The 57,671-nt window shown below is 63.7% G+C and carries 42 protein-coding genes and 1 tRNA gene (2 of these 43 running past the window's edge); 28 read left to right on the top strand and 15 right to left on the bottom strand.

The features are described 5' to 3' along the window. From H7A19_10470 to H7A19_10425, 10 genes are all read left to right on the top strand, one after another. A protein-coding gene (locus tag H7A19_10470) for a potassium transporter TrkA (protein MCP5475247.1) crosses the window boundary here: on the top strand, window positions 1-1,509 show its 3' portion. 408 nt of this gene lie to the left of the window's left edge; the window shows 1,509 of its 1,917 coding nt (coding positions 409-1,917); the start codon falls outside the window, past its left edge; it ends in the stop codon at window positions 1,507-1,509. Window positions 1,510-1,927: 418 nt separating this feature from the next. Further along, window positions 1,928-2,012: transfer RNA gene (locus H7A19_10465), tRNA-Leu, on the top strand. A 167-nt stretch (window positions 2,013-2,179) separates the two neighbouring features. Then, on the top strand, window positions 2,180-3,406 hold the full coding sequence (locus H7A19_10460; GenBank protein MCP5475246.1) for an integrase arm-type DNA-binding domain-containing protein: 1,227 nt from the start codon (window positions 2,180-2,182) through the stop codon (window positions 3,404-3,406). Between the two features lie 71 nt (window positions 3,407-3,477). Then, window positions 3,478-3,825, top strand: coding sequence for a hypothetical protein (locus H7A19_10455; GenBank protein ID MCP5475245.1), 348 nt, complete (start codon window positions 3,478-3,480; stop codon window positions 3,823-3,825). Further along, on the top strand, window positions 3,791-4,075 hold the full coding sequence (locus tag H7A19_10450) for a hypothetical protein (protein MCP5475244.1): 285 nt from the start codon (window positions 3,791-3,793) through the stop codon (window positions 4,073-4,075). Before H7A19_10455 ends, H7A19_10450 begins: the two co-directional genes overlap by 35 nt. A gap of 95 nt (window positions 4,076-4,170) precedes the next feature. Next, entirely contained in the window at window positions 4,171-4,890 is a 720-nt protein-coding gene (locus H7A19_10445; GenBank protein ID MCP5475243.1) for a hypothetical protein, read from the top strand. Window positions 4,891-5,145: 255 nt separating this feature from the next. Then, the gene (locus H7A19_10440; GenBank protein MCP5475242.1) at window positions 5,146-5,340 is read left to right on the top strand and encodes an AlpA family phage regulatory protein; all 195 of its coding nucleotides are present in this window, start codon (window positions 5,146-5,148) and stop codon (window positions 5,338-5,340) included. Beyond that, on the top strand, window positions 5,337-5,738 hold the full coding sequence (locus H7A19_10435; protein MCP5475241.1) for a hypothetical protein: 402 nt from the start codon (window positions 5,337-5,339) through the stop codon (window positions 5,736-5,738). The genes H7A19_10440 and H7A19_10435 overlap by 4 nt, the downstream gene beginning before the upstream one ends. Continuing rightward, a complete protein-coding gene (locus H7A19_10430; protein MCP5475240.1) occupies window positions 5,728-8,559 on the top strand; it encodes a DUF927 domain-containing protein in 2,832 nt (943 codons plus the stop codon). The genes H7A19_10435 and H7A19_10430 overlap by 11 nt, the downstream gene beginning before the upstream one ends. Before the next feature lie 407 nt (window positions 8,560-8,966). Beyond that, entirely contained in the window at window positions 8,967-9,542 is a 576-nt protein-coding gene (locus H7A19_10425) for a hypothetical protein (protein MCP5475239.1), read from the top strand. A 1,290-nt stretch (window positions 9,543-10,832) separates the two neighbouring features. On the opposite strand, the gene H7A19_10420 is transcribed toward H7A19_10425, so the two are convergent. The 3 genes from H7A19_10420 to H7A19_10410 all read right to left on the bottom strand — a co-directional run bounded on the left by H7A19_10420 (window position 10,833) and on the right by H7A19_10410 (window position 13,662). Continuing rightward, entirely contained in the window at window positions 10,833-11,408 is a 576-nt protein-coding gene (locus tag H7A19_10420; GenBank protein MCP5475238.1) for a recombinase family protein, read from the bottom strand. Between the two features lie 884 nt (window positions 11,409-12,292). Beyond that, window positions 12,293-12,970 carry a hypothetical protein gene (locus tag H7A19_10415; GenBank protein MCP5475237.1) on the bottom strand — a complete coding sequence of 226 codons (678 nt, stop codon included), beginning with the start codon at window positions 12,968-12,970 and terminating at the stop codon, window positions 12,293-12,295. Next, entirely contained in the window at window positions 12,967-13,662 is a 696-nt protein-coding gene (locus H7A19_10410) for a hypothetical protein (protein MCP5475236.1), read from the bottom strand. Before H7A19_10410 ends, H7A19_10415 begins: the two co-directional genes overlap by 4 nt. 133 nt (window positions 13,663-13,795) lie before the next feature. On the opposite strand from H7A19_10410, the gene H7A19_10405 reads away from it, so the two are divergent. The 5 genes from H7A19_10405 (at window position 13,796) to H7A19_10385 (ending at window position 22,328) form a co-directional block, all read left to right on the top strand. Continuing rightward, on the top strand, window positions 13,796-15,187 hold the full coding sequence (locus H7A19_10405; protein MCP5475235.1) for a 3' terminal RNA ribose 2'-O-methyltransferase Hen1: 1,392 nt from the start codon (window positions 13,796-13,798) through the stop codon (window positions 15,185-15,187). Further along, window positions 15,184-17,724: a polynucleotide kinase-phosphatase gene (locus H7A19_10400; protein ID MCP5475234.1), complete on the top strand. Its 2,541-nt coding sequence runs from the start codon at window positions 15,184-15,186 to the stop codon at window positions 17,722-17,724. The genes H7A19_10405 and H7A19_10400 overlap by 4 nt, the downstream gene beginning before the upstream one ends. Window positions 17,725-17,833: 109 nt before the next feature. Beyond that, the gene (locus H7A19_10395; GenBank protein ID MCP5475233.1) at window positions 17,834-19,606 is read left to right on the top strand and encodes a DUF885 domain-containing protein; all 1,773 of its coding nucleotides are present in this window, start codon (window positions 17,834-17,836) and stop codon (window positions 19,604-19,606) included. 255 nt (window positions 19,607-19,861) lie between these two features. Next, the gene (locus H7A19_10390; protein ID MCP5475232.1) at window positions 19,862-21,706 is read left to right on the top strand and encodes a M48 family metalloprotease; all 1,845 of its coding nucleotides are present in this window, start codon (window positions 19,862-19,864) and stop codon (window positions 21,704-21,706) included. 103 nt (window positions 21,707-21,809) lie between these two features. Then, window positions 21,810-22,328, top strand: a complete 519-nt coding sequence (locus H7A19_10385) for a DUF427 domain-containing protein (protein MCP5475231.1) — start codon at window positions 21,810-21,812, stop codon at window positions 22,326-22,328. A 220-nt stretch (window positions 22,329-22,548) separates the two neighbouring features. Here H7A19_10385 and H7A19_10380 read toward each other — a convergent pair whose 3' ends face one another. Then, the gene (locus H7A19_10380; protein ID MCP5475230.1) at window positions 22,549-22,896 is read right to left on the bottom strand and encodes an alkylphosphonate utilization protein; all 348 of its coding nucleotides are present in this window, start codon (window positions 22,894-22,896) and stop codon (window positions 22,549-22,551) included. A gap of 143 nt (window positions 22,897-23,039) precedes the next feature. On the opposite strand from H7A19_10380, the gene H7A19_10375 reads away from it, so the two are divergent. The 7 genes from H7A19_10375 (at window position 23,040) to H7A19_10345 (ending at window position 30,527) form a co-directional block, all read left to right on the top strand. Continuing rightward, the gene (locus H7A19_10375; protein MCP5475229.1) at window positions 23,040-24,869 is read left to right on the top strand and encodes an ABC transporter ATP-binding protein; all 1,830 of its coding nucleotides are present in this window, start codon (window positions 23,040-23,042) and stop codon (window positions 24,867-24,869) included. A 184-nt stretch (window positions 24,870-25,053) separates the two neighbouring features. Next, entirely contained in the window at window positions 25,054-25,878 is an 825-nt protein-coding gene (locus H7A19_10370; protein MCP5475228.1) for a hypothetical protein, read from the top strand. Then, window positions 25,859-26,434, top strand: a complete 576-nt coding sequence (locus H7A19_10365; GenBank protein ID MCP5475227.1) for a GNAT family N-acetyltransferase — start codon at window positions 25,859-25,861, stop codon at window positions 26,432-26,434. Before H7A19_10370 ends, H7A19_10365 begins: the two co-directional genes overlap by 20 nt. Continuing rightward, window positions 26,431-26,724 (top strand): hypothetical protein, encoded by a 294-nt coding sequence (locus H7A19_10360; protein MCP5475226.1) that lies wholly within the window; start codon window positions 26,431-26,433, stop codon window positions 26,722-26,724. Before H7A19_10365 ends, H7A19_10360 begins: the two co-directional genes overlap by 4 nt. A gap of 24 nt (window positions 26,725-26,748) precedes the next feature. After that, the gene (locus tag H7A19_10355) at window positions 26,749-28,500 is read left to right on the top strand and encodes a GGDEF domain-containing protein (protein MCP5475225.1); all 1,752 of its coding nucleotides are present in this window, start codon (window positions 26,749-26,751) and stop codon (window positions 28,498-28,500) included. A gap of 118 nt (window positions 28,501-28,618) precedes the next feature. Beyond that, entirely contained in the window at window positions 28,619-29,164 is a 546-nt protein-coding gene (locus H7A19_10350) for a YaeQ family protein (GenBank protein ID MCP5475224.1), read from the top strand. A gap of 181 nt (window positions 29,165-29,345) precedes the next feature. Further along, window positions 29,346-30,527 carry an NAD(P)/FAD-dependent oxidoreductase gene (locus tag H7A19_10345; protein ID MCP5475223.1) on the top strand — a complete coding sequence of 394 codons (1,182 nt, stop codon included), beginning with the start codon at window positions 29,346-29,348 and terminating at the stop codon, window positions 30,525-30,527. Window positions 30,528-30,667: 140 nt separating this feature from the next. On the opposite strand, the gene parE is transcribed toward H7A19_10345, so the two are convergent. From parE to H7A19_10310, 7 genes are all read right to left on the bottom strand, one after another. Further along, a complete protein-coding gene (gene parE / locus H7A19_10340; protein ID MCP5475222.1) occupies window positions 30,668-32,551 on the bottom strand; it encodes a DNA topoisomerase IV subunit B in 1,884 nt (627 codons plus the stop codon). Between the two features lie 328 nt (window positions 32,552-32,879). Next, entirely contained in the window at window positions 32,880-33,869 is a 990-nt protein-coding gene (locus H7A19_10335; GenBank protein ID MCP5475221.1) for a magnesium transporter CorA family protein, read from the bottom strand. Between the two features lie 80 nt (window positions 33,870-33,949). Beyond that, window positions 33,950-34,765, bottom strand: a complete 816-nt coding sequence (gene nei, locus H7A19_10330; protein ID MCP5475220.1) for an endonuclease VIII — start codon at window positions 34,763-34,765, stop codon at window positions 33,950-33,952. Between the two features lie 223 nt (window positions 34,766-34,988). Next, window positions 34,989-38,477, bottom strand: coding sequence for a pre-peptidase C-terminal domain-containing protein (locus H7A19_10325; GenBank protein ID MCP5475219.1), 3,489 nt, complete (start codon window positions 38,475-38,477; stop codon window positions 34,989-34,991). Window positions 38,478-38,609: 132 nt separating this feature from the next. Further along, entirely contained in the window at window positions 38,610-39,443 is an 834-nt protein-coding gene (locus tag H7A19_10320; protein MCP5475218.1) for a hypothetical protein, read from the bottom strand. A 426-nt stretch (window positions 39,444-39,869) separates the two neighbouring features. Beyond that, window positions 39,870-42,956: a carboxypeptidase regulatory-like domain-containing protein gene (locus tag H7A19_10315; protein MCP5475217.1), complete on the bottom strand. Its 3,087-nt coding sequence runs from the start codon at window positions 42,954-42,956 to the stop codon at window positions 39,870-39,872. A gap of 764 nt (window positions 42,957-43,720) precedes the next feature. Continuing rightward, a complete protein-coding gene (locus tag H7A19_10310; protein MCP5475216.1) occupies window positions 43,721-44,383 on the bottom strand; it encodes a YceH family protein in 663 nt (220 codons plus the stop codon). A 225-nt stretch (window positions 44,384-44,608) separates the two neighbouring features. Between H7A19_10310 and H7A19_10305 the strand changes: the two genes are divergently transcribed. Further along, a complete protein-coding gene (locus tag H7A19_10305) occupies window positions 44,609-46,123 on the top strand; it encodes a fumarate hydratase (GenBank protein ID MCP5475215.1) in 1,515 nt (504 codons plus the stop codon). Window positions 46,124-46,336: 213 nt separating this feature from the next. Here H7A19_10305 and H7A19_10300 read toward each other — a convergent pair whose 3' ends face one another. Next, the gene (locus H7A19_10300; protein ID MCP5475214.1) at window positions 46,337-46,750 is read right to left on the bottom strand and encodes an organic hydroperoxide resistance protein; all 414 of its coding nucleotides are present in this window, start codon (window positions 46,748-46,750) and stop codon (window positions 46,337-46,339) included. A 136-nt stretch (window positions 46,751-46,886) separates the two neighbouring features. Then, window positions 46,887-49,031, bottom strand: coding sequence for a winged helix-turn-helix domain-containing protein (locus H7A19_10295; protein MCP5475213.1), 2,145 nt, complete (start codon window positions 49,029-49,031; stop codon window positions 46,887-46,889). A 121-nt stretch (window positions 49,032-49,152) separates the two neighbouring features. On the opposite strand from H7A19_10295, the gene H7A19_10290 reads away from it, so the two are divergent. Together H7A19_10290 and H7A19_10285 are read left to right on the top strand one after the other, a co-directional pair. Further along, window positions 49,153-50,469 carry a hypothetical protein gene (locus tag H7A19_10290; GenBank protein ID MCP5475212.1) on the top strand — a complete coding sequence of 439 codons (1,317 nt, stop codon included), beginning with the start codon at window positions 49,153-49,155 and terminating at the stop codon, window positions 50,467-50,469. A 142-nt stretch (window positions 50,470-50,611) separates the two neighbouring features. Then, window positions 50,612-51,049: a glycine zipper 2TM domain-containing protein gene (locus tag H7A19_10285; protein MCP5475211.1), complete on the top strand. Its 438-nt coding sequence runs from the start codon at window positions 50,612-50,614 to the stop codon at window positions 51,047-51,049. A 301-nt stretch (window positions 51,050-51,350) separates the two neighbouring features. Here the strand turns inward: H7A19_10285 and H7A19_10280 are convergent, their stop codons facing one another. Continuing rightward, complete coding sequence (locus tag H7A19_10280) at window positions 51,351-53,438, bottom strand: molybdopterin-dependent oxidoreductase (protein ID MCP5475210.1); 2,088 nt, start codon at window positions 53,436-53,438, stop codon at window positions 51,351-51,353. A gap of 157 nt (window positions 53,439-53,595) precedes the next feature. Here H7A19_10280 and H7A19_10275 point away from each other — a divergent pair, with 157 nt between their 5' ends. Both H7A19_10275 and H7A19_10270 read left to right on the top strand, forming a co-directional pair. Further along, entirely contained in the window at window positions 53,596-55,212 is a 1,617-nt protein-coding gene (locus H7A19_10275) for a diguanylate cyclase (GenBank protein ID MCP5475209.1), read from the top strand. Between the two features lie 220 nt (window positions 55,213-55,432). Beyond that, the gene (locus tag H7A19_10270; GenBank protein ID MCP5475208.1) at window positions 55,433-55,642 is read left to right on the top strand and encodes a cold-shock protein; all 210 of its coding nucleotides are present in this window, start codon (window positions 55,433-55,435) and stop codon (window positions 55,640-55,642) included. A 271-nt stretch (window positions 55,643-55,913) separates the two neighbouring features. Here the strand turns inward: H7A19_10270 and H7A19_10265 are convergent, their stop codons facing one another. Beyond that, window positions 55,914-57,257 (bottom strand): adenosylmethionine--8-amino-7-oxononanoate transaminase, encoded by a 1,344-nt coding sequence (locus tag H7A19_10265; protein MCP5475207.1) that lies wholly within the window; start codon window positions 57,255-57,257, stop codon window positions 55,914-55,916. A 103-nt stretch (window positions 57,258-57,360) separates the two neighbouring features. Between H7A19_10265 and gspG the strand changes: the two genes are divergently transcribed. After that, window positions 57,361-57,671: the 5' portion of a type II secretion system major pseudopilin GspG gene (gspG, locus tag H7A19_10260; protein ID MCP5475206.1), read on the top strand. The gene runs 133 nt beyond the window's last position; the window shows 311 of its 444 coding nt (coding positions 1-311); the start codon lies at window positions 57,361-57,363; the stop codon falls past the right edge of the window.

Below are 57,671 nucleotides of genomic sequence, written 5' to 3'. Positions count from 1 at the left end.
CTGATCCTGGGCTGGTCGAGCAAGATCTATTCGATCATCGGCGAGTTGATCATCGCCAATGCCAACCAGAAACAGCCGCGCATCGTCATTCTGGCCGACCGCGACAAGGTCGACATGGATGACGACATCCGCGCCAAGTTTCCGAGCACTGGCAATACCAAGGTGATCTGCCGCAGCGGCGACCCGCTGGATCTGGACGATCTGGCCGTGGTTTCTCCCAATTCGGCGCGCGCGGTGGTCATTCTCGCGCCGGAGAGCGACAGCCCCGACATCCACGTCATCAAGTCGGTGCTGGCCCTGACCAACAATCCGAATCGGCGCGCCGAGCCCTATCACATCGTCGCCGAGATCCGGGACGAGGCCAACCTCGAAGCCGCCGAACTGGTGGGCGGCACCGAAGCCATCTACGTGCGTGGCGATGACCTGATTGCCCGCGTCACGGCGCAGACCTGTCGCCAGTCCGGCCTCAGCGTGGTCTACACCGAGCTGCTGGATTTCGACGGCGCCGAAATCTACATCAAGCCCGAGCCGGCACTGGCCGGCAGGAGCTATCGCCAGATCATCGATGCCTATGTCGATTCCGCGGTCATCGGCATCATGCGCGCCGACGGCGAAGCATTGGTGAATCCGCCGATGGACACCCGTTTCGCCGCCGGCGACAGCGTCATTGCGGTCAGCGAAGACGATGACACGCTGGTGCTGGCCGCTGCCGATATCGAGCCGCGGCCAGACCTGAGTGCGCTGGTGGCAGCCCCTGAGCACGCGGCACCGCCGGAACGAACGTTGATCCTGGGCTGGAATCCCAAGGGTGAGGCCATCATTCGCGAACTCGACAACTATGTATCCCCGGGCTCGGAAGTCGTGGTCATGTGCCAGCGTGAAGGCGTGCGTGACAGGCTGCTGCAGTTGTCCAAGACCATGCAGCGCCAGCGCTTGCGCTTTGCCGATGGCGATATCAGCAATCGCGGCAAGCTGGATGCCCTCAAGGTGCACACCTACCACCACATCATCCTGCTTAGCTACAGCGATCTGCCGGTGCAGCAGGCCGACGCGCAAACGCTGATCTCGCTGCTGCACCTGCGCAATATCGCCGAGCAGCAGGGTGTGGATCTGAACATCGTCAGCGAGATGATGGACATGCGCAATCGCACGCTGGCGCAGGTGGCCAAGGCCGATGACTTCATTGTCAGTGACAAGCTGGTCAGCCTGATGCTGTCGCAACTGGCCGAGAGCAAGGCGCTGGACAAGGTGCTGCAGATCCTGTTCAGCGCCGAAGGCTCGGAAATCTACATCCGCCCCGTGCGCGACTACATCAGCACCGAGCACATGGTCGATTTCTACACCCTCACCGAAGCCGCAGCCCGCCGCGGCGAGACCGCCATTGGCTACCGCCAGATGGCCTTCGCCCATGACGCCGATCGTGGCTACGGGGTCAAGCTCAATCCAAAAAAGACCGACAAGATCCGCTTCGCCGCCGATGACATGATCGTGGTGTTGGCAGAGGACTGATACCTTCGCGCCCCGCCCGTGGCCCCGGTCGCGCCGCAAGGGCGCGCCTACCCGAAGCCCGCGGCCGTAGGAGTGACCTCGTGTCGCGACCGCCGCGCTCGGCGAAAACCGGGAACCGCGGCGGGTTGATGCGGAAAGCAGGACGCGGAGGACGCAAAGGAAAAGCAGAAAGAAGGCAAAGTAGGGCAACGGCAATTCTGGATCAGCTCTTCTTCGTGTCCTTGCTGCTTTTCCTTCGTTGCCTCGCGTTCCGCTCCCGGTCCCGCTCGCGCCGCAAGGGCACTCCCGGTCGCGGACTGCCTTCAATGATGGTTTCGAATCGATCCCGCCGATTTCTTCAACTTCCCCCCATTGACAAGGCCCTCATCCCCCTCTAATCTGCACGGCTCGCGCAGGTGTGCTTGCATCTGAGCGACATGCCGAGGTGGCGGAATTGGTAGACGCACTAGTTTCAGGTACTAGCGGGGCGACCCGTGAAGGTTCGAGTCCTTTCCTCGGCACCAATTGAACATCCGGACGAAAGCAACACCGTCCGAAGCAACATCAAAAACCCCGCTCCGGCGGGGTTTTTGCGTTCTATGGCATCGAATAGCGTCCGATTGCATCCGGCCCCAGTTGGGGGCACACTTGGGGGCACATTCCCAGGCGGGGGCATATCGGGACCTAAGCCATGGCCAAGGCATCCAACAAGCTATCGGCAGTAGCACTGCGCAACCCCGCAGTCGGGCGGCATTGGGACGGCGGCGGGCTTTACCTGGAAGTGACTGCGGAGGGCGGCCGTTACTGGCGTTGGAAGTACAGGCACGGCGGGAAGGAAAAGCGCTTGGGCTTTGGCGTCTTCCCTGAGGTGTCGCTATCCGAGGCACGCAAGCGCCGCGACACAGCGCGGGAGCTGCTGCAAGCGGGAACGGACCCGAGCGAGCAACGCAAGACCGACAAAGCCGACGAGCTGCGCGCCTCGCGCGGCACTTTTGGCGCAGTGTGTGCGGACTGGCTGGCATTTAAGGGCAAGGCTTGGGCGCCCGAGAGCCTGCGCAAAGCGGATTACGTGGCGCGCACCTATCTGCTGCCCAAGCTCAAGACTAAGAAAGTCGCCACGCTGGCCAGCAAAGATGTGGCGGCGGTGCTTAAGGGCATTGCCGAGCATGCGCCGGACCTGGCGCGCAAGGCTCGGCAATATGCCCAAGGCGTGATCCGGTACGCGATCCGCGAGGATCTGCGCGACGAAGGGCGGCTGTTGATTCTGGATGATGTCTTCGCGGCGCCGAAGGGCGGGCATATCCCCGCAGAAACGATGCCCGAGGAAATTGCGGCACTGCTGAAGGCGGTGCGCGCCTACCCATCCGAAGTAACGCGCGCGGCGCTGCTGATGTGCGCCTACACGGCTCAGCGGCCGGGCATGGTGTCGGCTATGCGCTGGGACGAATTGGCGTTGGATGCTGCCGAGTGGCGCATTCCTGCCGAACGCATGAAGACCCGGCACGCACACATTGTGCCCCTGCCGCGGCAAGCGCTGGCACTACTGGAGGCAATGAAGGCCTACACCGCGGGCCGCGATTACGTGTTTCCCCCGCTGGCGCGCCAGACCACACCGCATTTGCATCGGGACGCATTGAGCAACGCGCTGCGCCGCATGGGCTTTGCCGGGAAGCATGCAACGCACGGCTTCCGGGGCATGCTGCGCACCGCTGGCCGGGAGCGCCTGGGGATAGATTCGGATGTGCTGGAGGCGCAATTGGCGCACGCCAAGCGCGGCAACGTGGCCAAGGCATATGACCGGACCACGTTCGGCGATGCCCGAGTGAAGGCTATGCAGAAATGGGCGGACTGGTTGGACAAGCTGACCGTGCCCGCGACCGTGACCAAGATTCAGAACACCGCGGCCCCGGCCGCATGAAGCGGCGACCCGCGGTGCGGTAACACCGCGGGGCGCCTACCACAACCGCCGACCACTAGGAGAAGGCGACCATGGCAACGAAGGACGATACAACGAGCAAGGCAGAGGCAGAGCTTGATGCAGTACCGCGCTTCACCACGGAGGTGCTGGCCCCTTTTGATGTGATGTACCAGCGCCTTGCCCAAGCGCGGGCTTTTTCACTGCTGTTGACTGGCGAAGGCTTTGACCACTTCACGCAGTTTCCGCCTGGGGTCCAGCACGACGCATTGGCCGCGCTCGATTCACTGCTGGATGACGCGGCAGTAGCGGCCTCAAGGGCTTCTGCTGATTCTGCGCGCGGGGTGCATCGTGATTGGGCGCCCGTTCACCCGCTGGCATCGCCACATGGAAGGCCCCGAGCTGGCGTTGGTCGTGGATGATCCGGCCGGCGGCAACCCGTTGGAATGGCATACCTTGGATGTGCGGGCATTGCCGCATCGTCCGGACTTGCTGGCTCGGCTTGGCTCCATTGTGCAGGTTCGCTTGATCGCAGATGCGGCGCGCGCCGAACTGGAGTACGCCAGCGCTCCGCACATACCGGAAGAGATCGACGGGCCGCAAGGTGAGTACGCCAGCATTCCGATTGTTGAGCCGCGAGAGCGGCGGACGGACGCGGGTGTGGGTCGCTGACGGTTGTGCTAGATCGGTGGCCCGTAGCGCTCACCACTGCGGGCCGATACGTTGCAGTGTGCTTCTATGCGGCGCGCGCCGCTTGAGAGGTAGCTATGTTTTTCGAGATGGGGCCGCGCGAGATTCCGCCGGCTGTGGCTGGCATCGCTGTGCTTCGCATGTTCACCAAGCCGCTAGAGAAGCGCGGGCTTGAATCGCTTTCTCTCGCGTTACAAGGTGTGCTTTTGGAGCTGAAGCCCACGCTTCCTAGCGGGTATGAAATGGACAGTGACGGGCTTGAGCAGAGGCCTAACGGTTACGATGCGCGGTCGCACTGCGAGCAAGCCGAGCGGCTGCTGTCGGCACTATTGGGGCCGTTGGATGCCAAGTGGAATGCTGCTTGGGAGGCTCACGGGGGCGAGAAAGATTGGTCTTCCGGTGAACCTATCGTAAGTGCAATGTTTCGGCGTTCGCTTGGCTCCGTCATTAAGGCTGCAAGGGCAGAAGTACAAGGCGATCTGCAGCGCGCTTGGCGCTGTATTGCGTCCGCTTCAATGTGTGCCGGGATAGCTTTAGGCGGAGGTTTTGCGCCTGATGTGCATGCCGAGATCAAGGCTGCGTTTGCCGAAACTGGCCGGAAGGGCGGGATTGCGAAGCACGCCAAAAGCAAAAAGGAGGAAGCAAAAGCACTATGGGTTGCGATGCGCAACAAAGAGCCAAAGCCGAACAACCACCTAGTTGCGCTAGCGATTGAAGAGGCAAAACACGCGGCCTACTCAACCGCGTTGAAGTGGATCACGGAATGGCGTAAAGCCAAGCCGTCGGCCTTGACGTAAAGCGACGATAGGCCTAGCAGCGCGAAGCTAGGCCTATCGGTGCGAACTTAGGCCTAGCCGCGTAGCCGAAGCGGTTGTTAGTACACAGTATTTGTCTCCGCCGGGCAGTCTCGCCCGTGTCTGGAGAGTATTGTGGACATTGGACAATCTGCCGCGAGTGCGGCCAAGCCAAAACCGAAACGCGCCTCCCGGCGTGTTGACCCTGCCCAGCGTAGCGCCACACGCCACAAATTAGCCGCAGATCGCGCCGCGGCTCTGCTGGCGGGCGATGGTCTGCTACGTTTGCCCGAAGTGCTCGCCGTCTTCCCTGTGAGCGCTTCCACCTGGTGGGAAGGCGTGCGCGTCGGGCGATATCCAAAGGCGGTCAAGATCGGGCCGCGTTGCACCTGCTGGCATGCCTCGTCCATACGGGAGCTGATCGCCAACGCCGGCACCGGGGAACAGCCATGACCGACGCACGCCTAAGCCACTGGCGCGCTAATCCCGTCCCAGCACGCCGCACCATCGCGCGCTTCTATGCTCACGGCGACGAGGCAGAACACGCGCCGGGCACGTTCTTCTGTCGTCGCTGCGATGCGTTCCACCGTGGCGAGCACTTCCCGTTGTGCGCGCCGCCCCGTTGCATCGGCGAAGTGGTTCGCGCGATACCTGACGAGCCGGCGGAAAATGCGTGGCAGCTTGCCCGTTCGCTGTACCTAATCCAAGCGCGGCGCGCTCGTGGTGATGTGATTGAGCGCACGGATGATTGCGCCTCAATCCTCACACGCGACGAGAAAGCGCGCGCCGCGGCCTACGTGGCGTATTGGCGTGCGAATCCGTCCAAGAGGTGGCGATACCATGCCGAATGACCGTGGGGCCGGGGGCACAAGGCAGCGCCACGGCTTCGCCACCATCGCAGCGGCGGCGCTGGCGGCGGTCGATTCGGTGTTGGCGCGCTGGCTTCCGGAAGGCAGGCGCGAGGGCCACGAATACAAGGCCCGCAATCCGACGCGCGCCGACAACAAACCCGGATCATTCTCGATCAACGTCAACACCGGGCAATGGGCCGACTTCGCCAGCGATGGAGGGGCGCGCGGCGGCGATCTGATCGCACTGATTGCCTACTTGGAAGGATGCAAGCAAGGCGAGGCGGCAAACAAGCTGGCGGAGTTTCTGGGGCTTCGAAGTGGCGAAGCTCCGGCGGCTCCGGCGCGCGCTGCGCAAGCGGCAGACAAGGGCGGCGCGGCGCCCGTTTGCCCCGTGCCCGACGATGCGCCAGCGGCGCCGGACGCGCACCCGAGGCACGGCAAGGCGTCCGCGGTGTGGACATACCGCGACCGCGACGGGCTCGAGCTGGCGCGCGTCTGCCGCTTTGATACCGGCAAGGGTAAGGAAGTATTGCCCCTGACCTGTTGGCGCGATCCGGGCGGGCTGCGTTGGCACTGGCGTGCATTGCCGGAACCGCGGCCCCTGTACGGGCTCGATCGGTTAGGCGATCGGCCGGGCGCGTTCGTTCTTGTGACGGAAGGCGAGAAGGACGCGGACGCGGCGGCATTGTTGCTGCCGGGGTTCGCAGTCGTCACCAGCTCGAACGGCGCGCGATCTGCGGGCAAGTCTGATTGGGCGCCTCTGCGTGGCCGGCGTGTCCTGGTGTGGCCGGATGCTGACGGCCCGGGCGCGGCCTATGCGGCCGACGTGGTGCGCCTCGCAACTGCCGCGGGCGCGCAATCGGTGGCGATCGTGAAACCGGAAGCCATAGCCGAGCATCGCCCCGAATCGGTGCGAGGCGAGCCGTTGCCCGAGGGCTGGGGCGCGGCGGATGCGCTGGCCGAAGGGATCGACCGGGAAGCGCTGGCGCGTGTGCTGGCGCACATGCAGGCCAGCAAGCCGGCCGGCGGCGCGCGCCGCACCCGTGAGCCGGCGCGCGCTCCGACCGGGCAGGGTGCGCCCCGTTCCGGCTTTGTTGAGATCAAGCAAGGCGACGCGCGCGGCCTGCGGCCGGGCGTCTACTGGCAACCCGTCGGCACGGTTCGCGGAAGCGGGGAGATGGTGGAAGGTGAGCCGCAGTTCATCTGTGCGCCGCTCAAGGTGGAGGCATTGACCCGCGACGCCACCGGCAACGAATGGGGGCGGCTGCTGACCTTCGCTGACCCTGACGGGACCATGCACACCTGGGCAATGCCGGCGGCCATGACAGCGCGCGGCGGCGACGAGTTGCGCGAGGAACTGTTACGGCAAGGGCTGGAAATCACACCAGATCCGAACCGGCGGCGGCGCCTGGTGGAGTTCATCTTGGGCGCTACGCCGGGCCGCTTCGCTCGCTGCGTTGGTCGCACTGGCTGGGATCGCGCCGCCTTTGTGCTGCCTGGCCGGGTGTTCGGCGACACCGGGGAGGAAGCCGTCATCCTTCAGACGGGCGCCAGCGAAGGCGCCAAGCTGTCCAGCTCCGGGACCTTGGATGAATGGCGGCGCCATGTGTCGGCGCCGTGCGCCGGCAATAGCCGGTTGGTCCTTTCCGTGAGCATGAGTTTTGCCGCCCCGTGCCTCGCACTTTGTGGCGCTGAAGGTGGCGGGTTGAACTTGAAGGGCGATTCGACCATGGGCAAGTCAACGGCGCTTTGGCTCGGTGCGTCGGTCTATGGCTCGCCTCTTTCGGATGGTTACGTGCGGCAGTGGAAGCAGACGGATAACGCACTAGAAAGTGTGGCCGCGCTCCATTCGGACCTGCTGCTTTGCCTGGATGAGCTGGGGCAATTAGAAGCGAAATCAGCGGCGGGAGTTGCTTACCTGCTGGGCAATGGTTGCGGTAAAGCCCGCTCGCGTCGCGATGGTTCGCTACGTGCGCCGGCAACCTGGCGCGTCTTGTTTCTCTCTACCGGCGAAATCGGGTTGGCAAACTTGATGCAGGAAGCTGGAGGGCGCGAGCGCGGAGGTATGGCGGTTCGTGTTGTTGACCTTCCAGCCGACGCGGGCGCCGGCCTGGGCGTGTTTGACGTGGTGCCCGAGGGAATGCGGCCGGGTGAGTTCGCGGACGCTCTGCGCGCCGCTGCGTCGCGCTACCACGGGACTGCGATCAATGGGTTTCTTGATGCGCTGACCAAGAACCTTGAGCAGGCCCGCGGCTTCCTGCGTGAGTACGTGCCTAGCCTGGCTGCCGACCTGGCCGGCACCGACGCGGCCGGACAAGTGCGGCGTGTGGCGCAGCGGTTCGCGCTGATCGCTGCCGGCGGGCGCCTGGCTTCTGAGTTCGGGCTAACCGGGTGGGAGGCATGGGAAGCGCCGGACGCCGTGCGCCGCTGCTTTGCGGACTGGCTGGCAAACCGCGGTAGCAAGGGTGAGAGCGAACCGGCGGCGATGCTGGCTCAGGTTCGGCACTTCCTGGAACAGAACGGAGAGGCGCGCTTTTCGGGCTATGACCGGGGCGAGGATGACCGGGCGCCGCGTACCTTGATGCGCTGCGGGTGGCGTAAGAAGGCCGAAGGCGGCGGGCAAGAGTACCTGATCTTCCCAGAGTCCTTCCGGCATGAAGTCTGCGCAGGGTTCGACGCGCGCGAAGTGGCGCGGCTCTTGGTGAAGTGCGGTGCACTGATGCCACAAGGCGACAGCGCCACGCGCAAGGAACGGATGCCCGACGGTGCGCTGATGCGGGTCTATCGCGTGCTGCCGGCGATATGGGACGCGGTGCCGTGAAGGTGGCGCATTGCGTCGGATCGTCCGGCCGTATCCGCTGGCGTCCGGATGGTGTGCGAATTGTCCCAGTAGTTGCCCAAAACTGGGACAAACTGGGACAGCCTAAGCTATTGATTAGAAAGGCTGTCCCAGTTGTCCCAGTTGTCCCAGTTCGGAAAGGTGAAAGTGTAAGTGATGTGTGGTTAGAAATAGGGACCGGCGGCGGCCGACGGGCCGCAGGAAATTCATCCGCGCGGCCTATCTATGCCATGAATATTCATATCGACTTGGGTCCTCCCCACAAGGTTTCTTGTGCGGGTGTGCATGGCCGCGCAAAATGTGTAGTCAGATCATGTACATATCGGTCAATTGAGTTGATTTTGAGCGCAAGTTTTGTTGTGTTTTGCATAAAAATGCGGGGTGCATGAATGAATAAAGTGACGGATGTGGCCGGCCTTCCCCATGAATGCACAAAGGCGGAATTTGCGCGCCTGCTTGGTGTTGGCGCTGCGAACGTGAGCCGATGGGCTGCGGCTGGCAGGTTGGACTTAAACAAGCATGGGCGGGTGGTGGTGGTCACAAGCCTGACCAAGCTGCTAGCAACTGCCGACCCTTCGCGGGGTGGGCTGCGTGGCAATGCCGGCGTTTCAGGTAGCGGATCGGTGGATACCATCCGGCGATTGTTGGCAGAAGATGCGGCGCAGCGAGACCCGAGCCGTCAGGTCAGCAGCCTAAAGGCGCAAGTTGCAGAGCTGACTCGGCAGCTTGCTGCGGAGGTCGCGTTCAGGAAGGAGCGGCACTTGTCCGCTGATGACCTGGCCGCAAAGCTGTGCGCCTTCGCTGAACAAATTGACGCGGCATGGGGGCAGCTTTCGGATTGTCGCAAGGCGGACGGTGACGCGTTTGAGCGCCTTTGGGATCGGATAGAGGGGCGCGTCTTCTACGGGTGGTCGGATGCTGAGGCGGACGAGCATATACGGCAGACCTACGAAGGCGAGCCATAGTGTCCCAGTGTCCCAGTGTCCCAGTGCTTCACACAGATACATAGCTTCGCGCGCTTCCCTGCCGGTCCTGACTCGGCTTCCGTGTCGCTTGCCATCCGCAATCCTCCTACACATTCACCTTTCCGAGCTGGGACAACTGGGACAACTGGGACAGCCTTTTCAATCAATGGCTTAGGCTGTCCCAGTTTGTCCCAGTTTCGGGCAACTACTGGGACAAAATGCGGAAATGTCGGACGCTGGCGCGCTGCGTCGGACACTCGGCACTGTTCGCGGGTCCTCCTGGTGCCTCCTTCGTGCGGGTTCGCTAGGCCGCAAATTTCGTGCAGGTTTAGGGTTCCGGCTTTGGTTCCGGTGGTGCGCCTCGTTCGTTCAAACTTGCTGCGCCTTGCGCCGCGGCCGTGCTCGCCAGCTCGGGCCCGCCGGCACCGCTCGATCGCCACGGCGCGCGCCGGCTTGCGGTCTGGCCATCGCTCCGCCCTGGTGCTGCCTCTTGATTCCGCAAGCGCGCGGCAACTGCCGGAGGGTGTCAATTTCCGCGCGTGTTGTTTCCCCTGCCGTCGGACCTTCCGGGCCGAATTTGCCCCGCTGCGCGGCGCGAATGTGGGGTAAATTGCGGGGTACTGTCTAACGACGTGCTCAATAAATACTGTGAAAACAGCTTGGTAGCGGGCGGGTTCGAATCCTTGTGGAGGACTCGCGGGCCGGATTGGGCTCTATCGGGCGCAATCGCGATGAACCGCAGCGCCTGGGCTCACCAGTTCGGGCCCGTCGGCACCGGATCGCCACGCCGGCACCGATGCCGCTCGATCGCCACGGCGCGCGCCGCCTTGCGGTCTGGCCAGAGCTCCGCCCTGGTGGTGCCCCTCGGGCTTCGGGCTCCGCCTGGGCTCACCAGTTCGGGCCCGCCGGCACCGCTCGATCGCGACGGCGCGCGCCGGGTTGCGATCTGGCCGGCGCTTCGCCCTGGTGGTGCCCCTCGGGCTGGCGCTTGTGCCTGGGCTCGCCAGCTCGGGCCCGCCGGCACCGGATCGCCACGCCGGCGCCGATGCCGCTCGATCGCCATGGCGCGCGCCGCCGGGCGGTCTGGCCAGAGCTCCGCCCTGGTGGTGCCCCTCGGGCTTCGGGCTCCGCCTGGGCTCGCCAGTTCGGGCCCGCCGGCGCCGCTCGATCGCGACGGCGCGCGCCGGGTTGCGGTCTGGCCGACGCTTCGCCCTGGTGGTGCCCCTCGGGCTTCGGGCTCCGCCTGGGCTCACCAGCTCGGGCGCCGGCTCGGCTGTGCGCTGGCTCCGGTTAGGGTGTGCTGCCGGCGGTTTCCTGAAGTGCGCGGTAGATGGTGGCGCGCCCGACTTGGAACTTGCTCTGAAGCTGACCAACGGAGAAGCTCTCTTCCGTATGCAGGCGGCGGATGGTTGCTTTTTGGTCATCCGTGAGCACTGCTTTGCGTCCAAACTGGACGCCTTTTTGCTTCGCGAGCGAGATACCGTCAAGCTGACGCTCTGCGCGGATGTCCGCCTCGAACTGCGCGAAAGCACCCAGTAGGCCGAACATCAAGCGCCCCTCGGATGTTGACGTATCAATGGATTGATCCAGCACGCGCAGCGCAACGCCTTTCTTCTCCAGACTGTCGGCGATCTTGGCCAGATCCAGAACGGAACGGGCCATCCGGTCCAGCCGAGAAATAACCAAGGTGTCGCCTTCACGGACGTATGCCAAGCATGCTTGCAACTGCGGGCGGTTCTCGGAGACGCGGCCCGACTTCTTCTCGGCGAAGATTCGCGCGCATCCTGCATTCGTCAGCTTTTCCATCTGCACGTCAAGGGACTGACCAACCGACGAGACGCGGGCGTATCCGACTTGCTGGCTCATTTCCGTGTCTCCTATATCCTTAGATGTTGTGAGACAGCATAGTGGAACGACTTTTGAGACGCAATGGGCGGCGTCTCTCTGTGTATACATTTCGGACAAGCGGTAGGCTTTGGACGTTGCCGGACGCAACCGGACAACGCGCGCGGCGCGCGCGGGCTCCTTTGGTCGTGTTCCTCGGCTCGGGGCGTCGCCTGGGCTCGCCAGCTCGGGCAGGCCGGCACCAGCATCGATGCCCCCTCGCTCGCCACGGCGCGCGCCGCCTTGCGGGCTGTGCGGCGATCCGCCCTGGTGGTGTTCCTCGGCTCGGGGCGTCGCCTGGGCTCATCAGCTCGGGCAGGCCGGCACCAGCATCGATGCCCCCTCGCTCGCCACGGCGCGCGCCGCCTTGCGGGCTGGTGGTGTTCCTCGGCTCGGGGGTGCCGTGTTGTAGTGAATTGCAACCGACGGGCGGGCGCGGGGGGCGGAGCGCTCCCGCGTCTGGAATCAGCCTACCGGGCGATAGATGGGGGCACATCTGGGGGCATATTGAAAACGACGAAACGGGAAACCCACGCGCGGCGCGTTTTCTGGCTGTGGTTTGTGTCCTTTCCTCGGCACCAATTGAACATCCGGACGGGTCCAGATTCGTCCGAAGAAACACCAGAAACCCCGCTCCGGCGGGGTTTTTTCGTTCTGGGGGGCATCGCAGTTGGATGGTATCCAGAACGGTAGCTCGGTTCCGGTGCGGCTGAGGTTGGAACCTTGCTCGTGCCTTGGTCGCGCCGGCGGCCACGGCTCTTGAGCGTTGATCTCCGGGTTCATTCTTCGGCCACAATGTCGGCCAGCATCGGGCTGCGTCCAAGGCTGGGATATCGCGCGCCGCTGGCTCGACATTCACACGGACGCTATGGAAGGTTCGGAAAGCCCTCGTCGCGCAAGTTGCCGATTCCGCGCTCCAGATCCTGGGCCAGCGCTGGCAATCGCCTGCCGCGAATGCAGAAGGCCTCGTCGCCAATGATCGCGTAATCGGATGATGGGAAACGTTCGGCGATGCCGTGAGCACTCATGCCGTCGGTGCGACCAAACACGAGGTTATCGGCGAACTCAACCAGTTCGCTACCGTCGTCATTGTCGCAACTCGCCCAGTCGCCATCGACGGTGGGGTAGACCGAGACCGCCAGCCCCGGGGGAAGCAAAGCTCCATCGGGTGATACAAGGACGTAGAGCAGGGCGTGGCGGCTTTCCGCGTAGAAGGAAGTCCACCCCGAGGCAATGAAATCGACGGTATCACCCGTTTCGCCCTTGATCGTCTTCAGCACGCGATAGCGAGCCATGTAGTTCAAATCGTCCCCACCGCATCGGGTGCTGTCCGTGTCGTCCTCAGCCTCAGCCTCGGCCTCGTCCTGGGACTGGCTCATATCCTCGGTCGACCAGCGGTAGGGGACGCAATCGATCGGATCGAAGGCCAACTGCTCCCCGACGAATTGCAACAGGTGCGTCGGCTTCCGATCTGGCTGCGGCACCTTGGTATCCGTGGCTGCCGCGGAGGCTGCAAGCAGGAGTACCAGAGCTTCAGCGATCATCGCGCCGCTCCCGCCAATTCGGGCAGTGCAGCCTTGAGCACGTCGTCATCGCGCACCAAGGCCGACACCAGGTCGGCCACCGGTATTCCCCGGCGACATACGACTTCATTGCCATCGACCTCGTGCCAGCGCGGGTCGTATGCCGTCTTGCGACCCAGCGCTGACATGCGATGGGTATCGTCCACCACCAGCTTCGGAGAGAAGAGTACATCGCGCAATTCTGGGCCCCGCGGATCCAGTGGCTCGCTGAGATCCTTCGGGCCGCCGCCCAGCGGTCCACAGGATGCGAAACTGAGGTCTCTGGTGGGGTAGACCGGCACCTGCTGATACTTGATCAGCGTCAGTTGGTCGCCGCGCCGCTCTACGAATGCCAAGGCAAAGCGGGAGTGCCCAAACGGAATCAATATGGCATGTTCTGCTACTGCGAACTCAAGCTCTTCGCCGGGTCGGACGCCGTGGATCCCTTCGACAACCCGGTAGCGGGCGGTGTGCCAGGAATCGAATATGAGGCAGCCATCGCAGCTGATGTCCAGCGGCTCATAAGACAGCTGCTCGCCCACGAAAACCAACACTTCACCGGCATCGCCGGGTTCGCTATTTCGCTGCATCACGATGGAAGTACCCTGCGCCGCGACGGCTGCAGCCTGCGAGGTGGCCACCAGCAACGCAGCGACGAGACGGGCGCGCGACATGTCATTTTTCTCCGGCGATGCCGGAGCATTAGGCCGGAGCGTCGGCGGGCTGTCCAGACAACAGTCGGCCGCACATTCGCCATCGCGGCTAGTCTGAAGCATCATGCTTGGCCCTTGGCTCCGCCGTCCCGCCATGCAGCTCCTGATCAGCACAACCCACCAGCCGGCAACCGACCTCGGTTATCTGCTGTCGAAGAACCCGGATCGGCACCAGGAATTCCCTCTGGCCTTCGGCACTGCGCATGTGTTCTATCCGGAGGCCACGGTGGAGCGATGCGCAGTCGCGCTGGTGGTTGATGTCGATCCAGTCGGGCTGGTGCGTGGGCGAGGTGATGCGGATGGTCCGTTGACGCAGTACGTGAACGACCGGCCGTACGCCGCATCGTCGTTCCTGGCGGTGGCCATCGCCCAGGTGTTTTCCAGCGCCATGGCGGGTACGAGCAAGGCGCGTGCCGATCTGGCGGCATCGGCGATTGCGCTTGAGGCCGAAATCCCGGTGCTGCGCTGTCGCGCGGGTGCAGACAAGGTCCGCGCATGCTTTGGGCCTCTGGGGTACCAGGTCGATGTGCAGCCGCTGCCGCTGGACGAGACATTTCCGGATTGGGGCGCGAGCCGCTACTTCCGACTGCATTTGCGTGGCTGCTTGCGCCTGGCCGAACTGCTGCAGCATTTGTATCTGCTGTTGCCGGCGCTGGATGGCGACAAGCACTATTACGTGGGCAGCGACGAGGTCCAGAAGCTGCTCGACAAGGGCGGCGACTGGCTGGCGACGCACCCAGAGCGTGACTGGATACTCTCCAACTATCTCAAACGGCAGCGCTCGCTGGTGCGTGAGGCGCTGGGCAAGTTGTTGGCTGAGCCAGAGGAGGAAGTCGGCGCGACCGACCGGGAGAAGGAAGCTGGCGAGCAGCAGCTTGAGCGCGCTCTCAGCCTGAACGAGCGGCGCATGGCCGCGGTCGAGGAAGTGCTGCTGCGTTGTGGCGCGGGATCGGTGCTGGACGTGGGTTGCGGCGAAGGTCGGCTGCTGGGTCGTCTGCTCGAACACAAGCAGTTCCGGACGATCCTGGGTATCGACGTTTCGGCGGTATCGCTCGAACGCGCCGCAGAGCGCCTGAAACTCGACCGCATGGCGCCGATGAAGCGCGCCCGCATTGATCTGCAGCAGGGCAGCCTGACCTATCGCGACGCGCGCATGGCCGGATTCGACGCCGCCTGCGCCATCGAGGTGATCGAGCACATCGACGCCACGCGTCTGGATGCCTTCGAGCGCACCTTGTTCGAGTTCGCGCAGCCCGAGACGGTGGTCATCACCACGCCCAATGTCGAGTACAACGCGCGCTTCGCGAATCTGGCCGCTGGCACGATGCGCCACCGCGACCACCGTTTCGAGTGGACACGCGCTGAGTTCGAGGCCTGGGCCGCAGGCGTTTGTCAACGCCACGGCTATTCGGTCGAGTTTCTGCCCATCGGCGATGTCGATCCCGAACTGGGGCCGCCGACTCAGATGGGAGTCTTCAGCCGATGAGCATCGTCCGAGTCCCCGAACTTTCGTTGGTCGCGCTGATTGGCGCGTCCGGCTCCGGCAAATCAACTTTCGCGCGCACGCATTTCAAGCCGACCGAGGTGATTTCCTCGGACTATTGCCGTGCGCTGATTTCCGATGATGAGAATGACCAGTCGGCGACCAAGGATGCCTTTGACGTCCTTTATTACATCGCCGGCAAGCGCCTGGCCGCCGGAAAACTCACCGTGGTCGATGCCACCAACGTGCGGCCCGAAGATCGCAAGCGTCTGGTGGCGCTGGCGCGCGAGCACCACGTTCTTGCCTCGGCGATCGTGTTCGATTTGCCCGAGCGCCTGCTTCACGAACGCAACGCGCTGCGCCCGGATCGCGACTTCGGTCCGCATGTGATCAGATCGCAGACGCAGAGCCTGCATCGGTCGATGCGAGGGCTGGAGAAGGAAGGCTTCAAGGTGGCGGCGGTGCTGCGCAGCGTCGAGATGGTCGCCGACGCCGAAATCACGCGTGAGAAGGCGTGGAACGATCGCCGTGATCAGCACGGCCCCTTCGACATCATTGGCGATGTGCACGGCTGCCTGGATGAATGCGTGCAGCTGTTGCGCACGCTCGGTTACACCATCACCGGCAGCCGCGAGGCGCCAGAAGTGACGGCGCCCGAAGGGCGTCGGGCGGTCTTCGTTGGCGATCTGGTCGACCGCGGTCCGGATTCGCCCGGCGTGTTGCGGCTGGTCATGGCGATGGTGGCCAATGGGACGGCCTTCTGCGTGCCGGGCAATCACGACGTCAAGCTGATGAAGAAGCTGCGCGGGCGTGACGTCAAGATCAGCCACGGCCTGGCGGAAACACTACAACAGCTCGAATCCGAGCCTGACGACTTCCGAAAGCAGGTCGGCGACTGGATCCATACGCTGGTGAGCCATCTGGTGTTCGATGACGGCAAGCTGGTGGTTGCCCACGCCGGCATGAAAGAGAGCATGCAGGGCCGCGCCTCGGGCGCCGTGCGAGATTTCGCCTTGTACGGCGAGACCACCGGCGAGACCGATGAATACGGCCTGCCGGTGCGATACAACTGGGCCGGCGATTATCGGGGTGCAGCGATGGTGGTCTACGGCCACACGCCGGTGCCGGACGCAGAATGGGTGAACCGCACCATCTGCGTCGACACCGGCTGCGTGTTCGGCGGCAAGCTCACCGCCTTGCGCTACCCCGAGCGCGAACTGGTCAGCGTGCCGGCCATCCGCACCTGGTACGAACCGATCAAGCCGCTCGCCGGCCCTGCTGCGCCCGCGCGCGATGCCAGTGTGCTCGATGTCGAGGATGTGCTCGGCAAGCGCGTGATCAAGCCACGCCTGGGGCGTACGGTGACCATCCGCGATGAAAACGCGCGCGCAGCGCTTGAAGTGATGAGCCGCTTCGCGGTTGACCCGCGTTGGTTGGTGTACCTGCCACCGACAATGTCGCCGCCGGCCACGGCCGCGACCGGCGATTGGCTCGAACGCCCGGCCGAAGCCTTCGACTACTATCGCGCCGAAGGCGTGACCCAGCTGGTGTGCCAGGAAAAGCACATGGGTTCGCGCGCGGTTGTGGTGCTGTGCCGCGACGAGGAGGTCGCCGGCCGCCGCTTCGGTATTCGCGGCGATGGCCGAGGCGTGATCTACACGCGCACGGGCCGGCGGTTTTTCAACGACGGCAGCACCGAGGAAGCCTTGCTGGCCAAATTGGATGCGGCGATGCAGGCCAGTGGCTTGTGGGATGAGTTGGCCAGTGACTGGATCGCTCTCGACGCCGAACTGTTGCCGTGGTCGGCGAAGGCTGGCGATCTGCTGCGGCAGCAATACGCGCCGACCGGTGCGGCAGGGACCCATGCCTTGCACGCGTCTCGCGACTGGGCCGTTCAGGCCGCTGCCCGCGGCATCGACCTGGGTTCATTGCCGGCAACGCTGGCGCAGCGTGCCGATGGCATTGACCAGTATGTTGCCGAATACCGACGCTACTGCTGGCCAGTGCATGGCGTTGATGATCTGCGCCTGGCGCCGTTCCACGTGCTCGCATACGAAGGTGCAGCGAGCCTGCAGAACGACCACCGCTGGCATCTGGATCTGATCGACCGCTTGTGTACTGCGGATCCCGGTCTGTTCCGACCCACCCAGCGCCGCCATGTCGACCTGGCGGATCCGGTGAGCGAGGCGGAAGCGACCGCGTGGTGGCATGAGATCACCAGCGCTGAAAGCGAGGGCATGGTGATCAAGCCCGTCGAAGGCATCGTGATTGGCCAGAAGGGCCTGCTGCAGCCGGCGATCAAGTGCCGCGGCCGCGAATACCTGCGCATCATCTACGGTCCGGCCTATACCGAGCCTGCCAACCTCGAACGCCTGCGTCAGCGCGCGCTGGCTCCGAAACGAGCCCTGGCCCTGCGCGAGTTCGGGCTCGGGCTTGAAGCCTTGCACCGATTCGTAGAGCGTGAACCGCTGTACCGCGTCCATGAGTGCGTATTTGGCGTGTTGGCGTTGGAAAGCGAGCCGGTCGATCCGCGACTCTGAGGGCGCATCCGACCGCTGAGGCCGCCATCAGTCACAGTGACCTCCCGCCCATGCGCGTGCCGCGGTTGCTCTCTACGCTCCCTTCACTTTCAGAGTGGCGGGGTGTCTCATGTTCAAACAGCTCTTGGCTGCCGGTTTGCTGGCGGCTTCGTTTTCGGCAATGGCCGCGGCGCCCGGCAAGGGCGACGGCGATTGGGTGGCGCGATCCAACCAGATCGCCCACGAGGTGCTGGAATCGCAGGCGAAGTTCGCGCCTGAGTTTGCCAGTCAGGTCGGGGTGACGGGTTTCGACGAGCAGATCTTTGATCTGGGTCCGGATCTGGCCCAGCGCCAGATCGCCGAGGCGCAGAAGCACATCGCCAGGCTGGAAGGCCTGCTGGCCACCGAATCCGATCCGCGGGTGGCGCAGGATCTGCAGATCATGATCCAGTCGCAGCAGGACAGTATTGAATCCACGCAGGTGAATTACGATCGGGTGATGCCATACGGCAACATCAACGGCCTGATCTTTGCCGGTTTTCGTGGTCAGCTCGACAAGCAGGTGCCGATGGAGCAGCGCAAGGCGGCATTGGTGCGCTTGAAGAAGTACACCGGTGAGGCGGAGGGTTTCGAGCCTCTGTTGGAGCTGGCCAAGGAACGTCTGACCGAGCGCATGGGGGTCAAGGATCTGATCCTGCCCTATCGCGGCGAGGTCGAGAAGGATCTGGAAGACGCGCCCAAGCTGATCGAGGGTCTGGAGCAGGTGTTCCAGGCCAGTGGGCTCGACGGCTGGCAGGATTCGCTGGCACTGCTGCAGTCGCAGCTGCGCGACTACAACGAGTGGGTGCGCAAGACCATTCTGCCCAATACCCGCGACAGCGCGATGTTGCCGCGCGAACTCTACGAGCTGCAGCTGAAGAATTTTGGCGTGCACGCCAGCCCGGAAGAGCTGATGGTCATCGGCCAGGTGGCTTTCATGGATATCCGCAACGAGATGATGGCGCTGGCGCCGCTGGTGGCCAAGGAGAAGGGCTACAACACCAAGGACTATCGCGAAGTCCTGCGGCTGTTGAAGAAGGAGCAGATCCACGGTGACGCGCTGATGGCCACCTATCAGGAGGTCATGGCCGAGATCGACCGGATCATTGCCCGCGAGAAGCTGGCGACGTTGCCGAACGAGCCGGCACGAGTGCGCATGGCTACCGCCGCGGAGACGGCACAGCAGCCAGCCGCACATCTGGACACACCGCGGCTGGTCGGCAACACCGGCGAGTATCCGGAATTCATCGTGCCGCTCATCGAGCAGAACAAGGATGGCAGCTGGCCGGACAGCGATTACGCCTATCGGGCGATGATGTGGAGCCTGTCTGCACACGAGGCCCGTCCTGGCCACGAGATGCAGTTCACCACCATGCTGCGTGGTGGTGTTTCGACGGCGCGCGCCCTGTTCGCCTTCAACTCGGCCAATGTCGAGGGCTGGGCGCTGTACGCAGAATCGATCATGAAGCCGCACATGCCGCTGGATGGCCAGTTGGCGTCGCTGCAATACCGCTTGCTCCGGGCTGCCCGGATCTGGCTGGATCCGGCCATCAACCTCGGCCTGGTCACGCCGGCCGAAGCCAAGCGCGTGCTGATGGAAGAAGTCGTGGAGGACGACCTCAACGCCCAGACCGAGATCGATCGCTACACCTTCCGCTCACCGGCCCAGGCCACGGCCTATTACTACGGCTACACCCAGCTGCAAGCCCTGCGCGCCGAGACCGAGTTGCAGTTGAAGGATCAGTTCGATGCAGCCGCTTTCCACGATTTCATCCTGAACCAGGGACTGCTGCCGCCGGAAGTGTTGAAGAAGGCGGTGCATGACGACTTTGTGGCGCCGCGTCTGAAGAAGGCAGCTGGTTGAGTGCCAGCCGGGATCGCCGACTAGCCGTCGGCGCTCTTGCTCTTCGCTCTTCCGAAGCCAGGAGCTGCCGAGTACAACTCGGCGATCCCGGCGGCGATTGCGGCACAAACTTGCGACTTTCGTGATCGTCAGGAACTGTGAATACTCGCCGCTGTCTTCACAGTGGCTTCACTGCTGTCGCCGAGCGGAATCCGCAGGAATGCGGAGATCGCCCGACAGGAAGTTCCTCCTGAATCGTCGCAAGGCCCTGATCCGATGCCAGAACTCAAGCGTGCATTCCTGAAACTGCTGGGCCTTGCGGCCCTGGGCCTGTTTCTGTTGCCAGCCATCACCTGGGTGTTCACCAGCCATGAGCAACATCAGAACTCGCTGGAGATGCAGCGGGTGTTCGCCGAGGACCTGGCGGCTGCCGACGGTCTGAGTGAGGCCGAGAAGGCCCTTGCCCGGGCGCGCATCTCGCAGATGACCATTGCGGCGTTGTGTGATGGTGCCTATCCGGAGCTGGGCCAACTCCAGGCTCAGGCCTGTGGCTTGGGCGAGGAGTTCGGACAGTTCCATCTGGCCCACAAGATCTCCTTCTACAGTCTGGTGCTCGGTGCATTCACGCTGGTGCTGATTGCTGGACTGGCGCTGCTGGCCTATGCCAAACCAGCCTTCCAGGTCATGGCTTTCACCACCGGATGGTGGTGCCTGCGGCTGATCGCGGCGGTTGAAGTGCTGGTGCAGGCCGCCATGCTGGTCTGGTTGTCGTACTGGCTGACCGCGTACTTCTTCCACATCTACATACTCAAACTGGTCTTCATTGCTGCGGCCCTGGCCGTCGTCGCGGCCTTTGTCGCCATCACGGCCATCTTCAAGCGTGCCCAGTCGAACAACGCGGTGGCGGGTGAACTCATCAGCGAGGATCAGGCGCCGCAGCTGTGGGCGCGGATCAAGCAGTTCTCGCAAACCTTGGGCACGGCAGCCCCCACGCAGCTCGTGGGCGGGATAGACGCCAACTTCTTCGTGACCCAGATGCCCCTGCAATTGCCCGGGGCGCACGTGCAGGGTCGTAGTCTGTTCGTGAGCTTGCCCTTGCTTCGGGTGCTGGCGCGAGATGAGGCAGATGCCGTTCTGGCCCATGAAATGGCCCATTTCAGCGGCGGTGACACCGAAACCGGCGCCGCGCTCGGCCCCAAGCTGCAGGCCTACGAGCAATACATGCAGACGCTGAGCGAAAACGGTTTGACCTTGCTGGCCTTCTTCGTGCTGAACCTGTTTCGCGCTGCCTTCGAACTGGCGCTGTCACGGGCCAGTCGGGCCCGCGAATTTGCAGCCGATGCCACGGCCGCCAGGCTGACCTCGGCCGGAGCGCTGTCGCGCGCGCTGGTGAAGATCGGCGCCTACGCCAGCTATCGGAACAGTGTCGAGCAAGAGCTGTTCAATCAGAACGACAGGCATCAGGGGCCGCTGGATCTTGCGGGGCGGGTCGCGCAGGGGCTTTCATCCTTCGCCCAGTCGCCGGCCTTCCGCGAAGCCATGACCCACGCCGACGTGCCGCATCCCTTTGACTCTCATCCGCCGCTGCAGCAGCGCATGGAAAGGGTTGGCGCCGTCATTCAGCCGATGGAATTCCCGATGCTGATCACCTCAGCGCCTGATCAGACCTGGATTGACTTCATCCAACAGGCCGAGTCCATCGAGGCTCCGCTGTGGCAAAGCTACGAGACGAACTTTGTCGACGAGCACGAACAGAATCTGGCGTTCCGCTATGAGCCCGCCAGCGAGGAAGAGCGTGCCATCGTCCTCAAGTACTTCCCGGACGTGCTCTTTGCATTGAAGAAATCACAAACGCTGCGCATCACGTATGCGGGCATCGAGACGCCGGAAGGCACGACCAGCTGGGATGCCGTGCACCAGCTGCAATACGAGGACGGCAGTTTCGGCAGTCGCGATGTCATCACCATCACCCATCCGGAAAAACGCGCACTGGGCCTGAGCAAGACCAGCAAGCTGAAGCTGGCCGTGGTCGCCAAGGATCGTGAGCAGCTCAAGCAGACCATCGGCCGTTACTGGCAGCGCCACCAGATCATGCGTCAGATGCAGGCGCAGGCGGGCTGAGGGCTCGGATCGGCGTCAGCGGCTGCAGGCCCGATGAGTCTTCATCGCTGATTGATCGACAGTGCGGCAGGGTGCTCGAAGTTGGACGACGGGAGCTCGGCAGATGTGGGAAAACACGGGGCGTTCTCGACCGATGTTCGCAAGGGTGCCCGGCGACGGCCAGGAATCCGTATGGGACTATCCGCGGCCGCCGCGACTGGCGCCCGATAGGCGTCGTATCGTTGTGCGTGCTGGTGGGGTGATCGTGGTCGATACCCGCGGCGCCATCCGGGTGCTGGAAACGGCCAGTCCTCCGACGATCTACCTGCCCCCGACGGATGTGGATCTGGGCTTGCTGGTAGCTGCCCCTGGCAGCTCGATGTGCGAATGGAAGGGGCGGGCGGTTTACTGGAGCGTGCGACTCGCGGACGGTCGAGAGTATCCGCAGGTTGGATGGAGTTATCCGCAACCCACGGTGGCCTTTGCTGCCATTGCCGGTTGGCTGTCTTTCTATCCGGGGCGGGTCGAATGCGAGATCGACGGTGAGCGGGTGCGCCCGCAGCCCGGCAGTTTCTATGGCGGCTGGGTCACAAACGAGATCGTCGGGCCGTTCAAGGGAGAGCCTGGGACTGGGCACTGGTGAACCTCGGGGTCGCCCTGGTTGGTGCGCTGGTTTGCGCATCAATCAAGGGGGCAAGGGGCAGGGGGCAGGTGACCCACGTCGCGGCGCGGTCAAATCGTGCGTCGAGGTTGGACCCCTGCCCCTTGCCCCTTCTTTTCCAGGTCGATAAATCAATGGCTTACCGTGTGTTCGGTGAGAATGCGCAAAGTCACTGCGATTCCCGCAGCGGCCGCCGCCAAGCTCAGCCGTTCACCTTCTTGACGAACTCGGATTTCAGGCCCATTGGTCCGATGCCGTCGATCTTGCAATCGATGTCGTGATCGCCGTCGACCAGGCGGATGTTCTTGACCTTGGTGCCGACCTTGACCACGGCCGATGAACCCTTGACCTTGAGATCCTTGATCACGGTGACGCTGTCACCATCCTTGAGTTCATTGCCGACCGCGTCGCGGACGATGGGGCCGGATGCTTCCTCGTTGGCAGCGCCGTCCTTCGGCCATTCATGGGCACATTCGGGGCAGATCAGCTGATGGCCGTCTTCATAGGTATAGACGGAATCGCATTTGGGGCAGTTCGGGAGAGTATTCATGCCTGCACAATACCTTCACAGACCTGAGAAGGCATCCGAATTGGACAAAGCCTGAAGCGGAAATTCGATATGGGTTCAGCTCAGGCTGCGTGCGTGCGCTGTTGCGGGCTAAGATCGCCGACCGTTGATGGCGTCGGGTGGGCATGAGCGAAAGCACCGAATTGACCCGCAGTCTGCTGGGTGTGCTCGGCTACAGCCGCCGCGCGATCACGCTGGTCTGGCAGACCAGTCGCGGTTTGACCTTGGGCTTGGCCTCGTTGACGCTGGTCGCAGGCGTGCTGCCGGCGGGTATTGCGCTGATCGGCGCCAGGCTCGTGGACGCCGTGGTAGCTGCAGCGCGGGTCCATGCCGAGAGTGGCAGCGCCGACTTTTCGATGGTGCTGACCTGGGTGCTGCTGGAAGGACTGCTGGTGGCTCTGCTGGCCGGCGCCCAGCGGGGCCTGAACCTGTGCCAGTCGCTGCTGCGCGCCCTGCTGGGGCAGCAGACCAACGCGCTGATCCTGGAAAAGGCGCTGACGCTGGATCTGGTGCAGTTCGAGGACTCGGAGTTCTACGACAAGCTCACCCGGGCGCGGCGTGAGGCCTCCTCGCGACCGCTGTCGCTGGTGATGCGCACCTTCGGCCTGGCCCAGAATGCGATTGCGTTGCTGAGTTTCGGCGGTCTGCTGGTGCAGTTCTCGCCGCTGACGGTGCTGGTGCTGGTGGCGGCCGGTGTGCCGGCCTTTCTGGTCGAGGCCAAGTTCTCCGGCGATGCCTTCCGTCTGTTTCGCTGGCGTTCGCCGGAAACGCGGATGCAGATGTATCTGGAAACCGTGCTGGCGCGGGAAGACCACGCCAAGGAGGTCAAACTGTTCAATCTCGGGCCGCTGCTGATGCAGCGCTACCGGGACATCTTCACCAAGCTCTATCGGGAAGACCGCAAGCTGGCGCTGAGGCGCGACGGCTGGGGTTTTGCGCTGGGTCTGCTGGGTACCGTCACGCTGTACGGCGCCTATGTCTGGATCACCTGGAGTGCAGTGCAGGGACAGATCAGTCTGGGCCAGATGACCATGTATTTGCTGCTGTTCCGCCAGGGTCAGTCGGCGGTGTCAGCCAGCCTGTCGGCCATCGGCGGCATGTACGAGGACAATCTCTACCTGTCGACGCTGTACGAATACCTGGACACACCGAGCGGCGGCAACGATCAGGCCAGCGGTGCCACCTCGGGTCCAAGGCCCGGTGACGGCATTCGCTTTGAACACGTGTACTTTCGCTACCCGGGGGCCGATAGCGATGCCTTGACCGACATCGATCTGCATCTGCGCCCCGGACAGTCATTGGCGCTGGTCGGCGAGAACGGCTCGGGCAAGACCACGCTGATCAAGCTGCTGAGTCGTCTGTACCGGCCGCGCGAGGGCCGGATCCTGCTCGACGGGCTGGATCTCAACGACTGGGACACCACCACGCTGCGCCGGCGCATCGGCGTCATCTTCCAGGACTTCGCCCGCTATCAGCTGAAGGTCGGAGAGAACATCGGCGCCGGCGATGTCAGTGCCTTCGATGAACTGGCGCGCTGGGAAGAAGCCGCCGAGCGTGGCATGGCCGCGCCCTTCATCGATTCGCTGCCCGAAGCCTATGCCACGCAGCTGGGCAAATGGTTTGCCCAGGGCCGAGAACTCTCCGGCGGCCAATGGCAGAAGATCGCCCTGGCCCGCGCCTTCATGCGCAAGGACGCCGATATCCTGGTGCTGGACGAGCCCACCGCGGCCATGGATGCCGCGGCTGAAGCCACCATCTTCGAGCACTTCCGGCAGATGACCCACGACCGCATCGCCATCCTGATCTCGCACCGCTTCTCGACGGTACGCATGGCCGATCAGATTCTGGTGATCGACCACGGCCGCATCCTCGAGCGCGGCGACCATCAGGCGCTGATGGCGAAGGATGGCCAATATGCGCGGCTGTTTTCGCTGCAGGCGGCCGGGTACCGGTAGTTGGCAGAAGCTCGGAGGCCCACAACAGCTCGAACACGGTAGCCTTCTCGCGCCCTCGCGCCCTCGTGCCCTCGTGCCCTCGTGCCCTCGTGCCCTCGTGCCCTCGTGCCCTCGCGCCCTTGCCCCATCCCACGGTCTGCTATTGAATCGTCGCTCCAGTCGTTTGCGGCAACGGGGGAGAAGCATGGCGAGCGATGTGCGCGGGAGCCTGGTCTGTGTGGGCACCGGCATGATGCTGGGCGGTCACTTGAGTCCGCGTGCGCGGGCGGAGATCGAGCAGGCCGATGTGGTTTACGCCGCGATGTCCGACGGGCTGGTCGAGCTTTGGCTGCGGGAGCTGAATCCCGCCTTTCACAGCCTGCAGCCGCTCTACCAAGAGGGCCTGCCACGCACCCAGACCTACGAGGCCATGGTGCGTACCCTGATTGACGCCGTGGCGGCCGGGCAAAGAGTGTGCGGTGCCTTCTATGGCCATCCCGCGGTCTTCGCCTGGGTGCCGCACGAAGCGGTGCGCCGAGCGCGCCGCCTGGGCTTCGATGCTCGACTGGAACCCGGAATCTCGGCAGAAGACTGCCTGTATGCGGATCTGGGCCTCGATCCGGGTCAGACCGGCTGTCAGCACTACGAGGCCAGCCAGTTCATGTTGTTTCGCCGTCGTATCGACACCAGCGCCTGTCTGATCCTGTGGCAACCCGCCATTGCCGGCGATCGCTCGACCGCCCGCTTCAGCACCGGCTCTGCCTATCTGCAGCTGCTGGTGGACGTGCTGAATCGCGACTATCCATCGGAACATGAGGTCATTCTCTACCGGGCGGCGACGCTGGGTATCGAAGCGCCGCGCATGACCCGATTGGCGCTGCAGGATCTGCCATCGGCGGAGCTGACGCTCGCGGACACCCTGGTGATTCCGCCACTGACGGCCATGATTGCGGATGCAAGTGTGAGGGCTCGGCTTGACCAGTTGGACCAGCTGGAGATTGAAGCGCGGCATGGCCATGCTGCAGATTGACGATCCGAAGCCACTTTACGGCGCCACTGCCCGGCTGTTCTTGCGACGCCTGCGACCTGCCGATCTCGTGGCCTATTGCCGCTGCTACCAATGCGCCGAGACCATGGACTACATTGGTCGCCCGCTGAGTGTCGCCGCTGCGTCCGCCAGCTTCGCGGAGGCCGTCAAGCGGCAGGATGAGCCCTGGGCCGGACCCGGCGCCCGACTGCGGATTGCCATCAGTTCGAATGAGCACACCGAGCTTGAAGGCTTGCTGGCGGTCGACGGTTGTTCCAGCCCATACACGGCTGAGGTGGGCGTGCTGCTGCAGCATTCGCTGCGCGGGCACGGCATGGCGCATGAAGCTTTGGGTGCCCTGATTCAGCGGCTCGAGCAGATGGGCGTGTTGCGGACGCAGCTGAGAGCAGATCCACGCAATGAAGCAATGTTACGATTGGCGAGTCGACTCGATTTCACGGCGCAGCGTCGTGAGTCTGTCGACATGGCAACGGTGATCTACCGGCGACATGGTGATCTTGTGCAACACAATCAGTCAGGGGGACGGCATCTACCATGAACAAGACTTTGGCATTTATCGAATGGCTGGGTACCCAGCCCGCTGTGGCCGGCGACGATCAGGCGCTGGCGGCCATGCTGCAAAGCGCAGATCTGCCATCCGAATTGAGGGAGGCTTTGAGCAGGCGGGATCGCGCCTGCATCGAATCGCTGCTCGGCGCCCGCAGCAATCTGGTGTGCGCGGTGTTTCCCGTGCAACCTGACGGCGACGAACCGCGCGAAGACGAGCCCGAACAGGAACCGGCGCAGGAGCCGGCCACCGATCGGGGGGCGCTGGCGGCTGCCGCCTGAGCGCACGAACGTCGAGCCCTGCAAATGAAGCGCTTGGCGGCCTGCCTGCTTCTGCTTGCGACGATGTCGCCGGCCTTCGCCGTCGACGATATCGACGCGCGCCTGTTGCGTGCCGATGAGATCAAGCGCTCGCAGGGTGCGGTCTTCGCTGCCGAGCTGGATGCACTCGAAGCCGCTGACGCCAGGCTCAGCCCGCGGCAACGCCAATTCCTGGCCTATCTGCGCGGTTGGCAGGCCACCTATGCCGGGCAGTACGGTGATGCCGCTGCCCGCTTCGGTGCCTTGCTCAGGGAGGCCGAGGATCCGCTGATCCGCTTTCGCAGCCGGGCGACGCTGCTCAACGCGCTGACGCTGTCTCGGCGTTATGCGGAGGGTTTTGATCAGCTCAATGTGCTGCTGGGCGAGATCGACACGGTCACGGATCCCGGAGCCCGGGCCCAGGCACTGGGGGTGAGCGCGCAGTTGCTCAATCAGGTGGGGAAGTACGGCGAGAGTCTGCGCTACTCGACCGAGCTGCTGCAGGAGAGCAAGCTGCCTTGGGCGCGCTGCGGCGCGGCCCAGCTGGAATTCGAGGCGCGCTTCAAGTCTGGTGAACTGACCGACGTCAGTCCGCAGCTGGAGCGCTGGGCGGACGAATGTGCGCTGCAGGGAGAGGGCATTTTCGCCGGTCTGCTGCGGACCTATGTGTCCCGTCTGCATCTGCAGAACGGCCGTTACGCCGACGCGATCAACACGCTGGAAGCTCATCGAGCAGAACTGTCGGCCGCCCGATACCCCTTCCTGAACAGTGATGTGGCCTCGATTCTGGCCACGGCGCAACTGGCATTGGGACAACTGGATGCAGCTGCCAGTAATGCCAGGACGGCCATCGACCAGATCAGCGCGGGTGTCTACACCGAATCGCTGACTGAAGCCTGGCGGGTGTTGTATCAGGTGGCGCTCAAGCGTGGCGACCTGCAGCAGGCCGTCGAGGCGCTTGAGCGTTATCGCGAGGTGGAACTGGCCTATCTGGATGATGTCGGTCGTCGCGCGCTGGCCTACGAGATGGCTCGCCATGAGGCGCGCGCCAAGAGCTTGCAGATTGAGAGTCTCAACCGACAGAACCAGGTGCTGCAGTTGCAGCAGCAGGTGGCCGAGAAGAATGTGGCGATGGCTCGGCTCTCCATCGTGCTGCTGCTGACGATCCTGGTTTTCGCCGTCGTGTGGGCCTTGCGTACACGACGCATGCAGCGACATTTCCAGCAACTGGCTCAATGCGACAGTCTGACGGCCGTAGCCAGTCGCCTGCACTTCATGGAGCAGGCTTCTGTTGCTCTGGAGCAATTGGCACGCGCAGACAAGCCGGCGGCGCTGGTGGTCATCGATCTTGATTACTTCAAGAGCGTCAACGACCGCTTCGGGCATGCCGCCGGCGACGATGTGCTGCAGCGCGCGGCTTTTGCCTGTGGCGAGCTGCTGGCGCCGGACCAGCTCTTCGGTCGTCTGGGGGGTGAGGAATTCGGCATTCTGGTGCCGGGCAGCATCGCTCATGCCATGGAACTCGCCGAGCGCTGCAGACTGGCTCTGCTTGAGATTCATTTCGGCGTCGAGGACCAGCTCACTCGGTTGTCCGGCAGCTTTGGCGTGGCGGGCACCGAGACGTGTGGTCATGATCTGCGTCGGCTGATGACCGATGCCGATACCGCACTCTACGAGGCCAAGCGCAAGGGGCGTAACCGCGTTGTCTGTCACGTGCCTGCGCTGGATGCGGCCGCCCGATTGCGCGTGATCGCCTAGTCGCGAGTGCATCAGCCCATCCTGGGAACGGCTGCGCTGCGCAGGGGCGAGTGACATGCAGTTCGAGCTTGCGGCATGCACGGGCTAGAATCCGCGCTCGTCGGCACAGGATGACCCCATGGCACTCAAGGCCACCGTCTACAAGGTGGAACTGCAGATCAGCGACATGGACCGGCATTACTACGGCACCCATGCGCTGACGCTGGCGCTGCATCCCTCCGAAACCGAGCAACGGCTGATGGTCCGAGTCCTGGCCTTCGCGCTGCTGGCCGAAGAGGGCCTCAGTTTCGGTCGCGGCCTGAGCACCGAGGATGAGCCCGACTTGTGGCGGCGCTCGCTGACCGGCGAGATCGAACAGTGGATCGAACTCGGACAGCCCGACGAGTCCCGGGTGCGCAAGGCTTGCGGGCGCGCGCGCCAGGTCGTGGTGGTGGGCTACAGCGGCCGTGGCTTCGGCCAGTGGTGGGACAAGAACGCAGCCGGACTGGAACGCTGCAGCAACCTCGGCGTGCTGGAAATCCCATCGACCAGTGCCGAGGAACTGGCGACGCTGTGCCAGCGCAATCTGACCTTGCAATGCCTGATCCAGGATGGCGAGGTGCAGGTGCTCAGCGAAAGCGGCAGCGTCAGCCTGACGCCGATCTGGCGCCGGCCGCTGCCGTGAAGGTGATGGCTGGCCGTACCTGCGGGAGTCCCGGTGGGCCCCGGCGTTGCGCTTCTTCGTGGATAAACCGATCGTGGAGGGCACGAGGGCGCGAGGGCACGCAACGGCGGCTTGGCAGCGAGATTGCGGCTCTTTCGCGCCCTCATGCCCTCTCGCCCTCGTGCCCTCGTGCCCTCGGCCGATGACCACCGACACTGACGTCATCATCATCGGCGGCGGCGCTGCCGGCCTGATGGGTGCGCTCACGGCCGGGCAGCGCGGGCGGCGGGTGCGGCTGATCGAGCATGCCAATCGGTGTGGCAAGAAGATCCTGATGTCGGGCGGCGGGCGTTGCAATTTCACCAACACCGGCACCAGCGCCGAGAATTTCATCTCGGCCAATCGCCATTACTGCAAATCGGCGCTGGCGCGCTATCGGCCCGCGGATTTCATCGCCATGGTCGATCGCCACGGCATCGCCTGGCATGAGAAGGAGCTGGGCCAGCTGTTCTGCGATATCTCGTCCAAGCAGATCGTGGCGATGTTGCTGCAGGAATGTGCCGACGCCGGTGTGCGGATCGAGACTGGCTGCAGCATCAGCGAGGTGGCCAAGGTCGATGGGGGGTTCCGTCTGCAGACTGCGCGCGGGTCGATGTCGGCGCCGGCACTGGTGGTCGCCACGGGCGGTCTGTCGATCCCGAGCATGGGCGCCACCGGCTTTGGCTACGATCTGGCACGGCAGTTTGGCCATCGGGTGTTGCCCACTCGGGCCGGGCTGGTGCCGCTGACGCTGAGCGGTGTCCATCAGGAGCGCCTGCAGGACCTCAGTGGTGTGGCCTTGCCGGTGACAGCCAGTGCCAATGGTCGCAGCTTCAGCAACTCCATGCTGATCACCCACCGTGGCGTCAGCGGTCCGGCGATCCTGCAGATTTCGTCCTACTGGCAGCCCGGCGACGAGCTGCGGCTGGATCTGCTGCCGCAGCAGGATGCGGGCTATACGCTGCGGGACCTGCAACGTGAACGGCCGGCCGCCGAGCTGCGCAGCGTGCTCGCAGAGTTGTTGCCGAAGCGTTTCGCCCAGCGCCTGTGCGATCACTGGGTGGCGAGCAAGCCGATGCGCCAGTACGGCGAGCGCGAGCTGCGCGGTGTTGGCGAGCTGCTGCAAGCCTGGCCACTGGTGGCCAGTGGCACCGAGGGCTACCGCACCGCCGAAGTCACGTTGGGCGGGGTGGATACCGATGAGCTGTCATCAGCGACCATGGAGTCGCGCAAGGTCCCCGGGCTGTACTTTATCGGCGAGGTCGTCGATGTCACCGGCTGGCTCGGCGGCTACAACTTCCAATGGGCCTGGGCTTCGGGGCACGCGGCGGGCACGGCGGTGTAGCGGCGGTGCCAAGTTGCACGGGAGAGGTGCGGCAGTCGTAGGTCAGGTTGGCCGCGTAGCGGTCTACCTGACATCGGTGGCCTGAACTGTCACGTAGGCTGCTGCGCAGCCAACGTGACCTACCAGAGCGCGACCTGGGATTACACCTGCGCCAGATCGCCCTTGGTCTCCAACCATTCGCGGCGGTCGCTGGCGCGCTTCTTGGCCAACAGCATGTCGAGCATGCGATCGGTACCGTCGTCGTCGTCGATGGTCAGCTGCACCAGTCGACGGGTGTCGGGGTGCATGGTCGATTCGCGCAGTTGCTGCGGATTCATTTCACCCAGGCCCTTGAAGCGGGTGACGCTGATCTGGCCCTTGATCTTGTCGCGGGCGATGCGGTCCAGCAGTTCGGTCTTCTCGCTCTCGTCCAGTGCATAGAAAACCTGTTTGCCGACATCCACTCGGAACAGCGGCGGCATGGCCACAAACACGTGTCCGGCCTGCACCAGAGTGCGGAAATGGCGCTGGAACAGCGCCGAGAGCAGGGTGGCGATGTGCAGGCCGTCGGAATCGGCATCGGCCAGAATCACGATCTTGCCGTAGCGCAGGCCGGAAAGGTCGGGCTTGCCGGGATCAAGGCCGATGGCCACCGCCAGGTCGTGCACTTCCTGCGACGCCAGTACTGAGGTCGATTCCACTTCCCAGGTGTTCAGGATCTTCCCGCGCAAGGGCAGGATCGCCTGGAAATCGCGCTCGCGCGCCTGTTTGGCGGAGCCGCCGGCGGAATCGCCCTCGACCAGGAACAACTCGGTGCGCGATAGATCCTGCGAAGCGCAGTCGGCCAGTTTGCCGGGCAGGGCAGGGCCGCTGGTGACCTTCTTGCGCACCACCTGCTTTTCGGTCTTCAGACGCGCCTGGGCGCGCTCGATGGCCAGCGTGGCGATGCGCTCGCCAAGTTCGGTGTGCTGGTTCAGCCACAGGCTGAAGGCATCGTGCATGACGCCCTGGGCGAAGGGTGCTGCCGTGCGCGAGGACAGGCGTTCCTTGGTTTGGCCCGCAAACTGCGGGTCCTGCTGCTTGAAGCTGAGCACGAAGGACAACCGTTCCCAGATGTCTTCCGGCGCCAGCTTGACTCCGCGCGGCAGCAGATTGCGGAACTCGCAGAATTCGCGGATGGCGTCGGTCAGGCCGGAACGGAATCCATTGACGTGGGTGCCGTGCTGGGCGGTGGGAATCAGGTTGACATAGCTTTCCTGGATGACCTCGCCATCGGGTGTCCAGCCCAGCGCCCAGTCTGCGGCCTCGGTGGTGCGCTTGATCGAGCCGGTGAAGAGCTCGCCGGGAATCACCTCGCGATCGGCCAGCTGGCCGTTCAGATAGTCCTTGAGGCCGTCCTCGTAATACCAGCGCTCGGTCTCACCGGTGGCTTCATCCCACAGCGTGACCGCCAGGCCCGGACACAGCACCGCCTTGGCGCGCAGCACGTGGCGCAGCTTGGGCATCGACAGCTTGGGCGTGTCGAAATACTTCGGATCCGGCCAGAAACGCACGCGGGTGCCGGTGTTCTTCTTGCCGACCGTACCGATGACCTGCAGTGGCGAGGCCGGATCGCCGTTGGCGAAACCGATACTGTACTCCTGGCCATCGCGTTTGATGTTCAGATCCACCCGCGTGCTCAGCGCATTGACCACCGAGACGCCGACGCCGTGCAGACCACCGGAGAAGTTGTAGTTCTGATTCGAGAACTTGCCGCCGGCATGCAGCCTGCACATGATCAGCTCGACACCGGGTACGCCATGTTCCGGATGGATATCCACCGGCATGCCGCGGCCATCGTCGGTGACTTCGATGGAACCGTCGTTGTAGATGCGGATGTCGATGCTCTTGGCGTAGCCCGACAGGGCTTCGTCGACCGAGTTGTCGACCACTTCCTGCACCAGATGGTTGGGGCGGGTGGTGTCGGTGTACATGCCCGGCCGGCGTTTGACCGGATCCAGACCCTGCAGGACTTCGATATCGGCGGCGTTGTAGCGTGCAGTCATGGGTTTTCAGCAAGATTCGTGAACGGCGCCAACCCGGCGCGATGCGCAGGGATGCTGCATGGCATGAGCCACGGACGCAACAGCCAAGGGCGGGCAAGTGGCCTTGGCCCGGGTTTTGTCGTCAGGGCGCTGGTGTACCAGGCTGTGGTAGTGCCGAGCTTGCTCAGCAGGGTCTACCGCTCTTGTAGGTCCAGACTCGTCTGGACGCTCTCCTTGCCAAGGCAAAGCCAAAGCCCAGCCAAAGCAGCGGAGCAAGCTCCGCTCTACCAAAGCCAGGGAGTACGAGGCTCTTGTAGTGCCGAGCTTGCTCGGCAGGGTCTGCTGGGGTTCAGAGTATTTTCGCGCGCCGCAGGAAGACGGCCAGTATCGCGGTGATCAGCAGCACCACGCCCCAGAAATAGGCGTAGCCATACTTCCAGTGCAGTTCCGGAATGCCTTCGAAATTCATGCCGTAGATGCCGACCAGAAAGGTCAGCGGCAGGAACACCACGCTGACCACCGTCAACCGGGTCATCACCCGATTGGTGCGATAGCTGACCATCGACATGTACAGATTCAGCGATTCCGACAGGATGTCTCTGTCGACCAGCAGATCCTGCAGCACATGTTCCAGGGTGCCGACCATATTGTGCAAAAAGCCCTGGGTGGCATCGGAGATGAACAGGGACTTGCGGGTGGACAGATCCACCAATACCGCTCGGGCCGGTAGCAACACCTTGCGCAGATGCAGCAGATCGGAACTCAGTGTCGACATCACGGCGAAAATCTTCTCATCGACCTGGCCCGCACCCAGCTGCAGCTGCAGCGCCTCCACACGCTCCTCCATGTCGCGCTGCACCGCCAGGTAGTTTTCGAGCAAGTGATCCCACAGCTCGTAGAGCATGAAACTCGGGCTCTTGGCGAAGCGGTGGAAGTCGCTGCGGTAGTCGCGCCGAACGGCATCCATGAACAGCGCCGGCCGGCGATGGATGGTGGCCATGAAGCTCTCGCCGAGGATGATGTCCACCCGCTCCAGCTCGAAACTGCGATGGCTGGGCCTGCAGCCACAGACCACGATATGCAGATAGTCGTCGTAGCGGGCGTGGCGGGTGGCCTCTTCGCCGCTGAGTGCATCCTCGATGACCATGTCCGAGAACAGGCCCAGTCGCGACAGCAGGACGCGCGCCTGCTCGACATCCAGGGCCAACAGATCGAGCCACAGAAACTGTCCGGCCTTTACGGCCCTGGCCGCATCCGCGAGGTCTATCGCGGTCTCGGTCTTGTGTTCGAAATCGAAGGCGATCAGAACGTGTTCGCAGGCGCTGCGGGTCTCGCTCACGGCTTCGCTCCGAATGCAGAAGGTGCGATGTTATGACATGGATCAGGGCCTTCGTGCAGCCTTGCAAGCAGCGATCCGCCTCAGCGCTGACAGTCTGGGCACCAGTAGATGCGGCGCGCCATCTCGGCCTTGAGGATGGGGGTGTCGCAGCGGTAGCAGGGCAGGCCGTCGCGCCCGAAGACGGCAAAACGTCTTTGTTCAAAACGGCTGCCAGCGAGCTTCAGCGCCTCGGCGCGGGCGAGATCGTTGGTGATGCCGGCATGGCGGTAGGAACGGCGGGTGATGTCCAGGCAGGCGTCGGCCAGAGCATGGCGCTCCGTGTCTGACAGCCCGGCCGCGCTGCGGGAGGGGGCCAGCGCCGCGGCATGCAGGATCTCGCTGCGCAGATAGTTGCCCAAACCGGCGACAAAGCCCTGATCGAGCAGCAGTGCAGCGAGGCGGCGGCGCCGGAACCGGGGATCTTTCAGTCGCTCTTCCAACTCGGCCGCATTGAGGTCTGGGTCGAGTGCATCAGGCCCCAGTTTCGAGAGGAACGGGTGTTTCACGATCTGATCGGCGTTCAGCACCTCGATGTCCGAGGCGCTGTACAGCAGGATGTCGGCACGCGTGCCGTAGACCGCGAAGCGGAGTGAACGGGCGGTGCGTGGCGTCTGTCCCGGCTTGCTGGTGTACCAGCGGCCGTAGAGCTGGTTGTGCGAGTAGACCGCAAGGCCACAGTCGAAGTGCGTGAGCATGGCCTTGCCGCGGGTCTCGATACGCGTCACCGAAGATGCAGCCAGCGGCGCCTCGAAGGGTTTGAGTCGATCAAAGGCGAAATGGACCGAGCGCAATCGCTGATGAAGGATCGCCTTCTCCAGTCGATCGGCGGCACGCCGGATTTCTGGACCTTCAGGCACGGCGGCTCTGGCGGGCAAGGGCCGCTGAGTATCCATTGCCTGCCGGTGAACCGGATGTAGTCGGAAGAGCGGGGGCAGGCGGCAGGGGACCCACCCCGCCGCACTATCTGACCTTGCAGCGAGGTTGAGCCCCTGCCCCTCGCCCAATTCGCTCTTCACCTTTCACCCCAAAAAAAGCCCCGGCTCGCGCCGGGGCTTTGATTTGCTACTCAGTGAAAGCTTCTCAGAACTGCAGGCTCCACTTGTCGAGGTAGCCGGTGTCGCCGCGGGCGTTGTCGTTCACGCGCAGCTTCCAGGTACCGTTGGCCACTTCGGTGGAGGCATTCACCGTGAAGGTCTGGATGATGTTGTCTGTACCACCGCCGCTGCGGTTGTGCAGGACATAGACCGAACCGTCGGGTGCGATCAGGTCCACCTTCAGATCGCCCTTGTAGGTGTGGTAGATGGTCACCGCCACCTGCAGATTCGAGGGCGCATTGCCGGTTCGGCCGGACACCGTGATCGGGCTCTCGATGGTCGTGTTGTCGAGAATGTTGTAGTCGGTCAGGTTCTCGAAGAAGCTCGGCTGGGTGCCACCGCCGCCTACCGTCCAGTCGGCAGTCAAGGTGAAGTTGACGGTCCCCGTGGCGTAGCCATAGACGCGGATGTAGTAGGTGCCCGCGCTGGGTGCGGCGAAAGTACAGGTCTCGTTGCCCGAACCCGTGTAGGGGCGGCAATCGTAGGTCGACAGCGTGGGTGCAGCACCGAAGCGTACATACAGATCGATGTCACCGCTGGCGCCGGTGGTGGCGATACTCAGGTTGCTGGCACCTGCCGGTACGGCCACCGTGTATTCGGCAAAGCTGCTGTTGGCGCTGGTCGAATTGGTGCTGCCGCTGACCGGAACTCCCTTGCTCAGCGCGTTGCCCGTGGGTGCTGCGGTGACTGTGACCGACTTCGAGATGCTGTTGCTGGCACCCGAATTGTCGGTGACCGTCAGCGACACGGTGTAGGTGCCGGCGGCAGCGTAGGTGCGGCTGGGGTTGGTGGCGGTGGAGGTGCCGCCATCGCCGAAGTTCCAGCTGCGCGACGCGATGCTGCCGTCACTGTCGCTCGAGGTATCGGTGAACGATGCCGTCAGGTTGTTGGTGCTGAAGCTGAAGTTGGCCGTCGGCGGCACGTTGGCGGGTGCCGAGACCGTGACCGACTTCGAGATGCTGCTGCTGGCACCCGAATTGTCCGTGACTGTCAGCGACACCGTGTAGGTGCCCGCAGCCGCGTAGGTGCGGCTCGGATTCGCAGCCGTGGAGGTGCCGCCATCACCGAAGTTCCAGCTGCGCGAGGCAATGGAGCCATCGCTGTCAGTGGAGGTGTCGGTGAACGAGGCCGTCAGGTTGTTGGTGGTGAAGCTGAAGTTTGCCGTGGGCGGCACATTGGCACTCGGATTGGTCCACGATGCGGTGATCGTGAAGGTCTGGGTGCCGGTGGCATAGCCATAGACGCGCACGTAGTAGGTGCCGGTGCTCGGGCTGGCGAAGGGACAGCTCTCGTTGCCCGAACCGCTGTACGGCCGACAGTCGTAGGTGCTGAGCGTGGGTGCGGCGCCGTAGCGTACGTACAGGTCGACGTCACCCGAGGCACCGCTGGTGGCGATGGTCAGGTTGCTGGCGCCGGCCGGAATGGCCACGGTGTATTCGGCAAAGCTGCTGTTGGCGCTGGTCGAGTTGGTCGAGCCGCTGGCCGGGACGCCATTGGCGAGCACGCCCGGACCCGTGGTGACCACCGTGCCGGTGAAGTTCTGGCCGCCCACGTTGCTGCTGGCGATGGTGACGGCGCGGCTGCTCGGGCTGAAGGTGTAACCCGAGCGGCTGGGCGTGAGCGTGTAGCTGCCCGCGGCCAGATTGGCAATCGAGTAGTTGCCGCTGCTGTCGGTGGTGGTAGAGACCGATCCGGCACTGACAGTGACACCACTGATGGCGGCACCGGCACTGGTGGTGACCTGGCCGGAGACGGTGTAGGTCACCGGCGGCGTGCCGCCGCAGTTGCTGAACTTGAAGTCGGTGGCGCGGGTGGCCCAGCTGCCGCTCGGGCGGTACATGCCGACAAACCAGAAGGTGCAGTCATCGGCCGGATCGACCACCATCTGGTAGTAGTCGCCCCAGCGGCCGGAAGTTTCTGCGGCGCTGCCGGTGGCCACTTCATTCTCGCCCTGGGTCATCACGCCCAGCGCATCGGTGTTCAGGCGGCCGGTGTAGCGCAAGGACGCCGAGACCGTGGGGCTGCTGGTCTTGGTGACGTTGTAGCCCATGCCGATGTTGCCTTGCTTGTCCTGGGAGATCGCGCCGAGCAGGTGATGGGTATTGCTGTCGCCCGGGCTGAAGGTGCCTTCCTGATGCAGCGCCCAGTTGCTGCTGCCGGACTTGCGCAGTTCGAACCAGCGAATGCCGGCATCGACCACGGTGCCGGTGCGAGCCGCGTTCTGATTGGTCGCGAAGTTGCCCACGATCGACTCGTAGCTGCCGAAATTGCGATAGCTCAGCGAATTCATGATGACTTCGCGGATCGGATCGAGCAGCGAAGTCGAACCCGGCTGCGGCACCGTGGCAAAGGCCGAGTAGTTGCGGAAGTAGCTGTTGAATTCCGTAATCTGGGCGCGCGGCAGGGTGCTGATGCTGCTGCTGGACGGCGTGGTCCAGTTGATGTTCATGGCATACAGATCGATGAAGTCGGCGCTGGTGTTGGCGCTGCTACCGGCGTGCGCTTCGTCATCGTTGTGGCGAGCCAGGATCACCGGTGCATTCGCGGGCGGCGCTGTGCTGCCCATGAAGGTGACTGGCGTCAGCGTCTGGAAACCGTAGCCGGCAAGCTTGGGTACCGAGGTGAACCGCTGGGCCGGACGAGCCGTGGCACCATTGAGCATGTTGGCGCGATCAAAGGCATAGACCGCGATGCCGCTGCCGCCTTCATTGGTGGCGCAGACATAGGCATTCGGCCAGACCGAGCAGTGCGGGTAATCCGGCACGCTAGGGGTCGAGAAACCGTAGAACCACCAGCCGCCCGAGACCGGGTTGGCGGTCTTGGAGATATACACGCACAGGCGATTGGCGCTGGAGGTGCCACCCATTTCCAGCATGAACCAGCGGTTGGCGAGGCGATCCCAATGGATGATCGGGTCGCTGACCGAGGTGGCGCAGGGATCGCCGGCCGGGGCCAGCGATTTGTAGGTGGTCGGCCCCGACAGCTTGGTGCCGGCCTTGTTGTAGATCGTGAAGGTCGTCCCGGAGGAGTTGTTGATGCCATACAGCACGTAGTCGTTGTTGACTTCGATGACCGGGTCGCCCGGGCTGACGCCGGTGGAACCGTTGCTGATGGTCACCCGACCGGTGTTCTCGATGCCGTCGGCCGGGATGCGCAGATTGTCGAAGGTCGCTTGCAGATCACCCAGACGATCGGGCGAGGTGATCCAGTCGGCGGGCGCGCTCGGATCGGCCCGCCCGGTCAGCGGATGGTAGACGCGGCGCTGTGCTTCGCGGATGGCTTCGCCCGGCTTCCAGTCATTCACGGTGGGCAGATTGCGCAGATCGACATTGATTTCCACCGGCGTCACCGGTTCCCCAACCTGGACGCCATTGCCCGGCTGGCCGTCGACGCCGCCGAGCCCCTGTGCCTGCAGACTGCTGACCAGCGTCAGCGCCAGACCTGCCGTCAGGGCGAGATAGTTCTTGACCTTCATGGATTGAATTCCTAGATGAAAGTGGTGTCCGCCCCGATCAAAGCCCGAAGGCTGCATCAGCGGCACGGATCACCAGCTTGTAGGGCGCGTCATCGAGTACCCCAGCTCGCGTTCCCCAACGCTCCTGACCCGTCAAGCGGGCCGGAACCCCAACCGTCGCAGCAAACGAATTTCCCCACGCTTGCTGACGACCTCGATGTTTGCTTCCGGCTTGCCGATCTCGGCACGCGCGGTCTTGTTTGGTTCCTGACCCGGTTGCGGATCAATGTGGATGCTGAAATCGGTGGCGAATACGCCGGATGTGGCCAGTGTCAGGGCGGCATTGAGCTCGTCCACCAGGCCCAGGATGATGGTCCCGGTCTGCGTGGCGACGCGCTGCTGGCTGCCTGCCGGGGCCTTGTTGAGCTGGCCCTCGATGTTGCCGCCGCCGGTTTCCACATCGACCAGTCCGCGAATGCCCCGAAATGAAATATCGCCACTGCGACTTCGGGCGTAGACATTGGCATGCAAGCCGCGGACTTCGATCAGTCCTTGTTCAGTGTTGATCTGCAGGTCATGACCTTCCGGAACATAAGCTGTCAAATCAAGGCGTTGGCCCGGAATGACGGTAGTTCCCGCAGGCAGACGCACTGCGATCTCGAAGGCTTCGGTCGCACTGCCGGTGGCGCTGAGCTTGTGAGCGCTGCCCGCGTTCTGGGCCACGCCGCGCCATTCGAGCTGGGATTCATAGCCACCGAAGCGGATGCGCACATCCCCGAAAGGGTTGTCGATACGGACGACCTGCTTGGGCGCCAGCAGATGGGTGCTGTCGCTGCGCTCGATCAAGGTCTCGGGGTCGACATCGGCGCTGGCGGCAACCGCCGGATCAGGTGCATCCGGGGCGTCTGCTCTGACCGTGACGGGCTGCTGAGCGCAACCTGCAGTCCAGAGGACCAGACAACCCACGATCCAGCTTCTCGCGACCATTCATGTCCCCCCGACGTGTTCATTGATCGTGCTGCGCGCTGGTCCAGACCCTTCCGAACCGCGCGCCCCTCAGCACAATAACCCGTGATGACCCCATTCCGCGGCGATGCTGTTGTGGCGTCGAGCTGCTCCCCAGCAAACCCGGCGTCCAGCTTCGCTGAACTCCCCCTTAAGCCCACCCGGCTTCAGCCCTGAGGTGGATGGGCGCGCACTGTATTCAGTGTTGATTCAAGTGTCAACAAGGGACAGAAGGTGACGCTGTGCGTCACCTGAATTGTACGGACACGTGAAGAGTGGGTGAGCCCTGTGTTTTCACGGGTTTAGCGGGCACCCGTGATGCCCCAAAAAAAGGCCTCGGCTTTCGCCGAGGCCACGATTCTCCGTCAGTCTGAACCGAGCGTACCCGGTTCAGGCTGTTTGCGGCGGTCAGCCGTCCGTGCGCAGGCTGACGGTATCGACCCGGAAGGTCGTCGCCAGCGAGCTGTCGGTGGTGGCGTACAGGCGCACCTTGACGTTGCGGCCCTTGTAGGCCGCGACGTTGTAGCTGCGCTGCACATAGGTGGAGGCGCTCGCGGTCTTGTTGACATTGGACAGCGTGACCAGCGTCGTGATCACGGCGTTGGTGCTGGCATCGATCAGCTGTACCTGGAGCTTGTCGTAGGCACTGGTGGTCGAGGTCTCACTCGTGACGATCGAGGTGTAGAAGGACAGCGTCGCCGTGGTCGCGCCAGCCGGAATCAGCGTGGCCTTGCTGTCCACCGTTTGCGAACTGGTCTTGGCATTGACGCCCAGATAGGCATAGCTGCTGGGCGATTGCGCATTGCTTTGACCCGCCAGCAGCGTGTTGAACGAGGTGCCGGAGGATGCCGTGCGTGACCACGAACCGTCCGGAGCAGCATTAGTGCTGGAGCTGATGCTGTCGAAGTTGCCATTGCTGAGGCGCTCGACAACCGTGGTGCCACCGCCGCCGCCACCCGTCGTCCAGGAAGCCGTGACCGTGAAGTTGACGGTGCCGGTGGCGTAGCCATACACCCGCACGTAGTAGGTGCCGGTGCTCGGCGTGGCGAACGCGCAGCTCTCGTTGCCGCTGCCGGTGTACGGACGGCAGTCATAGACCGTCAGCGTGGCCTGGGCGCCGAACTTGACGTAGAGGTCCACATCGCCCGACGCACCGCTGGTGGCGATGGTCAGATTGGTGGCGCCTGCGGGGATGGCCACGGTGTAGTCCTTGAAGCTGCTGTTGGCCGAAGTTGAACTGGTTGAGCCGGCTGCGCCCACACCGTTCGACAGCGCCGTGGCACCACCCGTGGCCGCAGTGCCGGTGAAGTTGCGACCGGTCAGGTTGGCGCCGCTGACGGTGGCCGACAGCGAGGCCGGGCTGAAGGTGTAGCCGCTCAGCGAGGGCGTCAGCGTGTAGGTGCCATTGGCCAGGTTGCTGATGGTGTAGGCGCCCGAACTGTTGGTCGTGGCGCTGGCCGAGCCGGTGCTGACCGTGACGCCTGCCAGACCGCCGCCGGTGCTGGCCGAGACCGTGCCGGAAATGCTGTAGGTGCTGACGGTTGCAGTGCCGGTGAAGTTCTGACCCGATACGTTGGCGCTGCCAATGGTGACGGCGCGGCTGGTTGGGCTGAAGGTATAGCCGGAGCGGCTGGGCGTCAGCGTGTAGCTGCCGGCCACCAGATTCGGAATCGAGTAGTTGCCGCTGGCGTCGGTGGTGGTCGAGGCCGAGCCGGTGCTGACGGTCACGCCACTGATGGCGGCGCCGGTGCTGGTGGTGACCTGGCCCGAGATCGAGTAGGTGGCCGGCGGCGTGCCGCCGCAGTTGCTGAACTTGAAGTCGGTGGCGCGGGTGGCCCAGCTGCCGGTCGGGCGGTACATGCCTACAAACCAGAAGGTGCAGTCATCGGCCGGATCGACCACCATCTGGTAGTAGTCGCCCCAGCGACCGGAGGTTTCAGCCGCAGCACCGGTGGCGACTTCGGTCTCACCCTGGGTCATCACGCCCAAAGCATCGGTGTTCAGGCGGCCGGTGTAGCGCAGTGAGGCATAGACCGTCGGGCTGCTGGTCTTGGAGACGTTGTATCCCATGCCGATGTTGCCCTGCTTGTCCTGGGAGATCGCGCCGAGCAGGTGATGGGTATTGGTGTCGCCCGGACTGAAGGTGCCTTCCTGATGCAGCGCCCAGTTGCCGGTGCCGGACTTGCGCAGTTCGAACCAGCGGATGGCGGCGTCAACCACGGTGCCGGTGCGAGCGGCATTCTGATTGGTGGCGAAATTGCCGACGATCGATTCGTAGGTGCCGAAATTGCGATAGCTCAGCGAGTTCATGATCACTTCGCGGATCGGATCCAGCAGCGAGGTCGACCCCGGCTGCGGCACCGTGGCAAAGGCGGAATAGTTGCGGAACCAGCTGTTGAATTCGGTGATCTGGGCGCGCGGCAGGGTGCTGATGCTGCTGCTGGACGGCGTGGTCCAGTTGATGTTCATCGCATACAGATCGATGAAGTCGGCGCTGGTGTTGGCGCTGGTGCCGGCGTGCGCTTCGTCATCGTTGTGGCGGGCCAGGATCACCGGCGCATTGGCCGGCGGCGCGGTGCTGCCCATGAAGGTGACTGGCGTCAAGGTCTGGAAGCCGTAGCCCGCGAGCTTGGGTACCGAGGTGAAGCGCTGCGCGGCGCGTGCGGTGGCGCCATTGAGCATGTTGGCGCGGTCGAAGGCATAGACCGAGATGCCGGTGCCGCCTTCGTTGGTGGCGCAGACATAGGCATTGGGCCAGACCGAGCAGTGCGGGTAGTCGGGCACGCTCGGGGTCGAGAAGCCATAGAACCACCAGCCGCCCGACACCGGGTTGTCGGTCTTGGAGATGTACACGCACAGACGGTTGGCACTGGAGGTGCCGCCCATTTCCAGCATGAACCAGCGGTTGGCGAGGCGATCCCAGTGAATGATGGGATCACTGACCGAGGTGGCGCAGGGGTCACCAGCCGGTGCCAGCGACTTGTACGTGGTCGGGCCCGACAGCTTGGTGCCGGCCTTGTTGTAGACCGTGAAGGTGGTGCCCGTGGAATTGTTGATGCCGTACAGGATGTAGTTGCTGTTGACTTCGACCACCGGGTCGCCCGGGCTGACGCCGGTGGAACCATTGCTGATGGTCACGCGCCCGGCTGCTTCCATGCCGGTCGCCGGGATCCGCAGATTGTCAAAGGTGGCCTGCAGATCGCCCAGGCGATCGGGCGAGGTTTCCCAGTTGGCTGGAGCGCTGGGGTCGGCGCGACCCGTCAGCGGGTGATAGATGCGGCGCTGCGCTTCCTTGATCGGATCGCCCGGCTTCCAGTCGGCAGCCGTGGGCAGATTGCGCAGATCAACATTGATTTCCACCGGCGTCACCGGTTCCCCAACCTCGACGCCATTGCCCGGCAGGTTGTCGCTGCCGCCCAGTGACTGCGCGCCGAGCGAGCCAACCGACATCAGCCCCAGCGCTGCAAGCACACCAACAAGCTTGAGAAGCTTCATGGATCAAATTTCCCGAAAAGAAATACCGTCAAAAGTCGAACCCGAAGGCCGACACCTTGTTTGGATCACCCTGCTTGGCACGATCATCGAGTCCCCAGCTCGTGCCGCTGAATCCCTGGCGCAATAAAACGAGCCAGTCTTGAGTGCGCCGAAACCCGCATTTTCCCCGTGCCGAGTTTCGACCTCGATGTGCTTTTGGCCGCCATTGAAAGCTGCGTCCAAATACTGTTTCGCATGAAACAAATGTCTTGTTTCGACCTTGTCAATCGCGGTGGCAACAGCGTCAATGAGCATCGGTCGGCTTTGGCAATGCCCCGCGTGTCCCCACGGGCGCTTGTTGGTGACTTCATGAGCGCTCTACCCCGATTGCACAAGGGCGGCGCCGCCGAGTCACGATGCAGACAAAATCCGCCCGTAAACGTCGGTGGCGACGCTCTGAATCATTCTGTCCAATCCGCGTTTCCGATATTCGGTCCGACTGCACCCCTGCAGCCGCGACAGCGGTTAACGCATCCCCTTGAAGACGAACCCGACTCAGACCTGAGGCGGATGGCGACGCAATGTATTCAGCGTCGATTCAAGAGTCAATGGGTGAAGAGGCGATGAAAGGTGCGATACAATAAATGACAACACTTTGAGCTGATAAACTCGTTTCTGCAGAAACGATTTGCCAGCGGTGATTGAGTCAGCCTCGGCAGACGCGACGGGCACCTGGGTGCAGCTTTGAATCGACAGTTGCGCGCAGCGCTCTGTGCCGAACCAGCTCAGATATCGGCACCCAGGTCGCGCAGCGCAGCGGTCAGCTTCTCGACCTGCTGTTCCAGGGCGCTGACCCGCTCGCTGAGCCCGCCCGAGGCGCTGTCCGAATCGCTGCCGCGCGGCATGTCGCGCGCGGCCTTGTCGGCATGCTCGGCGCCGCACAGCAAATGCATGTAGCGCTCCTCGCGCTGACCTGCTTGCCGCTCCAGGCGAACGGCCAGAGCGGGCTGTCGTCGGGTCAATCGATCCAGGGTGTCCTTGACCTGATCCAGATCGACGAATTTGAACAGGCGCTCGCCGCGGCTCAGCAGTTCGCCGGGTGTCTGCGGGCCACGCAGCATGAGCAGACAAAGGATCGCCCGCTGTGGCCCGGTCAGGGTATAGACCTCTTCGAATCGATGTTCGTAGCGGTAGGCCCGCGAGGAGTGCTGCACGCGCACCAGCTTCTTGTCTTCCAGCGTGCGCAGCGCGTGGCCGACGGCGCCCAGTTCCAGCTCCATAACCGGATCGCGCGAGGTCTTCTGGTTGCTCGCCACCATGGCCGCATTGGCGGTCAGAGGATATTGCTCGGGGGTGGTGGCAGCTTTTTCAACGAGACAAGCGAGCACACGCGCCTCGACATCGGTGAGCGTGGGGTTGAGTGTCGCCTCAGTACTGTCTTCACTCATGGTCAGCGTAGCCTTCTGCAATGCGTTGCGGGGCGCGCGCGGCCCGAACGAGACGAGCCCCGCGACATTGCTGCGCAGACTAGCGAGTTTCCTCAGACTGTGCAGGGACTACACCGCGCAGGCAATGGGCACGGGTTTCAGGTTTGCGGGGGTTGGCGGTTCCGATGCGTCGCGCAGGACAGTGCCGGGGTAGACTTCGAACCAGTCCATACCGATGCCGGGCCCATGACCACCATCCGTCAATCCGATTTCGTGCAATCCGTAGCCGATGCGCTGCAGTACATCAGCTATTTCCATCCGGTGGACTACATCAAGAATCTGGCGCAGGCCTACGAGCGCGAGGAATCGCCCGCAGCCAAGGACGCCATCGCCCAGATCCTGATCAATTCGCGCATGTGCGCCGAGGGTCACCGGCCGATCTGCCAGGACACCGGCATCGTCACCGTGTTCCTGAAGATCGGTATGGATGTGCGCTGGGATGCGCAGCTGTCGGTCGAGGAGATGGTCAACGAAGGCGTGCGCCAGGCCTACAATCATCCTGACAACAAGTTGCGCGCCTCGGTGCTGGCCGATCCGGCCGGCAAGCGCAGCAACACCCGGGACAACACGCCGGCGGTGGTCAACATGAGCGTGGTGTCCGGCAATACCGTCGATGTGATCGTGGCTGCCAAGGGCGGCGGCTCCGAAGCCAAGAGCAAGTTCGTCATGCTCAATCCTTCCGATTCGGTGGTCGACTGGGTGCTGAAGACGGTGCCGACGATGGGCGCTGGCTGGTGTCCGCCGGGCATGCTCGGCATCGGCATCGGCGGTACCGCGGAAAAGGCCATGCTGCTGGCCAAGGAATCGCTGATGGAGCCCATCGATATCCAGGATCTGATCGCCCGCGGGCCGGCCAATCGCGCCGAGGAGCTGCGGCTGGAGCTGTACGAGAAGGTCAATGCGCTCGGTATCGGTGCCCAGGGACTGGGTGGACTGACCACCGTGCTCGACATCAAGGTCAAGGACTTCCCGACCCATGCGGCGAATCTGCCGGTCGCCATGATTCCCAACTGTGCCGCCACCCGTCATGCGCATTTCGTGCTGGATGGCTCGGGTCCGGTGAGCCTCAAGCCGCCGTCACTGGAGGACTGGCCAAAGCTGACCTACGACACCAGCAAGGGCAAGCGGGTGAATCTCGATACGGTCACGCCGGCCGACGTGGTGGCCTGGAAACCCGGTGATGTGCTGTTGCTCTCGGGCAAGCTGCTGACCGGACGCGACGCCGCCCACAAGCGGCTGGTCGAGATGATCAATCGTGGTGAGAGTCTGCCGGTCGATTTCAAGGGACGATTCATCTACTACGTCGGGCCGGTCGATCCGGTGCGTGACGAAGTGGTGGGACCGGCCGGACCGACCACCGCCACGCGCATGGACAAGTTCACCCGGACGATGCTCGAAAAGACCGGATTGCTGGGCATGGTTGGCAAGGCCGAGCGCGGGCCGGCCGCGATTGACGCCATTCGCGACAACCAGGCGGTGTACCTGATGGCCGTCGGCGGGGCCGCCTATCTGGTGTCCAAGGCGATCAAGGGATCGAAGGTGCTGGCCTTCGCCGAACTCGGGATGGAGGCCATCTACGAGTTCGAAGTGGAGGACATGCCGGTCACCGTGGCCGTCGACAGTCGCGGTAGCTCGGTCCACCAGACCGGCCCGCGCGAATGGCAGGCCCGGATCGGCAAGATTCCGGTGGTGGTGGCGTAGGAGGCACTCCGCCGTTCGGGAATGCTGGCCGCTTCGGGCCGCGAGCTTGTTCGTGTGTCAAAGACGGGGCAAGGGGGCAGGGGGCAGGGGACCCACGCCGCAGCACGGTCAGATCATGCGTCGAGGTTGGACCCCTGCCCCCTGCTCCTTGCTCCTTATTTGTAATCATTTAAATCAATGGTTTACGACATGTTTGGTGAGAGCCGGCGATGGCTAGGCGACGGCCAACTCGACGTTGATGTTGCCGCGGGTGGCCTTGGAATAGGGGCAGACCTGGTGAGCGGCCTGCATCAGGGCCATGGCCTGATCCTGGCTGAGCTGCGGCATGTGCCCGACCAGACGCACGGCCAGACCGAAGCCGCTGTCGTCCTTGCCGATCGAGACTTCGGCGCTGATCGTGACCGGGCCGGTCTGGATCTTCTGCATGCCGGCGACCATCTTCAGTGCGCCTCCGAAGCAGGCGGAATAGCCGCAGGCAAAGAGCTGTTCGGGGTTGGTGCCGTTGCCGCCCGGTCCGCCCAGGCCCTTGGGCACTGACAGCGCGAAATCGAGCGCGCCGTCATTGCTGGAGACCTTGCCGTCACGACCTGCGGTAGCACTGGCGATTGCGGTGTAGAGCACTTGCATGGGTAGAGTTCCTGGGCTGGAGAGAGATGGGCCTGAGCTGCACGGTCCAGGGCCCGGTTACGGTGGGCACGGCACGGTAGAATCGAGGCAGGCCATTCTAGCCCGGCGCGTCGCTCCGGACGGCTGCCGCCGATCGTCAAGGCTCGGGACTGACCCACATCAGATCGACATCGATGCGGTCGGTGCGGGCGATGATCGCGAAGGCGCCTTCGGGATCGACATCCAGGGCGCGGCTGAGCGCACCCGGGCGAGGCCAGGGCAGGTTCTCGACTGTGCCGGTGTCCAGTCGATAGCGCTGGACCTGATCGGGCACGGCGCTTTGAGCCGACACGTAGTACACGGAGCCAGCCGCGACGCTCCAGTTGCGCCGCTGTCGTGGATCCAGCACCACCGGCAGCGCCGTGCAGTCCTTGCCTCGGCCGTCGGGGCAATGCTGAAGACGGGCATCGTCCAGCGACGTCAGGAACAAGCCCGCGGTGCTGACCTGATAGTGCTCCACTGCATCCGGTCCGGCTTCGATGCTGGCAGGATGGTCCAGTGGAAAGCGCAGCAGGGGACCCGATCGTTCAGGTCCGGTGCGAAACCAGGCATGCACGCCATCCGGGTCAAACTGGGCATCATGGGCGCCCTCGGGCAGGCCGACGACGGCCGTCGGAGCTTCGCTGCCCAGAACGTACAACCACAGACTGGTTTCGCCGCCGGAATAACGGGTCAGCAGCAAGCGGGTGCCGTCTCTGGACCAGGCCGGCTGGGCCCAGCGCATGGTGGGATCCAGGGGCAAACGCTGCTCCTGATCGTTGTGCAGATCAAGCAGATACAGACTCTCCGGTCCATCCCGGTTGGACTGGTAAAGCACCTTCGTGGCGTCGGGCGACAGCCGCGGATAGGCATCGTAGCGCTGCGAGCGCGTCAGCTGATGCAGGCCGCTGCCATCGGCAGCAATCCACCAGAGATTGGCGTCGTAGCTGGCCTGTTCGAAGACCAGCGCGCCATCCGCAGCCAGATCCGGATGCCGTGCGCCGCGCGCGCCCAGCAGTTGGCTGCCGCCGTGGTCAGGGTCTATTGCCACCAGGGCTCGGAATCCGAGTGCATCGCTGGCAGCCAGAACGTGTCCGTTGGGCAACCACAGTTGTCCGTAGACCATGCTCGGGGGAAACGGTAGCTTGCGTTCGCCCTCGCCGGCGCTCCACTGGTAGAGCAGACGCTCGCCCTCGACACCACGCGAAAACACGATGCGACCATCCGGAGCGAAGCGTGGGTGAGTGTCGTTCCCCTGCACTGCGATTGGCTGAGTGAGCTTCTCGACGGTGCCATCGCGCAACCTCACCCGGCTCAGGCCGGCGCCCGAATCGTCATCGAGGGGTTCGGCGGTGTAGACCAGCCATTCCCCCAGCCAATCCGGACAGCTGAACACGGACGCCGCACACTGGGTGATTGCGGTGGGAATGCCTCCCAGTACCGGCGCCCGCAGCAGTTCGCAGCCGCGCTCGCTCCGGCGCACCCAGGCAATCTGCTTGTCGTCCGGTGCAAATACCGGACACAGATCGTAGTGCTGACCATCGCCCAGCAGCCGGTTGACTCGGCCGTCCCTGGAGCGCAGGCGCAAGCTGGCGTGAGCACGTTCGGGATCGAGCTCGGCGTAGACCAGCAAGTCACCCGAATGCGCAAAGCGCGGTGTCAGCTCCCAACCAGGATCGCTGCTCAGGGGCTGCGCGTGCTGCAGGCGCTGGCCAAGGTCAGACTTCGCTGGGGAATGACGGTAGGTCCACAGAAGGGCGCTGGCGGCGAGCAACAGCGCCAGAGCGTAGATGGCGTGCCTGAGTGGACGCTTGCCGGTCATCGGGCTGGCGATGGGTGCGCTGGCGCTCGAGCTGTGCTTTTGCTCCGGCAGAGCGCTTGTGCCGGTAGCTGGCATCGGCAGCGCCAGATTTTCGGCCGGCAGCCATTCGACGTCCGCGATCAGCCGATAGCCGAGTTTGGGAATGGTCTCCAGATAGCGTGGCTGACGGGCATCGTCGCCCAGTGCTTGACGCAGGTCGGCGATGCTGCGGGAGAGCACCTCGTCGTTGACCATGCGCCGCGACCAGACCGAATCCAGCAACTTCTCGCGGCTGACCGTACGGCCGGGCGTGAGCGCGAGCAGGCGCAGAATCTGGATCAGCCGCGGCTGTATCCGCAGGTTCTGATCCGCGCGTTGAATCTCGTTGCGATCAGGAAACACGCTCCATTCGCCCACTCTGAAGGGCTGCGAAGGATCGCTGGGGATGTCGCTCACATTCATTTATTTCAATGACTTGTGCGTGCTCAGGAAAAACGGAGACATTCTGGAGGCAAAGATCAGGGCGGCAGCCACCTGGACCTTGAGGATGGAGACACCCCCGACCCGTCACAAGGAGAGCACAATGCGACACTCGTGGATACTGCTTCTAGTCCTGAGCGCCAACGCCGCCCTGGCACAATCGAACTGCCCCACGCGCCTGCTGGTCAGCGGCTACTTCAGCAACAACGTCCATATCTTCGACGCCTGCAGTGGCGCCTCCATCGGGGTGCTCGACAATCAGCAGCGGATTGCCGGTGCCCAGGCCACGCGCATCGGAAGCGACGACAAGCTCTATGTGGTTTCGGAGGGCAACGGGCGGGTGCTGCGATACGACGCCCGCACGCTGGACTTCGAAGCCATCGCCGTGAACCTGCCTCCGGCTTTTGGCGGTACCGGGCTGGTTCTGACCGACGGCGGCGAAATCTGGGTGGCCGGGTACAACTATGACGGTGTGGCCCGCTATTCGGCGACCGGACAGTCATTGGGTGATGCCGTGGCGCCCCGGGCCGGCGGACTCAACGGCGCTGACAACGGCATGGTCATTGGCCCCGATGGCGCTCTCTACGTGCCGGGATACGACAGCGACAGCGTGGTGCGCCGTGACCCCGTGAGCGGACAGACCAGCACTTTCATCGCGGCCCGCGCGGGTGGCCTGAATGAAGCCCGCGGCATCCTCTTCGAACCGGGCGGACAAACGCTGTTGGTCAGCAGCGAAGGCAGTGGCAAGGTCCTGCGCTACAACGCCAGCAATGGCGCCTTCATCGGCGCGGTGATCAGCGGCCTGGGTCGTCCGACCGGCATGGCCTATCACCCCGACGGCAGCTTGCTCGTGGTCGAAGCCGGCTCGGTGTTCAAATACGACCCTCAGAGCTATGCGCCTCGGGGAACCCTGGCCGTGCTGGGTAGCGGTTCCGTCAGCGGTCCGACCTTCATCACCGTGCTGAATACGCCCGCGGAAACGATCGACCAGACGCAGATCGGGAGCCAATACTGGATCAGCGGCAATGGCCCCATTGTGGATCGAACCATAGACATCGACACGATCATCAGCACCACCGGCCCTGCCTTCGGTGCTGACTTTGACCCGGCCGAACTCGCCATCAAGCGTTGGGGCTCGATGCGGGTCGAATTCACCAGTTGCACGACCGCGATCTTCAGTTGGGACTCCACGGGCAGCAACTCGGCCGGATTCGGGCAAGGCAGCTATCCGATGCAGCGTGCGGCACCGAACGAACTGACTCAGGATTGCCTGGCCGTGGGCTTTGCCAATGCCCTGGATCTGCGCTGGATCATGGGCACGTGGTATGGGGGTGATGCCCGCAATGGCGAGGGTATCCTGATCGACAAGACCGCTGATGGGCGAGCATTCGTGGCCTGGTTCACCTATCGACCGCGCTGATGCGCAATCGTAGCCTGCCGAGTACGGGCGTACGCCGAATCCGAAGCTGAACGAAATTCCCGGCTGAATGGTCACGTCGGGCTTGATTCAGCTTGGTTAGGGCACCGTCTACCCACCTTGTCTTCGTCTCAGGAGCAATGCCATGCGTACTCGATTCATGTTGATCTGTATCGCAGCGATCAGTCTGGGTGCCTGTGCGACTTCGCCGGGCTACTACAACCGCTACGACGGCGGCTATGCCGGCGCTTGCGCCAATTGCGGGACGATAGAGAAGATCGAGCGGGTCTATGGCGAGCGCGAGGCCACCGGCGGCGGCGCCGTACTCGGCGCCATCATCGGCGGTGCCCTGGGCAATCAGGTAGGCAAGGGCGATGGCCGCAAGGCGGCGACCATCGCCGGCGCCGTGGCTGGTGGCGTGATCGGCAATCAAGTCGAGAAGGACAGTCGTTCGGCGCCGCGCTTCGAGATCTTCGTGCAGATGGATGACGGTCGCCGACTGGTGGTCGAACAGCCTTACCTGAATGATCTGCGCGACGGCGATCGCGTGGAGCTGGTGGGTCAGCAGTTGCGATTGCTGTAAGGGCCTGTTCCCGAGGGCATTCATGTTCCGGGAAAGTACCGGTCGCCCCCGGGCCGTGCGCTTGTTCGCGCATCAAACGGGGGCAGGGGGCAGGGGACCCACGCTGCGGCGCGGTCAGAGCCTGCGTTGTGACTGGACACCTCCCCCTGTTCCTTGTCTCTTTTCTTCTAGTTTTTTAAATCAATTGGTTAGCGTATTTTTGGTGAGGGCGGACGCTGCTTCTGCTGGCCCAGACTTGTCTAGACCTGCAGCGGTCGATTCAAGGATTGTTGCCCCCTCCGGGTCTCTCGGGTATCCCTGATCAGCCCGTCAACGCCTCCACCCACACCGGCGTACCGTTGAGCGCCGCATTGCCGCTGGGCACGTCCAGGTCCAGCGGGTCGCTGAGGTCGTTGTAGCTGGCGCCGGGCAGGACAGCAGCCAGACTCCAGCCCACATCCTTGCGCCCGTGACCGAAGCCATGCGGCAGACACGCCACCCCCGGCTGCAACTGCTCACTCGCCAGCACCTCGGTGTCGATCTGGCCGATTCGTGAGCGCACGCGCACGCGCTGGCCGTCGCTGAGTCCGCGGCTGGCCAGATCCTGCGGATGCATCCACAGTTGATGCCTGGCCTTGCCCTTGATCAGACGCGGCGCATTGTGCATCCAGGAATTGTTGCTGCGGGCGTCGCGACGGCCGATCAGTTGCAGGGCGCCGTCGGCCATCGTGCCGAGGTCTCCGGCAAGCCGCTGCAGATCCGCCAGCAGGAAATCCGGTGCGCACTCGATCTTGCCGCTGTCGGTCTCCAGTCGGCGTAGCAGACTGGGTTGGAGCGGTCCCAGATCCAGGCCGTGCTCGGCGCTGCGCACCGAATCGACATCGACCATTCCCGCCTTGCGCAATCCGCCTTCGATCATCAGCTCCGGAGCCGGCAATGCGCGCCAGTCCTTGCCGGTCGCCTTGGCATAGGCAGCGCCCAGGCCGTTGACGATCTGCCAATCGGCACGCTCTGCCTCTGGCTGCGGATAGAGCGGCTGGTTCCAGCGCACGATGCGGCGCACGGCGAAGGCGTTGAAGATCAGATCCAGATGATGCTGGCTGAGGAAGGAGGTCGGCGGCAGGATCAGATTGGCGTGGCGGGTGGTTTCATTCACATAGATATCGATGCTGACCATGAACTCGAGCGATTCCAGGGCGCGATCGAGTGCGCGGCCGTCAGGCGTGGACAGCACCGGATTGCCGGCACTGGTCAGCAAGGCGCGAACCTGTCCCTCGCCCGGCGTCAGGATTTCTTCGGCGAGCGCCGACACCGGCAGTTCGCCGGCAAATTCGGGCAAGCCCCTGACCCGGCTGCGCCAGAGATCTCGATGGCCCTTGGAGGTGCCCGGGCCGGTGACCGGGAACGCGGTGTCATTGGGGAGCACGCCGCCGACGCGATCGAGGTTGCCGGTGTAAAGGTTGATCAACTGGATCAGCCACTGGCACAGGCTGCCATAGCGTTGGGTCGAGACGCCCATGCGCCCATACACGGCGGCGCGCGGCGCGGCAAAGAGTTCGCCGGCGATTCTGGCCACGGTTTCGTGGTCGATTCCGGTGCGTGGCTGGAGTTCGCAAAGATCCATGCCGGCAATGGCCTGCAAGGCATGATCGAAGTCCTTCAGATGATCGCCATAGGCGTGCAGTCGCGCCGGCCCCAATCGGGTCAGCTCCTGCAGCAGGGCCAGCAGCAGCCAGACATCGCCACCCGGGCGTATCGCCAGATGCTCGCTGGCCAGTTCCGCAGTCTCCGTACGTCTGGGGTCGACCACCACCAGTTTTCCACGCCCGGTCAGGGCTTTCAGTCGCTTCGGCATGCCCGGTGCGGTCAGCAGACTGCCGTTGGAAGCCACCGGGTTGGCGCCCAGCATCAGCAGGTAGTCAGTGTGGTCGATATCGACGATCGGAATCAGGAACTGGTGCCCGTACATGGCCCAGGACACCAGCTGATGCGGCCACTGATCGACCGAGGACGCCGAATAGACATTGCGCGTCTTCAGTGCCCGCAGCAGCGCCGGCAGGTAGGCGATATGGCCGAAATGATGGACGTTGGGATTGCCCAGATAAGCCGCTACCGAACTCGGGCCATGGCGTGCTTGCACCGCAGCCAGCTGCTCACCGGCGTAGTCGAAGGCCTCCTGCCAGCTCAAGGTCTGCCAGCCATCGGTCGTGCGCCGCTGCGGCAGTCTCAGGCGATCGCGGTCGGCTTCCAGGTCCAGAATGGCGTTGCCCTTGGGACAGACATGGCCGCGGCTGAAGGGATCGTCGCCGTCGCCGCGAATGGCGGTCAGCTGCTGCCCCTCGACAGTGAAATCCAGGCCGCAGATGGCCTCGCACAAGGGGCAGGCGCGGAATTGATGGGAGCTGCTCATGCATCACCAAAGCGGTCGACCGGTTCCCTGGACGATGACGCCAAGTGGGCGGCGGCACAAGAGCAGGTGAGGGTGGTGGGATTCCCGCGCAAGGTGGTTCGCGGAGCCGAGGCACATCAGGATAGACTCATCGGCTGTAAACCGCCGACAGACGCGAATGCTTCATCGGGCCGTTGGGTTCCTGTGGCTGTGCTTGCTGGGCTTGCTGATCAATGGCCCCGAGGCGCGCGCGTGGTCGTTGCAGGCTGTTGCCGAACTCCCGGCCGAGGTCGCTGCTGCGCTGCCGGCAACCGACCCCAATCAAGCCGGTCGCGATCAGCGCCAGTACTATCGTCTCGATCCATCCAGCTCCGACGCGCTGCCTGAACAGCAGTATCTGGTGCTGCAGCGCGATCGCGGCCAGCATTTGCGATTGTTCAGCGCGACCGGTGCGCTGATGCATGAACTGCAACCGGGCGCAGCCCCGGCGCCAGCGCGGGCTGGTGTGCGTGGCGTTGCCTTGCCCTTGCCAATCGATGACGGCACGGTGGCTGCGCTTTACGTAGCGATCGACTCAGTGCTCGGGGTGCAGCCAATCCCGAGCGTCGAAACCACCGATGAGTACTATCTGCGCGAGCGCAGTGTCGGAGCCTACGAGGTAGCGCTCGGATCAGCCCTGTTGATGCTGATCGTGCTCAGTCTCGCCTTCAGTCTGATCCTGCGTGAGCCCGGATATCTGGTGTACGTCGCCTTTCTGGTGCTGATGCTGCTGACCATTCTGCTGCGTCACCCGCTCAGCTTCCGGTTGTCGCAAGCGTCTGGCCTTGCTCCGGAACAAACTGCGGCTCTCGGCGTGCTGGTCTCGGCCTTGGCCGCGCTGGCATCGGTCACGCTGTTGCGCGCTGCCAGTGGCATGGGAGCGCTGTATCCCCGCGGCAGTCGCGCCATGCAGTGGATCGCGCTGGTCGGGATCCTGTTCGCGGTGGTCGACGTGGCGACCATCCGTACCGACTTCCAGGTGGCGCAATGGGCCTTCGACGGCGTCAATCTCTGCTTTGGCGCCAATGCCCTGCTGAGTGCCGTGTTGTTGCTGGCGACGGCCCGCTTCGGTGGGCGCACTGCGCGGCTGTTCCTGCTGGGGTGGACGCCGATGGTTCTGGTCGGTGGCTGGTTCAGTCTGGGCGGGCTGTTGGGACTGGCTCAGGCGCAGAATCCACACCGATGGGTGATGTTTGCCTGCCTGCTGCAAGGCATAGGCTGGGCGGTGGCGCTTGGTGACCGGGCACTGTCGCTGCAGCGTGAACGCGATCGGGCGCGGGCGCTGGCGGAATTGGATGCGCTGACCGGATTGCCGAACCGGCGCATGCTTGATCGCGAGCTGGCGGAAGCTCGCAGCGGCTGGCTGCTGATCTGTGATTTGGACAGTTTCAAGGCCGTCAATGACCGCTATGGCCATGCTGTCGGTGATCGTTGTCTGGTGCATTTCGCCCAGTGCTTGCGCGAATCCCTCGCCGGAGCTGCCGTCTTCGGTCGCTACGGCGGCGAGGAGTTTCTGGCCATAGTTCCGGGTGGCGATCTGTTTCAGGCGCGTTTGCTGGCAGAACGGTTGCGTGAGCGCACCGCGAGTACGCCCGTGTTTGTCGGCGAGGACCAGCACCGATTGACCGTGAGCATCGGCATTGCCGAACTCGACCCGGCGGATCCCGTGTATGCACTGGGGCAGGCCGATCGCGCCATGTATCAGGCGAAGGCGGGCGGTCGCAATCGCGTGGAAACCGCGGCTGCAATGGGTTGACCCGTGTGTCTGAACGGTCGTTCAGGGTATAGACAGTACATACGATTCCGTTACAATGATCGTGCTGTGTATGCCAGGGCGTCGCCTCGGTTGCTTGATGCGGCGCTGATCCAGTTGATCCGCTTCATCTGCAAAAGCTGCGGCTACCCTGCACACCAGTATCGAGGTGTACCCGTGTTGGGTAGGCCATAGTTCAGTGACAAGTTCGGAGATAGCAAAGATGTCGGATCGTCAGGTCGGCACCGTCAAGTGGTTCAACGACGCCAAGGGCTTCGGGTTCATCAGCCGTGAGGGCGGTGAGGACGTGTTCGTGCACTTCCGCGCCATTCAGGGCAACGGCTTCAAGACCCTGAAGGAAGGTCAGAAGGTGAGCTTCAAGGTCGTCAAGGGCCAGAAGGGCTTCCAGGCCGAGGAAGTGCAGGCGATCTGATCGCACTGTCTGCGCAACACCCTCAAACCCACCGCTGCGGCTGCAGCGGTGGGTTTTGCGTTTATGGGGGTGTGTTGATGGGGCCGGGGCTGCGGTGTACGAGGCCTTTGTAGTGCCGAGCTTGCTCGGCAGGGTCTGCGGCTTTTGCCTGGTACGCCATGGCCGAAGCAGAAGCCAAAGCCAAGCAGAAGCAGCGGAGCAAACTACGCTCTACGAGAGCGATGGTGTACGAGGCTCCTGTAGTGCCGAGCTTGCTCGGCAGGATGTGCGGCTACCGGGTCGCCAGATCCACGCCTTCCATGGCTACGCCGGCGAGCCAGCGCAGCTCCTGCGCGGTGGCGACATAAGGCGGCATGAAATACACCGTGTTGCCCAGGGGCCGCAGCAAGGCGCCCTGTTTCAATCCATGCTGATAGACGCGCAGACCTCGCCGTTCCTGCCAGGGATATGGCGCCTGCGATGAGCGATCCTGCACCAGATCGAAGGCGCAGATCAGACCGCGCCGGCGCAGGTCGCTGACGCGCGGGTGATCCTGCAGCGGCGCCAGCGCTTGTTCCAGCCCGGCGCCCAGGGCTTCGATCCGTGGCAGCAGTTGCGGGTCTTCTAGCAGATCCAGGGTGGCATTGGCCGCCGCGCAGGCGAGCGCATTGCCGGTGTAGCTGTGCGAGTGCATGAAGGCCCGCAGATTGGCGTAATCGTCGTAGAAGGCCTGATAGACCTGATCGCTGGTCAGCACCGCCGACAGCGGCAGATAGCCGCCGGTCAGACCCTTGGCCAGACACAGGAAATCGGGCTTCACGGCGGCCTGCTGATGGGCAAACAGGCTGCCGGTGCGGCCGAAGCCTACGGCAATCTCGTCGGCAATCCAGTGCACCTGATGGCGATCGCAGATCTCGCGAACGCGGCGCAGATACTGCGGATGATGCATGCGCATCCCCGCCGCGCATTGCACCAGCGGCTCGACCAGCACTGCGCAAACCGTGCCCTGGTGCAGCGCCAGCAATTGGTCCAGGGCATCGGCGGCCGCATCGGCTGCAGCCATGGCGGAGGTTTCGTCCTGGGCTGCGGCCGGCGCCGGTGTGACCAGCGGTTGCAGCAGCAAGGGGCCGTAGGTGTCCCGGTAAAGGGGCACCTGGGTCATCGACAGCGCGCCCAAAGTTTCGCCGTGATAGGCGCCGTCGAGCACCACAAAGCGTTGGCGCGCGGTCTGGCCGCTGTTGCGCCAGTAGTGAAAACTGAGCTTGAGCGCGACTTCGATCGCCGATGAGCCGGAGTCGGCATAGATCACCTTTTTCAGCGGCGGCCCTGCCAGCGCCAGCAGGCGTTCGGCCAGAGTGATCGCCGGTACGTGCGTGAATCCGGCCAGGATCACATGCTCCAGTTGCTGGGCCTGTTCGGCCACCGCTTCGCTGATGTGAGGCTGGGCGTGTCCGAACAGATTCACCCACCACGAGGAGATGGCGTCAAAGTAGCGCTTGCCCTCGGCATCGGTCAGCCAGCAGCCAGAGCCGCTGACGATGGGAACCAGTGGCAGCCATTCGTGGTCTGACATCTGCGTGCACGGATGCCACAGCACCTTGAGGTCGCGCGATATCCAATCGACATTGCCACTCATGCCTGATTTGTCCTTGTTGCGTCGTCCGTCAGCATAGCCACACACGGGCAGGCGTCGCCTTGGATATGATCGGCGCGGCGTTCAATCTCAGCAGGCAGAACTCATGACCCCCAGCATTCATCGTTACGCCCGCAGATCCAGGCCGCAAGCGGGCTTCACGCTGCTCGAAATCATGGTGGTGGTGGCGATCATTGCCATTCTCTCCACGGTGGTGGTGCTGAGCCTGGTTGGAAATGTCGACAAGGCCAAGGTTGCCAGAGTGCAGAACGATGTGCAGGCGCTCACCTCGGCGCTGGAAATGTACAAGCTCGACAACTTCGTCTACCCAACGACGCAGCAAGGCCTGGAAGCACTGCAAACTCGACCAGGTGGCAATCCGCCGGCGCCCAATTGGAAGTTGTATGTCAAGAAGCT

This window comes from Rhodanobacteraceae bacterium, assembly GCA_024234055.1.
GTDB lineage: Bacteria > Pseudomonadota > Gammaproteobacteria > Xanthomonadales > SZUA-5 > JADKFD01.
Note: the sequence above shows the minus strand (reverse complement) of the source record. Positions and strands in the feature narration are given on the sequence as shown.

What these genes read in the sequence shown, in the direction of transcription:
- H7A19_10300 (MCP5475214.1), bottom strand. Translation starts at nt 46,750, where the DNA reads ATGCAAGTGCTCTACACCGCAATCGCCAGTGCTACCGCAGGTCGTGAC.
- H7A19_10275 (MCP5475209.1), top strand. Translation starts at nt 53,596, where the DNA reads ATGCTTCATCGGGCCGTTGGGTTCCTGTGGCTGTGCTTGCTGGGCTTG.
- H7A19_10450 (MCP5475244.1), top strand. Translation starts at nt 3,791, where the DNA reads ATGGAAGGCCCCGAGCTGGCGTTGGTCGTGGATGATCCGGCCGGCGGC.
- H7A19_10375 (MCP5475229.1), top strand. Translation starts at nt 23,040, where the DNA reads ATGAGCGAAAGCACCGAATTGACCCGCAGTCTGCTGGGTGTGCTCGGC.
- H7A19_10350 (MCP5475224.1), top strand. Translation starts at nt 28,619, where the DNA reads ATGGCACTCAAGGCCACCGTCTACAAGGTGGAACTGCAGATCAGCGAC.
- H7A19_10320 (MCP5475218.1), bottom strand. Translation starts at nt 39,443, where the DNA reads ATGGTCGCGAGAAGCTGGATCGTGGGTTGTCTGGTCCTCTGGACTGCA.
- H7A19_10325 (MCP5475219.1), bottom strand. Translation starts at nt 38,477, where the DNA reads ATGAAGGTCAAGAACTATCTCGCCCTGACGGCAGGTCTGGCGCTGACG.
- H7A19_10425 (MCP5475239.1), top strand. Translation starts at nt 8,967, where the DNA reads ATGAATAAAGTGACGGATGTGGCCGGCCTTCCCCATGAATGCACAAAG.
- H7A19_10415 (MCP5475237.1), bottom strand. Translation starts at nt 12,970, where the DNA reads ATGATCGCTGAAGCTCTGGTACTCCTGCTTGCAGCCTCCGCGGCAGCC.
- H7A19_10405 (MCP5475235.1), top strand. Translation starts at nt 13,796, where the DNA reads ATGCAGCTCCTGATCAGCACAACCCACCAGCCGGCAACCGACCTCGGT.
- H7A19_10295 (MCP5475213.1), bottom strand. Translation starts at nt 49,031, where the DNA reads ATGAATGTGAGCGACATCCCCAGCGATCCTTCGCAGCCCTTCAGAGTG.
- H7A19_10380 (MCP5475230.1), bottom strand. Translation starts at nt 22,896, where the DNA reads ATGAATACTCTCCCGAACTGCCCCAAATGCGATTCCGTCTATACCTAT.
- H7A19_10400 (MCP5475234.1), top strand. Translation starts at nt 15,184, where the DNA reads ATGAGCATCGTCCGAGTCCCCGAACTTTCGTTGGTCGCGCTGATTGGC.
- H7A19_10355 (MCP5475225.1), top strand. Translation starts at nt 26,749, where the DNA reads ATGAAGCGCTTGGCGGCCTGCCTGCTTCTGCTTGCGACGATGTCGCCG.
- H7A19_10455 (MCP5475245.1), top strand. Translation starts at nt 3,478, where the DNA reads ATGGCAACGAAGGACGATACAACGAGCAAGGCAGAGGCAGAGCTTGAT.
- H7A19_10270 (MCP5475208.1), top strand. Translation starts at nt 55,433, where the DNA reads ATGTCGGATCGTCAGGTCGGCACCGTCAAGTGGTTCAACGACGCCAAG.
- H7A19_10290 (MCP5475212.1), top strand. Translation starts at nt 49,153, where the DNA reads ATGCGACACTCGTGGATACTGCTTCTAGTCCTGAGCGCCAACGCCGCC.
- H7A19_10420 (MCP5475238.1), bottom strand. Translation starts at nt 11,408, where the DNA reads ATGAGCCAGCAAGTCGGATACGCCCGCGTCTCGTCGGTTGGTCAGTCC.
- H7A19_10445 (MCP5475243.1), top strand. Translation starts at nt 4,171, where the DNA reads ATGTTTTTCGAGATGGGGCCGCGCGAGATTCCGCCGGCTGTGGCTGGC.
- H7A19_10385 (MCP5475231.1), top strand. Translation starts at nt 21,810, where the DNA reads ATGTGGGAAAACACGGGGCGTTCTCGACCGATGTTCGCAAGGGTGCCC.
- H7A19_10345 (MCP5475223.1), top strand. Translation starts at nt 29,346, where the DNA reads ATGACCACCGACACTGACGTCATCATCATCGGCGGCGGCGCTGCCGGC.
- H7A19_10360 (MCP5475226.1), top strand. Translation starts at nt 26,431, where the DNA reads ATGAACAAGACTTTGGCATTTATCGAATGGCTGGGTACCCAGCCCGCT.
- parE (MCP5475222.1), bottom strand. Translation starts at nt 32,551, where the DNA reads ATGACTGCACGCTACAACGCCGCCGATATCGAAGTCCTGCAGGGTCTG.
- H7A19_10430 (MCP5475240.1), top strand. Translation starts at nt 5,728, where the DNA reads ATGCCGAATGACCGTGGGGCCGGGGGCACAAGGCAGCGCCACGGCTTC.
- H7A19_10370 (MCP5475228.1), top strand. Translation starts at nt 25,054, where the DNA reads ATGGCGAGCGATGTGCGCGGGAGCCTGGTCTGTGTGGGCACCGGCATG.
- H7A19_10460 (MCP5475246.1), top strand. Translation starts at nt 2,180, where the DNA reads ATGGCCAAGGCATCCAACAAGCTATCGGCAGTAGCACTGCGCAACCCC.
- H7A19_10395 (MCP5475233.1), top strand. Translation starts at nt 17,834, where the DNA reads ATGTTCAAACAGCTCTTGGCTGCCGGTTTGCTGGCGGCTTCGTTTTCG.
- H7A19_10265 (MCP5475207.1), bottom strand. Translation starts at nt 57,257, where the DNA reads ATGAGTGGCAATGTCGATTGGATATCGCGCGACCTCAAGGTGCTGTGG.
- H7A19_10410 (MCP5475236.1), bottom strand. Translation starts at nt 13,662, where the DNA reads ATGTCGCGCGCCCGTCTCGTCGCTGCGTTGCTGGTGGCCACCTCGCAG.
- H7A19_10280 (MCP5475210.1), bottom strand. Translation starts at nt 53,438, where the DNA reads ATGAGCAGCTCCCATCAATTCCGCGCCTGCCCCTTGTGCGAGGCCATC.
- H7A19_10305 (MCP5475215.1), top strand. Translation starts at nt 44,609, where the DNA reads ATGACCACCATCCGTCAATCCGATTTCGTGCAATCCGTAGCCGATGCG.
- H7A19_10365 (MCP5475227.1), top strand. Translation starts at nt 25,859, where the DNA reads ATGGCCATGCTGCAGATTGACGATCCGAAGCCACTTTACGGCGCCACT.
- H7A19_10435 (MCP5475241.1), top strand. Translation starts at nt 5,337, where the DNA reads ATGACCGACGCACGCCTAAGCCACTGGCGCGCTAATCCCGTCCCAGCA.
- H7A19_10390 (MCP5475232.1), top strand. Translation starts at nt 19,862, where the DNA reads ATGCCAGAACTCAAGCGTGCATTCCTGAAACTGCTGGGCCTTGCGGCC.
- H7A19_10310 (MCP5475216.1), bottom strand. Translation starts at nt 44,383, where the DNA reads ATGAGTGAAGACAGTACTGAGGCGACACTCAACCCCACGCTCACCGAT.
- H7A19_10285 (MCP5475211.1), top strand. Translation starts at nt 50,612, where the DNA reads ATGCGTACTCGATTCATGTTGATCTGTATCGCAGCGATCAGTCTGGGT.
- H7A19_10315 (MCP5475217.1), bottom strand. Translation starts at nt 42,956, where the DNA reads ATGAAGCTTCTCAAGCTTGTTGGTGTGCTTGCAGCGCTGGGGCTGATG.